45 protein-coding genes, 2 tRNA genes and 1 riboswitch are annotated in these 57671 nt (G+C 62.1%); of the genes, 30 read left to right on the top strand and 17 right to left on the bottom strand.

The features are described from left to right. Positions 1-372 precede the first annotated feature (372 nt). Together ACFCU0_RS03970 and ACFCU0_RS03965 are read left to right on the top strand one after the other, a co-directional pair. Positions 373-828 carry an SPOR domain-containing protein gene (locus ACFCU0_RS03970; RefSeq protein WP_434972368.1) on the top strand — a complete coding sequence of 152 codons (456 nt, stop codon included), beginning with the start codon at positions 373-375 and terminating at the stop codon, positions 826-828. Positions 829-1155: 327 nt separating this feature from the next. Next, entirely contained in the window at positions 1156-2043 is an 888-nt protein-coding gene (locus ACFCU0_RS03965; protein ID WP_434972367.1) for a carbon-nitrogen hydrolase family protein, read from the top strand. Positions 2044-2180: 137 nt separating this feature from the next. Here the strand turns inward: ACFCU0_RS03965 and ACFCU0_RS03960 are convergent, their stop codons facing one another. After that, positions 2181-2654, bottom strand: coding sequence for a hypothetical protein (locus tag ACFCU0_RS03960; protein WP_434972366.1), 474 nt, complete (start codon positions 2652-2654; stop codon positions 2181-2183). A 306-nt stretch (positions 2655-2960) separates the two neighbouring features. Here ACFCU0_RS03960 and ACFCU0_RS03955 point away from each other — a divergent pair, with 306 nt between their 5' ends. From ACFCU0_RS03955 to ACFCU0_RS03940, 4 genes are all read left to right on the top strand, one after another. Continuing rightward, positions 2961-3188 carry a DUF2905 domain-containing protein gene (locus tag ACFCU0_RS03955; RefSeq protein WP_434972365.1) on the top strand — a complete coding sequence of 76 codons (228 nt, stop codon included), beginning with the start codon at positions 2961-2963 and terminating at the stop codon, positions 3186-3188. 313 nt (positions 3189-3501) lie between these two features. Then, the gene (locus ACFCU0_RS03950) at positions 3502-4824 is read left to right on the top strand and encodes a glucose-1-phosphate adenylyltransferase (RefSeq protein WP_434972364.1); all 1323 of its coding nucleotides are present in this window, start codon (positions 3502-3504) and stop codon (positions 4822-4824) included. A gap of 108 nt (positions 4825-4932) precedes the next feature. Continuing rightward, complete coding sequence (gene glgA, locus ACFCU0_RS03945) at positions 4933-6162, top strand: glycogen synthase (RefSeq protein WP_434972363.1); 1230 nt, start codon at positions 4933-4935, stop codon at positions 6160-6162. Between the two features lie 118 nt (positions 6163-6280). Further along, positions 6281-7393, top strand: a complete 1113-nt coding sequence (locus ACFCU0_RS03940) for a formylglycine-generating enzyme family protein (protein ID WP_434972362.1) — start codon at positions 6281-6283, stop codon at positions 7391-7393. Positions 7394-7620: 227 nt separating this feature from the next. On the opposite strand, the gene ACFCU0_RS03935 is transcribed toward ACFCU0_RS03940, so the two are convergent. From ACFCU0_RS03935 to ACFCU0_RS03900, 8 genes are all read right to left on the bottom strand, one after another. After that, positions 7621-8379 carry a queuosine precursor transporter gene (locus ACFCU0_RS03935; protein ID WP_434972361.1) on the bottom strand — a complete coding sequence of 253 codons (759 nt, stop codon included), beginning with the start codon at positions 8377-8379 and terminating at the stop codon, positions 7621-7623. 103 nt (positions 8380-8482) lie between these two features. Next, the gene (locus ACFCU0_RS03930; RefSeq protein WP_434972360.1) at positions 8483-9601 is read right to left on the bottom strand and encodes a sensor histidine kinase; all 1119 of its coding nucleotides are present in this window, start codon (positions 9599-9601) and stop codon (positions 8483-8485) included. A 138-nt stretch (positions 9602-9739) separates the two neighbouring features. Continuing rightward, complete coding sequence (locus ACFCU0_RS03925) at positions 9740-10447, bottom strand: response regulator transcription factor (RefSeq protein ID WP_434972359.1); 708 nt, start codon at positions 10445-10447, stop codon at positions 9740-9742. A gap of 59 nt (positions 10448-10506) precedes the next feature. Next, positions 10507-11244: a PIG-L deacetylase family protein gene (locus tag ACFCU0_RS03920; RefSeq protein ID WP_434972358.1), complete on the bottom strand. Its 738-nt coding sequence runs from the start codon at positions 11242-11244 to the stop codon at positions 10507-10509. A gap of 208 nt (positions 11245-11452) precedes the next feature. Then, entirely contained in the window at positions 11453-11683 is a 231-nt protein-coding gene (locus ACFCU0_RS03915) for a (2Fe-2S)-binding protein (protein ID WP_434972357.1), read from the bottom strand. A 46-nt stretch (positions 11684-11729) separates the two neighbouring features. Further along, complete coding sequence (locus ACFCU0_RS03910) at positions 11730-12809, bottom strand: YncE family protein (RefSeq protein WP_434972356.1); 1080 nt, start codon at positions 12807-12809, stop codon at positions 11730-11732. A 34-nt stretch (positions 12810-12843) separates the two neighbouring features. Continuing rightward, positions 12844-14850, bottom strand: coding sequence for a TonB-dependent receptor plug domain-containing protein (locus tag ACFCU0_RS03905; protein WP_434972355.1), 2007 nt, complete (start codon positions 14848-14850; stop codon positions 12844-12846). A 237-nt stretch (positions 14851-15087) separates the two neighbouring features. Next, positions 15088-15460: riboswitch (cobalamin riboswitch) on the bottom strand. 186 nt (positions 15461-15646) lie between these two features. Beyond that, positions 15647-16093: a hypothetical protein gene (locus ACFCU0_RS03900; protein ID WP_434972354.1), complete on the bottom strand. Its 447-nt coding sequence runs from the start codon at positions 16091-16093 to the stop codon at positions 15647-15649. Positions 16094-16479: 386 nt separating this feature from the next. Between ACFCU0_RS03900 and ACFCU0_RS03895 the strand changes: the two genes are divergently transcribed. Together ACFCU0_RS03895 and ACFCU0_RS03890 are read left to right on the top strand one after the other, a co-directional pair. Next, positions 16480-18519, top strand: coding sequence for an ATP-binding protein (locus tag ACFCU0_RS03895; RefSeq protein WP_434972353.1), 2040 nt, complete (start codon positions 16480-16482; stop codon positions 18517-18519). Between the two features lie 109 nt (positions 18520-18628). After that, on the top strand, positions 18629-18994 hold the full coding sequence (locus ACFCU0_RS03890; RefSeq protein ID WP_434972352.1) for a hypothetical protein: 366 nt from the start codon (positions 18629-18631) through the stop codon (positions 18992-18994). Between the two features lie 50 nt (positions 18995-19044). Here the strand turns inward: ACFCU0_RS03890 and ACFCU0_RS03885 are convergent, their stop codons facing one another. Both ACFCU0_RS03885 and ACFCU0_RS03880 read right to left on the bottom strand, forming a co-directional pair. Further along, entirely contained in the window at positions 19045-19884 is an 840-nt protein-coding gene (locus ACFCU0_RS03885) for an alpha/beta fold hydrolase (RefSeq protein ID WP_434972351.1), read from the bottom strand. A 68-nt stretch (positions 19885-19952) separates the two neighbouring features. Then, positions 19953-20963 (bottom strand): helix-turn-helix transcriptional regulator, encoded by a 1011-nt coding sequence (locus ACFCU0_RS03880; RefSeq protein ID WP_434972350.1) that lies wholly within the window; start codon positions 20961-20963, stop codon positions 19953-19955. A gap of 289 nt (positions 20964-21252) precedes the next feature. Here ACFCU0_RS03880 and ACFCU0_RS03875 point away from each other — a divergent pair, with 289 nt between their 5' ends. After that, positions 21253-22092 (top strand): hypothetical protein, encoded by an 840-nt coding sequence (locus tag ACFCU0_RS03875; RefSeq protein WP_434972349.1) that lies wholly within the window; start codon positions 21253-21255, stop codon positions 22090-22092. Positions 22093-22241: 149 nt separating this feature from the next. Here the strand turns inward: ACFCU0_RS03875 and pckA are convergent, their stop codons facing one another. Beyond that, positions 22242-23846 (bottom strand): phosphoenolpyruvate carboxykinase (ATP), encoded by a 1605-nt coding sequence (pckA, locus tag ACFCU0_RS03870; protein WP_434972348.1) that lies wholly within the window; start codon positions 23844-23846, stop codon positions 22242-22244. A gap of 242 nt (positions 23847-24088) precedes the next feature. Between pckA and ACFCU0_RS03865 the strand changes: the two genes are divergently transcribed. Next, positions 24089-25027 (top strand): hypothetical protein, encoded by a 939-nt coding sequence (locus ACFCU0_RS03865; RefSeq protein ID WP_434972347.1) that lies wholly within the window; start codon positions 24089-24091, stop codon positions 25025-25027. Positions 25028-25069: 42 nt separating this feature from the next. Here ACFCU0_RS03865 and ACFCU0_RS03860 read toward each other — a convergent pair whose 3' ends face one another. Next, on the bottom strand, positions 25070-26917 hold the full coding sequence (locus ACFCU0_RS03860; RefSeq protein WP_434972346.1) for a tetratricopeptide repeat protein: 1848 nt from the start codon (positions 26915-26917) through the stop codon (positions 25070-25072). A gap of 402 nt (positions 26918-27319) precedes the next feature. On the opposite strand from ACFCU0_RS03860, the gene ACFCU0_RS03855 reads away from it, so the two are divergent. From ACFCU0_RS03855 to surE, 8 genes are all read left to right on the top strand, one after another. Beyond that, the gene (locus ACFCU0_RS03855) at positions 27320-28549 is read left to right on the top strand and encodes a 1-deoxy-D-xylulose-5-phosphate reductoisomerase (protein WP_434972345.1); all 1230 of its coding nucleotides are present in this window, start codon (positions 27320-27322) and stop codon (positions 28547-28549) included. Between the two features lie 273 nt (positions 28550-28822). Further along, positions 28823-30253, top strand: a complete 1431-nt coding sequence (gene rseP / locus ACFCU0_RS03850) for an RIP metalloprotease RseP (protein WP_434972344.1) — start codon at positions 28823-28825, stop codon at positions 30251-30253. Positions 30254-30528: 275 nt separating this feature from the next. Continuing rightward, the gene (locus ACFCU0_RS03845) at positions 30529-31452 is read left to right on the top strand and encodes an isoprenyl transferase (RefSeq protein WP_434972343.1); all 924 of its coding nucleotides are present in this window, start codon (positions 30529-30531) and stop codon (positions 31450-31452) included. A gap of 450 nt (positions 31453-31902) precedes the next feature. Beyond that, complete coding sequence (bamA, locus tag ACFCU0_RS03840) at positions 31903-34437, top strand: outer membrane protein assembly factor BamA (RefSeq protein WP_434972342.1); 2535 nt, start codon at positions 31903-31905, stop codon at positions 34435-34437. A 236-nt stretch (positions 34438-34673) separates the two neighbouring features. Beyond that, positions 34674-35222, top strand: a complete 549-nt coding sequence (locus tag ACFCU0_RS03835; RefSeq protein ID WP_434972341.1) for an OmpH family outer membrane protein — start codon at positions 34674-34676, stop codon at positions 35220-35222. A gap of 155 nt (positions 35223-35377) precedes the next feature. After that, complete coding sequence (locus ACFCU0_RS03830) at positions 35378-35959, top strand: OmpH family outer membrane protein (protein ID WP_434972340.1); 582 nt, start codon at positions 35378-35380, stop codon at positions 35957-35959. A 233-nt stretch (positions 35960-36192) separates the two neighbouring features. Further along, positions 36193-37026 carry a 3-methyl-2-oxobutanoate hydroxymethyltransferase gene (gene panB / locus ACFCU0_RS03825; RefSeq protein WP_434972339.1) on the top strand — a complete coding sequence of 278 codons (834 nt, stop codon included), beginning with the start codon at positions 36193-36195 and terminating at the stop codon, positions 37024-37026. 71 nt (positions 37027-37097) lie between these two features. Continuing rightward, positions 37098-37904: a 5'/3'-nucleotidase SurE gene (gene surE / locus ACFCU0_RS03820; protein ID WP_434972338.1), complete on the top strand. Its 807-nt coding sequence runs from the start codon at positions 37098-37100 to the stop codon at positions 37902-37904. Between the two features lie 103 nt (positions 37905-38007). Here the strand turns inward: surE and ACFCU0_RS03815 are convergent, their stop codons facing one another. Further along, positions 38008-39174 carry a mechanosensitive ion channel family protein gene (locus ACFCU0_RS03815; RefSeq protein ID WP_434972337.1) on the bottom strand — a complete coding sequence of 389 codons (1167 nt, stop codon included), beginning with the start codon at positions 39172-39174 and terminating at the stop codon, positions 38008-38010. A gap of 87 nt (positions 39175-39261) precedes the next feature. Then, positions 39262-40149 (bottom strand): bifunctional methylenetetrahydrofolate dehydrogenase/methenyltetrahydrofolate cyclohydrolase FolD, encoded by an 888-nt coding sequence (folD, locus tag ACFCU0_RS03810; RefSeq protein WP_434972336.1) that lies wholly within the window; start codon positions 40147-40149, stop codon positions 39262-39264. A 358-nt stretch (positions 40150-40507) separates the two neighbouring features. On the opposite strand from folD, the gene ACFCU0_RS03805 reads away from it, so the two are divergent. The 12 genes from ACFCU0_RS03805 to ACFCU0_RS03750 all read left to right on the top strand — a co-directional run bounded on the left by ACFCU0_RS03805 (position 40508) and on the right by ACFCU0_RS03750 (position 55603). Further along, positions 40508-41527: an aspartate kinase gene (locus ACFCU0_RS03805; RefSeq protein WP_434972335.1), complete on the top strand. Its 1020-nt coding sequence runs from the start codon at positions 40508-40510 to the stop codon at positions 41525-41527. Between the two features lie 57 nt (positions 41528-41584). Beyond that, positions 41585-42664 carry an aspartate-semialdehyde dehydrogenase gene (gene asd / locus ACFCU0_RS03800; RefSeq protein ID WP_434972334.1) on the top strand — a complete coding sequence of 360 codons (1080 nt, stop codon included), beginning with the start codon at positions 41585-41587 and terminating at the stop codon, positions 42662-42664. 62 nt (positions 42665-42726) lie between these two features. Continuing rightward, entirely contained in the window at positions 42727-43254 is a 528-nt protein-coding gene (locus tag ACFCU0_RS03795) for a GNAT family N-acetyltransferase (RefSeq protein ID WP_434972333.1), read from the top strand. 156 nt (positions 43255-43410) lie between these two features. Further along, positions 43411-43483: transfer RNA gene (locus ACFCU0_RS03790), tRNA-Gly, on the top strand. A gap of 97 nt (positions 43484-43580) precedes the next feature. Beyond that, positions 43581-43656: transfer RNA gene (locus tag ACFCU0_RS03785), tRNA-Gly, on the top strand. 507 nt (positions 43657-44163) lie between these two features. Then, entirely contained in the window at positions 44164-46563 is a 2400-nt protein-coding gene (locus tag ACFCU0_RS03780; protein ID WP_434972332.1) for an ATP-binding protein, read from the top strand. Between the two features lie 474 nt (positions 46564-47037). Further along, complete coding sequence (locus tag ACFCU0_RS03775; protein ID WP_434972331.1) at positions 47038-47766, top strand: response regulator transcription factor; 729 nt, start codon at positions 47038-47040, stop codon at positions 47764-47766. A gap of 496 nt (positions 47767-48262) precedes the next feature. Further along, positions 48263-49039: a response regulator transcription factor gene (locus ACFCU0_RS03770; RefSeq protein WP_434972330.1), complete on the top strand. Its 777-nt coding sequence runs from the start codon at positions 48263-48265 to the stop codon at positions 49037-49039. Positions 49040-49386: 347 nt separating this feature from the next. Further along, positions 49387-50652, top strand: a complete 1266-nt coding sequence (locus ACFCU0_RS03765; RefSeq protein WP_434972329.1) for a glycosyltransferase family 4 protein — start codon at positions 49387-49389, stop codon at positions 50650-50652. Between the two features lie 202 nt (positions 50653-50854). Further along, entirely contained in the window at positions 50855-52216 is a 1362-nt protein-coding gene (wbaP, locus tag ACFCU0_RS03760; RefSeq protein ID WP_434972328.1) for an undecaprenyl-phosphate galactose phosphotransferase WbaP, read from the top strand. Between the two features lie 98 nt (positions 52217-52314). Beyond that, a complete protein-coding gene (locus ACFCU0_RS03755) occupies positions 52315-54729 on the top strand; it encodes a GumC family protein (RefSeq protein ID WP_434972327.1) in 2415 nt (804 codons plus the stop codon). Next, a complete protein-coding gene (locus tag ACFCU0_RS03750) occupies positions 54656-55603 on the top strand; it encodes a 4'-phosphopantetheinyl transferase family protein (protein ID WP_434972326.1) in 948 nt (315 codons plus the stop codon). Before ACFCU0_RS03755 ends, ACFCU0_RS03750 begins: the two co-directional genes overlap by 74 nt. Here the strand turns inward: ACFCU0_RS03750 and ACFCU0_RS03745 are convergent, their stop codons facing one another. Further along, positions 55604-56632, bottom strand: coding sequence for a T9SS type A sorting domain-containing protein (locus tag ACFCU0_RS03745; RefSeq protein WP_434972325.1), 1029 nt, complete (start codon positions 56630-56632; stop codon positions 55604-55606). It abuts the gene before it with no gap. Positions 56633-56780: 148 nt separating this feature from the next. After that, positions 56781-57671, bottom strand: an 891-nt coding sequence (locus ACFCU0_RS03740) for a T9SS type A sorting domain-containing protein (RefSeq protein ID WP_434972324.1), incomplete at its 5' end; no start/stop codon positions are given.

The raw sequence follows: 57671 nt of genomic DNA, 5'->3' as shown, positions 1-57671 counted from the left end.
ACGACGACGCGGTTTCTACAAGAACCCGGAACCGACCACGCAGGGTCGCAGCTCAGGGACGAACCAACAAGGGCAAACAGCACGCAGGTGGCATCGATCCCTCAGACGCGAAAACATTGACGGGAAATCACGCTTCGATTGCGCGCCAATGAACGTGTATCTATCCCTAATTCTACCGCAAACGCATGAAACTTGATTCTTTCGGGTACCGGAACAGCCGTTAGCGGCAGGAGCGACCGGCATCGTCACGCAGACGTAACGGACTGGTCGGGCCGCACCCAAAAATCAATTGCGTTCTCCCGTGGGCGTACCGTATAATAGGTGGCGGAATGGGGTGCCGCGTCACCTTTACGGGGTGCCTGCGACGCCTTCATGAAATCGAAGCACCGGACCGTGATGATGCAACGCCATCGCCAGAGGAGCGGGTTGCGATCCGCACTCTGCTTGATCTTATTGCTCGGGGTTGTCTCGTGCACACCGCAGCTGCTCTCGGACGGCGATCGGTCTCGTACGGAGGATGCTCGCGAAAGCGACGCCCCCCGCCGCACCTTCCATGTACAGATCCGCACGGTCGGGGAAAAATCTGCGGCCGATCGCGCGGTTTCCGATGCGGTCGCCTGGTTCGACGCGCTACCCGAGGCGGAGCGACCGGAGCCCCTTTCGGCCGCCCGCGAGCTACCGGTGGATGTTCGATGGAAGGCACCCTTTTACCGGGTGCGGGTGGGCCCGTTCTCATCGAGAGAGGCGGCGTCTGCTGTGCTCAGGGCCTTGAAATCCGACTTTCCGGAAGCGTTTATTGCACGTGAGGTTGTGGCGTCCGCGTTGTAGTCCCGCCGAACTCGATCCCTGCTCCGTTTATTGTGCCCGTGTTTACGCCGGTGTGCCATGAGGAACGGAGCGGTCTGACAGGGCGCGTGAGCGTCGTCGGCAACTGAGGTCCGAATTTTGCGCGGGTGTTGGGACCGCAGACCTGTGAACCGCGCCACCGGTCACGAAATACCCGACATGCTGGTTTGATATCTGAGATGGGCCGCGCTGGCTTCATCTCAAGTTCTGCATTTTGCCCTGCTCCGTTGCCGGAATCGGCACGCGGCGCCCCCGACGGGTTGCATGGCCCTTACCGTTCGTTTCTTCCCCTGCCTCTGACTCTGCTCTATGGATATTGCACTCGTTCAGCAATACAATCCCAGCGACGCGATGGACGCGTTCCAGCGTGGGCTGATTGCGATCAAGAATGCCGCGAACGCTGGAGCCGACCTTGTGGTCTTCCCCGAACTGTCCTTCACCAAGTTCTTCCCTCAGGTGCCCGCGAACAAGCGGGACGGCGACGTGCTCGATCTCGCTGAAAAAATTCCCGGGCCAACGGTGGAGTCGGTTGCGGAGCAGGCTGCGGAGTACGGCGTGGTCGTCGTGTGCAACCTGTATGAGATCGATGACGGGAAGGGCTATAACAGCTCGGTCGTGATCGACAGCGACGGTACCGTGCGGGGCGTCTCCCGCATGATGCACGTGCCGCAATACGAGCACTTTTACGAGCAGGACTACTACACGCCCGGCGATACCGGCGCGCCCGTCTTCGATACGGCCGTCGGCAAGATCGGCGTTGCGACCTGCTACGACCGGCATTTCCCTGAATACATGCGCGCGCTCGCTCTCGGCGGGGCGGAAGTCGTCTGCATCCCGCAGGCCGGTGCGGCCGGAGAATGGGCGAAAGGCGTCTTTGAGGCCGAGGTGCAAGCGATGTCGTTCCAGAACGGCTACTTCTGCGCGCTCGCCAATCGCGTGGGTCGCGAAGACAGCGTCCTGTTCGACGGTGCATCCTTCGTTACCGATCCGCACGGCCGCATCGTCGCGCAGGCACCGAAGGGCGACCAGTCGCTCCTCATGGCGTCTGCCGACACGAAGGAGTGCGACAAATCTCCGGCGCGCCAGCTCTTCCTGAAGAATCGGCGTGAAGACGATTACACAGATGGGGCGGTCTCGCTCGCCTCGTCGACGCCTGCCGGCGTCCGCGCACTGGAAGGCTACAACGACGACGAATAGCACGCATCACCACGGGCCGACGTGCGTCGGCCGGGCCGAATTCGGCAGTCCCGTCGAATTCGGGCGGACAAAAAGGAAAGGCGCTGCACGGCGGTACTGTGCAGCGCCTTTTCTATGTCGCGACGTGCATGCTGAACTTAGATGCCGAACAGGCGGTTTGCGAACATCAGGACGAGCAGAATGAGCCACATGAGGTGGCCGACGCCGGTCCCGATGGCGATGCGCTTCTTCGCCGAGGTCATAATCTCGCCGCTCGACGGGCCTTCGCTGGATACGGCGGTCACAAGCGTGCCCCATGCCGGCCGGATGACAAGGACCTGATCCAGAAGCAGAAGCAGCATCAGCAGGAGGGAGGAGTGGTAGGCCGGGCCATATGCGGCAAATGCCCCGCCCAGAACAAACGCCGTCACCGAAAAGACGGCCGTGAGCACAATAAAGATCGTCATCAGCTTGACGGTGCGCTGGCCGTCCTCCGCCATCACCTGTGCGGGTTCACCACTCAACTCCACGGTTTTGCGCGCCCATGCGGAGAGGCGGAGCCCAAGGCCGAACCACGCCCCGGCCGTAATGATGTGTAGGATGACAAAGACCCACTTTAAGGTGTAAACCACGGTAGCGTCAATCGATCAATGGAAAGGGGATTCGGTCGGTGCCATCCGAAACGAACCGGCGCGGCCGTGCCGCGCCGCTCGCGCCGGACAGGGTGGTTTCGTCATCGCCTGTACGACGGATCGCCGTCCAGGTTTATTCGCATCCGCTCACGTCCACACGTCGGGAGACACAACCCGTCGATGCAAGCCCATCGTGACCGGAAACTCTGCCGGGTGACGAGGACTTCGAACGGCCACGCTCGGCGGACGCCTGCATGGTAGCGGCCCGCCACGTACCGATACGCTGCCACCAATCTGCGCATCACCATGAGCCCGGATGTTCTTGCACGCTGGTTAATCTATGCCGGTGTCGGCCTTGTCCTTCTTGGAGGCCTCGTCTGGGGTGTGGGGCGTTTCGTCGATATCGGCGAGCTTCCGGGAGACCTTTCCTATGAGGGGGAGCGGTTCCGTATCTACGCCCCGATTACTACCATGATTGTTCTCAGCATCATTCTGACGATCGCGTTGAACGTCATCATCCGAGTTTTTCGGTAGATGGATCGGCCGAACGGTCGCATGGCCGAGTGGGAGAAAACGGTATCGCGATCCCCCGGGATGCGGTTCGGCTTGTGGGAGAGGGGTCATCATTGTATCTTCGCTCATGACGCGCCGGACCACCGCTGTCGGCGTCTGTTTCTGTTCGTCGCGTCTCGTTCTTTTGCATCTTCGGGCATCGGTGCCCCGTCCCTTCGTGTGAGGATCTCCGGCATTGCGCGGTCCGGCTCACCGGCGATGCTTATGGACGCCTCGGCCCGTTGGTCAGGTGCCTCCCCTTCCCGTTCTCGATCCCGTAATCTGTTCCCGTTCCATGAACCCACCTCAAACGAATGCTCTTGCTGACGGTGGCGGGTTCGTTGACTCGAACCTCTCCGCGCTTGCGATCATCCTCGGCGGCGGTGCCGGTACGCGCCTGTTTCCCCTGACAAAGCTCCGCGCCAAACCGGCCGTACCGCTCGCGGGACGGTACCGGCTTATCGACGTCCCGGTCTCGAATTGCATCAATGCCGGCATCACGCGCGTCTTTGTGCTGACGCAGTTCAATTCCGCGAGCCTGAATCGACACATCTCGCAGGCCTATCGCTTCGACCGTTTCAGCAACGGCTTTGTCTCCATCCTCGCCGCGGAGCAGACCCCGGCGTCCAAGGACTGGTTTCAGGGAACGGCCGATGCCGTCCGGCGCGTCATCCCGCACGTCGATGGCTACCGCCACGACTACACGCTGATTCTGTCAGGCGATCAGCTGTATTCGATGGATTATCGCGAGATGATCCGCCACCACGAGGAGACCGGCGCGGATGTGACGATCGGCACGATCCCGGTCACGGCGGACGATGCGCCGGCGTTCGGCATTCTGAAAACGGACGCCGATCATACGATCACCGAGTTTCATGAGAAACCGCCGGCCGACGACCTTGACGGGAAGGAGAGTCCGGTCAGCGATGATCTCGAAGACGAGGGACGGGTTTACCTGGCGTCCATGGGGATTTACATTTTTAGCCGGGACGTCCTGCGCGACCTGCTCGAATCCAACGAGGAGCATCACGACTTCGGCAAGCAGATCATCCCGGAGGCGATTGAGGGGAAAAAGGTCGTGAGCTACCCGTTCACGGGCTACTGGAGCGACATCGGGACCATTCGGTCGTTCTACGACGCGAACCTGATGCTGGCCGAGCCCAATCCGGAATTCGACGTGTACGACCCGGACCGACCGCTTTACACGAACGCTCGCATGCTGCCTCCGGCAAAGATCGAGAGCTCGTTCGTGCAGCAGTCGCTGATCGCGGAAGGAAGCGTGATCGTGAACAGCCAGATCTCCAAGTCGGTCATCGGCATCCGCTCGTTTATCGGGCACAACACGACGATTAAAAACACCATCTTCATGGGCGCGGATCATTATCCATGGCAGGACCCCGAAAACCGTGGGTACGTCGAGGGTCCGGCGCGTCCCGGCATCGGGGAGGAATCCTACGTGGAGGGCGCTATCATCGACAAAAATGTATCGATCGGAAAGCGGTGTATCATCAAGAACCGCGACAACATCGATGAAGCGGAAACGGACATGTTCTACATTCGCGACGGGATCGTGGTCATTCCTAAAAACACGCACGTCCCGGACGATACCATTATTTGACGCCATCGTCTTGCATGATGGCCGACTCCACCCGCAACCCGCTTCCGACCACCCCGGTGCGGCGCTACGTGCGATTCTCCGCTCTCCTTCCCGAGTCCACTTCGTCCTATGAAGATCGTCGTCCTGACTAATGAGTACCCGCCCAACGTGTACGGCGGTGCCGGTGTCCACGTCGAATACCTGACGCGCGAGCTATCGAAGTTGGACGATGGGTCTCACGAGATCGAAGTCCTCTGCTTCGGCGATCAGGACGTGGCCTCCGGTAACCTGACGGTGCGCGGCGTCAATCCGGAGTTCGATCTTCCCTGTCAGGATGATCGTCACGCCAAGTTTTTGAACACCATGTTGCGGGATCTCGTCATGGCGGGGTCCATCGCTGACGCCGACATCATTCACGGCCACACCTGGTACGCTCACCTGGGCGGGTGTCTGGCGAAACAGCTGACCGGTGCCAAGCTCGTGTTGACAACCCATTCGCTGGAGCCGCATCGCCCGTGGAAGGTGGAGCAGCTGGGGACGGCATACCATGCGAGTTCCTGGGTGGAGCGCACAGCCTACGAAAACGCCGACGGGGTCGTTGCCGTGTCCGGGTCCATGAATGACGACGTCCGGGCCCTGTACGATGTCGCGGAGGACCGCGTCCGAACGATTTACAACGGCATCGACATCGACCAGTATAGCCCGACGCCCGACCCGGACGTTCTGCGGCAGTATGACATTGACCCGGATCAACCCTATCTATTATTTGTCGGGCGCATCACCCGCCAGAAGGGCATTCTGCATCTCGTCCGAGCCATTCATCACCTCGACCCCGACGTGCAGGTGGTGTTGTGCGCCGGCGCTCCCGATACCGAAGAGATCGGCCGGGAGATGGAGTCGCTCGTGGAAGAGGCCAAAGCACAGACTGACAACCGGATTGTCTGGCTCGCGGAAATGCTGCCGCGGGACGACGTCATTACGCTATACACACACGCAGACGTGTTCGTCTGCCCGTCAGTATACGAACCCTTCGGCATCATCAATCTCGAAGCGATGGCCTGCCACACGCCTATCGTCGCCTCCGCCGTCGGCGGGATCCCGGAAATCATTGTGGACGGCGAAACGGGCGTGCTCGTCCCCTTCGAAGCCGAGGGGGGCGACAGCCACGAGCCGCGCGACGCCGCCCGGTTTGCCCGCGACCTCGCCGACAGCGTCAACCGGCTCATGGCCGACCCAGACGCTCGAACGGACATGGCCGCGGCCGCCCGGACCCGTGTCGAAGAGGTATTTAGCTGGACGGCGATCGCCCGGCAAACGCTGGATTTCTACAAGGACCTCCACGGCTCCGACGACACTTAACACGATTCCGGCCCTTTGGCATTTTCTTTGTGACGTCGGTACTGTAGGTTTAGGCCGTCGCCCAACAGGGTCTGATCGTCTGCATCCATCCTTTTCTCAACCCTCCCGCCCCTTCCTCATGCGACATCTCGTACTCTCGTTACTTCTTTTCGCATTTGTGGCGACCGTCTCGGCGAGTCCGGCGGCCGCACTCGACGGATCGACCGCGACAGACGGCAACGAGGACGCGCCCGTTGTGATGATGACCGTCCCGGGGATGCTCATGCCCGTGCCCGCGCCGCCTACGTTCGGCGACATGGTCCGCCTTCCCGACGGTACATTCATCATGGGCCTCACCGACGAGGACCCGTTCGAAATTCAGAGTGCCGGTCGTCGCCGTGTGACGGTCAGTGCGTTCTACATCGACCGCTTCGAGGTTACCAACGCCGAATACCGCGCATACCTGCAGTCGCTGTCGCCGGGTGAGCGTGATGGTGCCCTGCCAGACTCGACGGCCTGGTCCAGCTCCGCCAGCCGCGCCGACTTCTCGACCTATTTTTACGGCTCCAATTACGACGAGTATCCCGTCGTCTCGGTGACGTGGCAGGAGGCGAAGGACTATTGCAAGGCGGAGGACAAGCGCCTTCCGACGGAAGCTGAATGGGAGTACGCCGCACGCGCTGGCCGCGTCGGGGGCGTCTACCCGTGGTCAGGCTTCTCGCCGCGCGATGCATTCGGTCGCTACCTCGCCAACTTCAACCCCGGCCGTCAGGGCCAGGCCGCCGACGGCTACGCGTTCACCGCGCCGGTCGGCTCGTTCCCACCCAGCCGCTGGGGTCTGCACGACGTCGCGGGTAACGCGGCCGAGTGGGTCGAAGATACCTATGCTTCGACGTACGCCAACCTATCCGACCTGGACCCGGTCTACCGCGGCCAGGATACCGAAGAAACGCGCAAAGTCGTGCGTGGCGGCGCGTGGGACTCGGATGCCTTCCGGATCGGCGTTGGCTTCCGCGACATGCACGAAGCGGACCAGGGCTCGCCCCGGATCGGCTTCCGCTGCGCGGCCGACATCAGCCAGGTCGAAGGAACCACCCGCCGCTTCCAGGATCCGGAACCCCCGCAGGATGATGCGGCGAGTGAAGAAGATGCCGGCGATGAGTCCGGTGGCGAAACCGGCGCCGACGACACGGAAGAGGACGGCACCGCGCCACCCGATTCGGGCACAACGCCTCCCGGCGGCAACCGCTAAACCCGGTAGTATCGCGATGTACATCCCATCGCGACGCATACGAACGCCCCGGCTCTCAACAAGGGCCGGGGCGTTTTGTGTCTGGGCGCGCCGTTAGCACGGTGATGATGATCATAGGAGACGTTTACGTCACCGGCTCGTTCAGGACCCGCGTTGATCGAACGCTTCTCCGGTGGTAGCACCCCTCGTAACCTGGCGGGTGTGGGACGGCCGAGGTGGCCGGCCGTTCAAGCGCTCTGCTCAGAGGGTGCCGGTTTGTCTTTCTCTGCCCGCTCACGCATCTCTTCGGCCGTGTCATGGCCGAGATAGTCGTCCATCATCCAGTGGGCAAGGTAAATGATCGGTGTGATGCCTGTTGCGATGATGAACTTGTAAATGTAGTTGAAGAGAGAGATCGCGATGATCTCCTGCGCGGTGAGTTGCCCGACGAATGCCACGGTCAGCACGATGAACGTGTCAATGAACTGCGAGCCGAACGTGGAGCCTGTCGCGCGAAGCCAGAGGTATTTTCCGTTCGTCAGATTGCGAAGCCAGTGGAACAGGAAGATGTCGACCAGCTGCCCGATCAGATAGGCCGTCAGGCTTCCGATAATGACCCGCGTCGAGTTGCCGAAGACCTCCACGAACGCCTCTTGCGAGACCGGCGACGAGGGCGCGACCGGGACCTCCATCGCGACCCATAATAGCAAAAACTCGAAGCAGATCATCGCCATCCCGATGAACGTGACGAAGCGAATGCCCCGCTTTCCGTAGTACTCGTTCAGTAAGTCGGTGACGATGAACGTGATCGGAAACGCGATCACGCCTGCCGTCATCGTTATGCTCGTGAAGTCCTGCCCGAAGATGGAGATGGCGAAGGGAAGATCCATCACCGTGAAGAACTTGCTGGCCGTTGCTTCCGCAACGACGAGTGCCGTCAGAAAGATGGCAGCACAGATGACGTAGAGCTTTTGCGGGCGGGAAAGGACGTAAGCCTCGCGGATCATGCCGAAGCAGGGGGCGAAAGAGGTGGAGGGTACGGGGGCGCGCGGGATGTTTCTTTGCGCGTTACCGCACGATTTCCTGGTCCGTTCCGCTTCGTCAGATTCGTTACGAGGCGCGTTGCCCTTCAGCATGGGCCGGGATCGAGGCTCGCCGGCCCGGCGGCTCCTCGTCGAGCACCGCCGGAAGCGTGAAGCCAAACGTAGACCCGCTTCCCGGCGTGCTCTCGATCATCAGCTCGCGGTCGTGGGCGCTCAGGATGTGCTTGACGATGGCCAGGCCCAGGCCGGTGCCTCCCTGACTCCGCGAGCGCGACTTATCGACGCGGTAGAACCGCTCCGTGAGGCGCGGGATGTGCTCCGGCGACACCCCGAGCCCATCATCCGCGACGGAGACTTTCACTTCGTTGGAGGGGAGGAGCCGGCCGATGATCTCGACGTGCCCACCCTCTCGGTTGTACTTGATGGCGTTGTCGCACAGGTTAACGATCACCTGCCGAATCCGCTCCCGGTCCCCGTGCACAAGCGGCAGGTTCTCCGGAAGCCGATGCTGCAGCGTCACGTTCTTGTTTTCGGCTTTGATCTCGAGCGATTCGACGACGCCCTGCACCAGCGACCGCAGATTGAACGGTTCGGCCGACATTTCCAGTTCGCCGGTTTCGATCCTTGCGATTTCGGAGAGGTCCCTTGCCAGGTTGTCGAGCCGGTTTACGTTCCGCATGATTTTTTTCAGGAAGGACCGGTTGACCGACGAATCGTCCACGGCGCCGTCCAGAAGGGTTTCGGTGAAGCCCTGAACGGAGAAGATTGGCGTCTTGAGCTCGTGAGACACGTTCCCGATAAACTCGCGGCGGTAGTTCTCCATGCGCTTGAGATCTTGAATCTCGCCTTCGAGTTTTTGCCCGGTTCGGAAGACCTCCCAGACCAGCTCGCGCATCTCGTCGCCCGTCGGGCGCGGTGCCGCCTCCAGCTTGTCGAACTCATGCTGGCGAATTTGACGGAGCGTTCGAATGGCATGCTGAATCCGGGGGGTCACGAAGGTCCATACGGACACGTAGGTCGCAAGCCCCGCTCCACCCGCAATCAGGAAGCGGATGTGCCACGGTCCGTCGAGGATGAACAACGTCATCACGAGCATCGCCGCTGACACCGTGGCGGCCGTCTTCAGCGTCACCCGCGAGAAAATCGGCGGGCGTTCGTCAGGAAAGGAAGAGGGAGCGGTGGTCATGGCAAACGGTGTCTGAACGGATCAGGCACACAGGTCGGTCGGAACGAACTGTCGCAACATAAAACGCAGTTCGGGAACGCGAGTCACGCTCGTGTTAACGATCGGCGATCCCGGATACGCTCATTCCTGGCGGGGCGCTCACCCCTGAAATCGATACCCGACGCCTTTGATGGTTTCGATATAGTCCGATCCAATCTTCTCCCGAATCTTTCGGACGTGCACGTCAACGGTTCGGTCGACGACGTAAATCTCCGGGCCCCACACTTCGTCAAGGATCTCCTGCCTCGTAAAGGCGGTTCCCGGATGCGAGGCCATGAAGTGAAGCAGTTCGAACTCCTGCTTCGGAAAGTGCATCTCCTTCGTGCCGGACTCCTGCTCCTGGATAACGATAAAGCGGTCCCGGTCGATCGTCAGATCGTGAATGCTCAGGGTGTCCGGCGGGGTATCATTCCGTTTGGAGGACCGGAGAAGAGCTTCCACCTGACTTACGATGACGGGAATCGACACCGGCTTGCTGAGGTAGGAGTCGGCGCCGCTGTCGAGGCCTTCGATCATGCTCTCCTCCTCGGTCCGGGCGGTCAGCATGAGGACCGGGATCGTCCGCAGATACGCATCCTGCCGAATGCGTCGACAGGTTTCCAGCCCGTCCAGCTTCGGCATCATAACGTCCAGAATGATAAGGTCCGGCTGGACCTCGCGAGCCGTGTCAAGCGCTTCGATGCCGTCGCGGGCCGTTGTCACGTCGTATCCGCGGCTCGACAGGTTGTAGTCCAGCAAGTCGATGATGTCCTGTTCATCGTCGACCACAAGAATGGACGTGTCACCCGGGATGCTGGATGCGGTCATGGCGGGACGGAAGAAAGCGGGGGGACGATAACGGGAGCGGTCGCTATGTTACCGCAAAGTTAAGCACTTTCGTCCCACCATGCAATCTCCGGGAGATCCGCCGTTAAATCGTCCAGGCGCGGCCGGTGGTGTTCGCCGAAGAACTCGAAGGCGACGCCGCTCTCAACCTCGGCGAGTGGCTGATGCTCCTCGATCACGGGCATGTACGTCTCGTAGCAATGCAGAGCGGCCTGAGCCGTATCCAGATCGTTCTTGGAAAAGGTCGTGATGCAGTCGATCTTCTCGTCTGCCGACGCCTGCAGGTGATCCGGCCTGCCGCTTCCGTCTGCGGGCGGCAGGGTGAAAAACGCGAGCCGCTTCGGGTAGGGGAGCCCTCGTGCTCGGAGGGAGCAGGCAAGATGTTTGACCACAGCGTGAGAAACGAGGTGGTCGGGGTGACCGCTGACGCCGTGAACCGGGTAGGTCACCATCACGTCCGGCGCGGTTCGGCGTACGTGCTTCTTGATGATTTGACTGAGGCGACGCGGGTCCAGCGTGTCGAGTTCACCATCTGGCAGATCCAGCACGCGAAGCGAGGAAAGGTCCAGCTTCCGAGCGACGTTTTGCATTTCCTGGAAACGGATCCTCCCCATCTCCTCCTTTGACACCCCCAGGCGTTCTCGCTGTGATGTTGCCTCGCCGCGTGTCAGCGTCAAAAGGTGCACGTCATGGCCCTCGCGACGCTGTCGAGCGAGCGCCGGCGCCGGACCGAAGGATTCGTCGTCGGGATGCGGGAAGACGTAGAGCAGTGTGGCCATATGCAGAGGGGAATGCGGAACGTGTAACGAACGAAGTCGGCCGGGGGGCAGCCTCGGGGAAAGAGATCCTCACAATACAAATCAGGTCACGCACGAACAACGAGTCCGATTCCCTGTGTATCCGCGGGCTGTCCGTAAACGGCGACGGCGCCCGCTTTTCATCGGACGCCGCCGCGGCATTCAACAGAATGGGGGAATCGCGGAGCCTTTACTCCGCGGAGGTGCACGGACGAGGCTCATCCTCTTCCCGGATGATCCGGTCAAAGGACGTCTGCCCCGTTCGAAGCATACGGCGAACGTACGGATGGCAGAGACCACAGTTGTGGCCGAACTCAACGTGTTGTTGCACCTCCTGAACCGTTGCCGCGCCGGTTTCTTCTGCCATGGCCTGTAGATCGGCGAACCGTTTCTGGAAGCAGTAACAGCGATCGATCTTCATGAGGAAGCGAAGGACCTGGTCGGAGGAAGCGGCGTAGGGGGCCGGTCTACCGCGTATTCAGCGAGAAGTCGATGTGCGTCGGGGCAATTCCCGCCTCGATCGTATCGATGGCGGCGCCGCCTCGCTCGTGGACGGTGACGGTTCCGGATTCGTCGAACGGGCTGGCCGCGGAGAGGCGTCCGACATACAGCAGCTCGTTCCGCGCATCGTAGCCGACGGCCCCGGGACGGTCGCCGGTCACGTTGAGTTGCGTGTCGACCTGGTTGGACGCCGTGTTGTAGCGGAGCACGCGCCCGTCTGCAAGAAGCGCGTAGGCTTCTTCTGCTGCGGGACTGTAGCTGACGTGCTGTCCAAAGCTTGCCGATGCAATCTGCGTCGAAAGGTCGACCGCATCGCTGACCGTTCCTGCGTCCGGATCCAGGACGCGGATGCCGCCTGGCACGGAGGTCGCCGGGTCGCCTGTGTTCACGCCGGTGCAGAACACGATGATCTCGTCATCCGCATCGCGGACGAGCGCGCGGGGGCCGGTGCATCCGACGTCGACAGTCTGGACCGAGAGGTCGTTGGCGTTGATAATGCCGACCGACGTGCCGCTGTTGAATCCGCCGAGTGCGACGACGACCTGAGAGCCGATGACTTCGACATCCTCGGGTGTCCCCGGCACATCGACCGAATCGATGACCGTGCTCGTGGTAAGGTCGACCACGTCCAAGTCCGAAGGGTCCGCGCCGAAGTCCTGGCTCGATACGTACGCACGATCGCCGTCGACGGCGATGTAGCGCGGGTTGGGAATGTCCGCGATCTGGCCGACGCGCTCATTGCTCTCCGTGTCGTAGATGTCGATCGTAGCCGTTTCACCGAAGACGACGAATAGCTGGCCCGTGTCATCGACCAGAATGCTCTGGATGTACGATGGAAACCCTGCCTGGCCTGCCGGAGGCAGAGTCTGAAGAGCTTCCGTCTGCGGGTTGAAAACGGTAAGTGAGCTATTGGCATTGCCGAAGGCTCCCGCATTGGCGATGTATACGCCGGACGTGACCGTAGAGGTGGCGTCGTCTTCTGACAAGTCACAGCCGGTCAGCAGCAGTGCGGAGCAAAAGAACGCGAGAATCGAAAAAGTGCGCATGGAGGGAGCGGGAGGTTGGTAGAAAAGGGGGGGGCTACAGTCCGATCTGAAGCCGGACGTGCAGATGACGCGGAGGCATCGGTCGATTGCCGATGGTTCGATAGTCGGAGCCGTTCAGGTTGTCCACTTGAACGCTGAGTTCGGTACGGACGGTATCGAATGTGTGCGTGAGGCGGACCTGCAGGTCCGACAGAATGTACGGGGAGAGATAGCGTGACCCGGTGCTGCTGATGTATCGGCGCCCGGTGTAGCGCGTGTTTACGTCGACGGCTACCGGCCCGAAGGAAATCGTGGTGTAGGCCTTCGCCTGCTCGCGTGGCAGATAGCGTAACGGGGCGTCGTAGGAGGGCGAGCCGCGCTCGGATCGGTTCCGCGCGTCGGTGTAGGTGTAGGTTAGCCCGGCATCGATGGACCAGCGATCGCCAAAGAGGAGCCGGGCACCGGTGGATGCCTCCAGCCCTCGGGCGATGACGCGCTGTTCGTTTTCCGGTGACCACGAGCCGGATCGCACTGGTGCCCAGATGATCTGATCGCGACGCCAATTGTGGAAGAGCGTGGCCTCTGCGTGCCAGACGGAATGTTGCCAGTGCACCCCGGCATCGACGCTCCAGCCGCGCTCGGGACGAAGATCGGGATTGCCGCCCGGTTGCCAGAACCGATCGTTAAAGGTCGGCATGCGGAAGGTTCGGCCGGCGTGTGCCTTCAGTCGAAGGGTCGGCCATGACGGCACGGGCTGCAGATTTGCGCCGATGCGCGGGCTAACGGCCGTTCGGGCGGCGGCGTCCATGGGCCGGTAGAGGTCGGCTCGCACGGCGGGAAAGAGCCGGAGTCGACCGAACGTCCCGATAGCGCTGACGAACGTGCCACCGTGAAGCTGGCGTGCGTCGTCGCGGAGGCTCGGGTGTCGGGCCGTGGATGCATCGCCGCTGACGCCAGCCGTTGCGAGCCAGCGGGAGCCGATCGGGGTCCGGGTCTCGACGTCAACATCGGCCGTCCATGTCCGTCCCGTGTCGTCGATGTTCTGTGCCGGGTCCCGGTAGCGGAGGCGCGTATGCTGAACCAGAGCGCGCGTTTGCAGCCGACCCCACTCGACCCGGCGATCGTCCCGGCCCCAGAATCGGAACTGTGTGTCCCGTTGACGCTCTCGTCCCTCGGCCGCACCGCCCGGTTGCGGCAGGCCTCGCTCGGCGTGCGTCAGCCATGTGGCCGTTTGCCAGCGGTGATCTCGGTCGTTGGAGCGGACGGACGCGTACGCGGTGTAGCGCGTCCGGTCGGCATTCTGGCGGTGAACGGTACGAGGTGGGAAAGCCGCGCGATCGCGGTAGGGGAAGTCATTGTCGCTCGTTCGTACCTCGCCCGCTGCTACAACTGAAACGCCGTTGGTCTGAGTGCCCGCGAGTAGACTGCCGCCGCGCTCCCCGAAGGCTCCGGCAAATGTTTCGGCCCGTGCTACGAGCGGCTCCGACGGTTGAACGGTCTGCAGGTTGATGGCGCCGCCCATTCCGGAGGATCCGTACAGCGCCGATGTCGGTCCGTGCATGACCTCGACCGACCGGAGCATCACCGACGGCAACAGGCTTAGATCCAACTGGCCGAGTTGCGGGTCCGCAATCGGTTGCCCGTCGAGCAGCACCAGCGTCTGTGCTGAGCCGGTGCCGCGAAGCGACATCGTCGCGATGCCGGTCTCGCCGTACCGGCGAATGTAGAGTCCGGCGCGGTCCTCGAGCAGATCCGCGACGGAACGCGCGGCCGTTTGCGTGATGGCCGTCGAGTCGAAGACGGAGATTCGAGCGGGGGACGTGAGCGCCGGCGTGGGGAGGCGCGTCGCCGTCACCGTCACATTGGGCAGCGATCGTTGCCACGCCACATCCGACGTATCGCCGGCGGGGGACGTGCTCGCCGTGGTGCTCGCCGTATCGGCAGCCAGAGCCTGTGTGCCATCCTGGCCAACGGCCGGCTGAGACAGCGGGACGGTAGCCAGAAGGATCAGGAGCGCCCAGGCCGACGATAGCGTACACCTGTATTTCGAATGTCGATCCATAAAAAAACCTCACCTCAGACAAGAGGTGGGGTCGTGAACGGGCGGCTTCCTGAGGATCGTATTCGACGAGATCAGAGCTCGAGCATCCGCGAAGACCGGCAGACGCGGCAAGGGCAGTTGCCTCGCGCCGGAAGAGTGCGGCACACTCGAACGTGTGCTTCGCGACGTGCTCCCGGTGCGGAGACGAGCTGGAGAAGGGGCCGTGCACGCCACCACCCTCAGATCCCGAAGGTATGTTGGCGAATCACACCGGTGGCAGGTCTCCTGGCTTACCGGGCATGCGCGAACGTTTCCGCGACGGCAGCATCGCCGACACGGGTTACGTGGCACGAACGCAGAGTGCAGAGCGCCGACATCTCAGCCCTCGGCCTTCCCATGCTGACGGCCCCGCGTTCTCGTGTGAACGCGCTGCCGGCCCAGCACAGTGACCGGAGACATCATCGATAGACGACGCACCGCCCGGCTTACAGTTGCGGGTACAGCCCCCGACTGAACGATTTGCAACCTCGAACCGTGATGGTGTCGGTCGCATTCGTTGCACGGGTGTTCCCTTTTCATCTCACGTGTCGGTCGTGCCGATCACGCGAGAACCAGCGGTGCCTGTGAAAGAACAATGACAACGTACAACGCCCGGCGTTGATTTCCAACCGCCTTCACGTTGTCCTATTCAAAGTGTCCCCACAGGGCGACATGGACCGATTCCAAAGAATACGTCCCGCCTGAAAGAGGGCTTCCCGCCCCGGCGGAAAGCCCGTATCGTCCCGTAGCGGGATCCCGTCCCGAGCGGATTTAGATGCTACGATGTTCGACGGAGACGCTCCGCCAGCCGAGCGGCCCGGTCTGACGCTTCCGACGCGTCGTCGCGCACGTCGTCCGGTAGATCCAGGGGAGGGGATGATGGCCCCGAGTCCATCTGCTTGTCACGTGCGCGTTCGTCTTCCTCCTCGGGATCCACCGGATCCGTCGCCCTGGATGGGGTGGAAAGCCGGCGTTCGTCGTCCCAGGTCTCGTTGGTCACGATCGTCTCGAGATTCTGGATGCGGCGCTGCAGTTCGCCGCGCTCTGCCCGCAAAGTCGAGACGTTATCTTGAAGCGACGAAAGGTCGGACTGTAGCTTCTGAACCGTCTCCGGCGGCCCGGACGCAGCGGTGATCTGTAGCTGTTTCACGTATGCCCAGGCGACAACGGCGACGATCGGCAAACCGAAGAGGAGGAGAATGGTGAGCGTTCCGGGAGAAAGCATAATCGGACGATCGACGGTCGACGAGAAGGGGTATTCTGTGCCCGCAGGTATTCACGCAGGCCAGTTGCATCTAATTCATGCGCCCGGACCGGGTTCGACCCGAATGGAATCGAGCATACAGGATCCGAGAACACCTGCTGCATGGTCGGAGGTCTCCTCCGATTACACCATGGTGGATACGTGAAAAGTGACGGTACCGTTATGCCGTCATTGCACGATGGATTCATCCTCCGTATTATGCAGGCGTGGTGAACGGTTTCCTCACGCCCTGTCCCCACCGTGCGTGACGAGCCGACATCGATACCCACCCCGCCCCCGTGAGCCCACGTATGGCGCCGTCGATTGCCCGGCATTCGAAGGCTGCGATGAACCGGTGGTTCCGACGTATGTCTCCACGCGTCGTCGCCGTCATCTGCGCCTCCACTGTCCTGCTGGCGCTCGTTTCAACGACGAGTGCCTCAAGCACCTGTGGTATGTCTGGCGTCTCTACGCACGGAACGGCCGTTCTCGTGCCGCCCGCAGCACCATCGGTGCGTGATGACACGGCGTCGGTCGAATCGGATGCAGTCCCCATTGAACGTCCCGGCCCGGTTCGGCTGGATGCCGACGGCGACGGCGAACCCGACCGCATCGGTTCCTTCGTGAAGGTCGCTGGACGCGTTGGCGCAGAGTTCGGCCTGGTGGATGACAACGTCCTGGTCATCCAGTCCGATGGTCACGGTATTGCGGTTGTGACGGGAGCGCCATCAGACGTCGCCCGCGGGGACAGCCTCGTCGCGACCGGCGTCGTGGAGCAGGTGAACGGTCGCACGCAGGTTCGCGCATCGTCGTACGACGTTCTGCCCGTGCCGCCGCGCATTCCCGAGCCGCTTGCTCTGGATGTCAGCCAGGCCCTTGGCGAGCGATACGAAAGCATGATCGTCGAACTGTCCGGTCGCGTTGACGTCAACGACAGAAATCGCGGTGGCCATTACCTGACTCTGGAGGCACCGGGCGGGGACGATGTGCTTACAGTGTTCGTCCCCAATGCGCATCAGGCCGATATCTCCCTGGACCGGTTTGAGCCCGGAGACCGCGTACGGGTGACGGGAGTGCTACAGCAGCACGATTTCACGCGGCCGTACACGTCCTACTACGAAGTCATCCCCCGATCGGCCGGTGAGCTCGTCCGCGCGGAGGTGCCGGGGCGCTTCTACCGCAACGCTCTCATCCTCGGCGGTCTGCTCATCTTGCTGGCCGCCGGAGCCGTCGTCTTGCTCCGCGTTCAGGTGCGGAGGCAGACAAAACAGCTTGCCGACAGCCGGGCGCGCCTACGTCGCCTTGCCGAGGCGACATTCGAGGGTGTCGTAATACACGCCGACGGAAAAATCGTCGACGTCAACCAGGCGATTACGGAGATGATGGGCTATGATCGCGATGACCTGATTGGTCGAAACGCCCTTGAGTTTGTCACCGAATCCACGCGACCGATCGCGATAGCGCAGATCGACCGGGACGGGGAAGACCCGTACGAGTGCGTGCTGGTGCGCCGGGATGGATCGACGTTTCCCGCCGACCTGCAGGCGAAAGTGGTCGAGGAGGAGGATCAGAAACTGCGCGTTGTGGCCATTCGCGATGCCACCGACCGGAAGCGAGATGAAGCCGAGTTGCTTTTGGCGAAGCAGGAGGCCGAACAGGTCGCTCGACTGAAGTCGAGTCTTCTGAACAACATGAGCCATGAGCTTCGCACTCCAATCACAAGCATTATCGGCTACGCCGAGCTCATCATTGAGGAGCCGCCCGATACCCACGACCTTTTCGCGAAGCGAATCCGCGAGAGCGGCCGACGTCTCTCCGAAACGCTGCGATCCGTGCTGGACATGGCGCAGATCGAGGCGGGGACGATGGACCTGCATGTCGCTGATGTCGACACCGGTGCCATCGCCTGCGAGGTCGTAGCTGCGCACGAGCCCATGTCCGATGAAACGGGCGTCCCGCTGCGTCTGGAAACGTCGGACGCCCCGGTTATTCCGACCGATCGCGTGTTATGCTACCGGATCATGACGAATCTGGTGCATAACGCGCTTAAGTTCACCGATGTAGGACACGTCCAGGTGACGGTGGAGGAGTCGGACCCCGGTGTTCGGTTCGTCGTGGAGGATACGGGCATCGGCATTGACAGCGACTTTCTCCCACATCTGTTCGAGCCGTTCAAGCAGGAGTCCGATGGTCGAACGCGAACGCATGAGGGGACCGGCCTCGGGCTGGCTATTACGAAGCGAATGGTCGATCTCCTGGGAGGGCACATCATCGTTGAAAGTGACCCGGATCAGGGGAGCTGTTTCATCGTCGACCTTCCCCCGTCCCTCGCATACAATGGAGAATCGGCCGTTGTCCGTGACCAGATGGAGGATATCCACGCGCCGGTCGGCGATTCAGACGTGTGACGTCGGCAGATCAGTTGAGGTGGCAGATCAGGTGCGGTCCTGCCGGTCGTCGCGGCTCCCCGGGGTGACGTCTCGACGTGTCCCTTTCTCTCGTGCTTTCCAGCTGCGCATGCCCACCCCGCCCCTGTCTGCCAGGACCCGATGGCCCTGGATTGCCGGTATGCTAACCGTCGCCCTGCTCGGGTCGAATGTCTGGTGGGCTTCGGTGGTGATCGACGCCACCCGCACCGCGCCTGCCGCTGGCGACTCGCTCAAGGCGGTCCGGACCTACGCCTGTCACCTCGAGCGGCTATCGAGTGCCTGGGCAAGGGAGCTGCCCCAGGACGTAGCAGCGTCCAGCGCGCGACATGTGATCGGAACAGAGGGCCGAGGTCGAAACGGAGATCTCATTGTCGGGCACGTCCGGCTCTGGCGCGACACCAGCGGACGCTTCGTCGACGTGACCCCCGCCCGAGGATCGCGTGCGTGCCGGTAGCGCCGCCGCAAAGGATATATGCCCACGGTTGCAGCGTCGCCGCGTACCGGTCAGACCCGGGGGAGACCCCTCCGAATATGGGTGACGAGGTCGGTTCCGAGGTCCTCCGGGACGAAGTGGGAGGCCTGCGTTTCGTACACGCGCGCGTCCGGTAGCAGGCGTCGCCACCGATTCAGGTAGCGGGCCGCTCCCAGTGCGGGGTCGCGCCGTCCCCAGACGACGACCGCGTCCATCGACCGAAGGCGTCGCCGTCGAGACCAGAGCGACCGTAGCCATGCCGTCTCTGTGAGGAGGGACCGTGCAAAGGTCCAGGTCGGGAGGCGCCGGTCGGGGGAGTCGAGCGGGCGCAGGTAGGCGGCCAGGATCTTCTCCGGCAGGGGGCGATGCGTCCCGAGGCGAAGGGCGAGGTGAGCGAAGGCGTTAAACCCCCGTACGAAGGGGCGTGCGACGCGACCGCCCGCCAGCCGTGAGAAGGCCGCAATCCACGGGTCGGCATCGTTCGGCCAGAGCCACGTGTTCATCAGGACGAGACGCGAGACACGGTCCGCGTTTCCGAGCGCGTACGAAAGGCCAATGGGCCCGCCCCAGTCATGGACGACGAGAGTGATGTCGTCGAGGTTGAGATGGTTGATCAGCGCTTCGATTCGTGTAGCGTGGTGCGGCGGCCGGTAGGACGCACCGGCGGGTTTGTCGGACCGTCCAAACCCGAGATAGTCCGGTACGATGCAGCGGTACGCCGGGGTGAGGTCTCGCAGAAGGTGCCGGTACATCAGGCCCCAGGTCGGGTTGCCGTGCAAGCACACGACGGGCGGCCCATTCCCAAGATCCGTGTACGCGATCCGTCCGGCTTCGACGCGAATATAAGACGTGGGGAAAGGGAAATCATCCATGGGGAACAGAACGCGTCCATCAATGGAGCGACGGAGTAGACAACGGAAGCACCGGCTGGCGTCGCCCGTCACGCGACCGATTCGGGGGACGGCGTGCCCGCCTCCGGTTGATCCAGCAGCGTCGGTACATCGTCGTACTGTCCGAGCACCTTTCGTGCCTCGTCGGCAATTCGTTCCGACAGAGCCTGTGGTGAAAGAACGCGGACGTGGCTCCCCCAGCTCAGCAGCCAGGGCATGACTTCTAGTTCGTGGAATACGCGCAGCGTCATCACGAGGCGTCCGTTTCCTGTCCGCTCCGTCTCTTCGACGCGCATCGACGGGCCGACATGAACGAGGGGCGCTACCTCTGCCGAGAACACGACGCGAATGACCCGTTCTCGTGTCGTCGGGTTGCGGTCCGATGTCGAATGGTATCCGGACGGGCGCTCGAAGGACTCCTCGGTCATCTCCACGTGCTGCATCCGATCCACGCGTAGAGAAACCACGCGGCGGCTACGCGTTGGCGAGGAATCACGGATGCGTTCGCCCACGACGCTCCACGTCGCGTTCTGGCGTACCAGGCCGAAGGGCCGCAGGCGGTCGATCACCGGACCGTCCTCCGTGGTGCGTGAGCAGCGAACGACGCGTTCCTCTAGGAGGGCGCGGCGGATCGTCCGGAGCAGCGTTTCCTCTGCGGGGTTGCCGAAGACGCTCGGCGGCACGAGGTGAACGCTTCCGCGAAGCGAGAACGCACGCTGGGCCGCCTCGTCCGGCAAGTGGTCCCGGAGTTTGCGCCCGACCGACCGCGCCGATGCATGGTACTTTCCCTCAAAATTCTGAGCGGCGTAGGCACTCCCGAGGACAAGCATAATCGCCTCATCCACCGACAGTGTGACCGGGTCCAGAAGATACGAGGAGGGGAGGCGATAGCCGTTGCCCGGAACACCCTGGATCGGCACCCCCATCTCGGTCAACTGCTGAACATCGCGGTACACCGTGCGCTCACTCACGCCCAGTCGGCGCGCGAGGTCGATCGCACGCTGCCAGGACGAGCCATCAAGTTGCGTAAGCAGCGCGGGCCAGCGCTCGGAAGAAGTCATGCGCTCGTAGTGCGTAACGAAGTAACAGCGTATACAAAATATACGAAACGTCGTCGCATTATCATTGTCGGCCTCGGTACGATCATGGCACATCCGACCGACAACCGCTTTTCGATTGCCACGAAGATCTCTACATTATCCATCGTCAATGGGCTGCTGTCGGTGGTTGCAGAATCTACGACCACATTTGCTGCGGTGTAACGACACTTCTTTTCGGCATGGGTAAAAAGTGGGCCGATTGTTGCGGGGTATATATTTCCCACCCCATTGCACGATTACAGCACCGTCCATGCTGGCCTACCGAGTCCTCTGCGTTACCTGCGCGCTTCTTTTGCAGGGGGCTGCTGCCGTGTCCGTTGTCTCGGCGCAGCCTGCTCTGCCGCCCGGCGTTTTTCCTTCCGGCGTTACGTTTCCCAGCGAGGCGATTGTGCAACCGGTGCAGCCGGCGGCGCAAGATTCCGCGCTGACGATCGCGTCGATCGTTGAGCCCGAGGCACCGGACCAGGAGGTCGGTACCACCGTGCTGCGACCGGAGACGCCGGATAGTGCACGTGTCTTCGATCCGGTGCCGCCCGTCTGGGTTGATCAACCGACGATGAAAGGCGTCAGGGCATACGAGGCGCTCTTCGACGCACGGGAACTGATCCCCGATAGTGCCGGCAACGGGACGTCCAAGGCGCCCGAGGTGACCCGAGACGCCTGCCCGGCCGTCGATACCCACGACCTGGACGCTCCGGCGTCCTATGACCGCGAAGCGACGCTTCTTCCTCCCGGCCAGGTGGCTTATTTTTATTCCCGACCGGACTCGCTCGTTCGCTGTGCCGTCTATCGGTGGGACGAGGCAACGCAGATGTCGGGGCGTGAATTTATTCGCATGATGCAGCAGGGCGGGGTCGATACCGGCGCCGCGCTCGCCACATACGATGTGATGTTCGATGAGGTGGTGCGGTCCGTCAACCGTCGACTCGGTGTGCCGCGCCACATCGACCCGGCACCGATCGAAACGGAAACCTCCAGTCATTCGCACCTCCGTCGAGCCCGCTGGCAGACGGACGACGTCGTCATCGACCTTCGACTGGCGATCAGTCGTATCGGCGGTCACCTGACCGTGGTTCAGTACTGGAACTGAGCATGCGGTCGACCGAGGCATGACGCCGATGCCGCGGTCTGACAGCAGCAGGTCCTGGCTTCGATATAAAAAGAGCTGCCGGTACGCTGACCGGCAGCTCTTTCCATTGGGATGGTGCCGTCGCAGTTGGCGGCGCCACAGGAGCGGAATTAGCGGACGGAGGCAGGGGTTGGCCCGGCATTTAGAACCTCGGGCGCAACGTGCTCGACATACGTTTCGAAGTTCTCCACAAACATATCCGCAAGCTCCCGCGCCTGTTCGTCGTAGGCGGCCGGGTCGTCCCACGTATTCCGCGGGGTGAGAACCGTGGTTGGCACACCGGGCACCGTTTCGGGGATGGACAGCCCGAAGATCGGATCCGGGTCCGTACCAACGGTCGCCAGGTCGCCGTCGAGGATGGCATCTACCATCGACCGCGTGTACGACAGGTCGATGCGATGCCCTTCACCATACGGCCCACCGGTGAGTCCCGTATTGATGAGCCAGACGTTGGCGTCGTGTTGCTCGATGCGCGCACCCAGCATCTCAGCATATACGGACGGATGGCGCACCATGAAGGGTTCACCGAAGCAGGTGCTAAATGTCGCCTTCGGCTTGCTAACGCCGCGCTCTGTGCCTGCCACCTTTGCCGTGTAGCCGGAGAGAAAGTGATACTGCGCCTGGTCGGGCGACAGCTTCGACACGGGCGGAAGGACGCCGAATGCATCGTACGTCAGGAATACGACGTTGTCCGGGTGGCCGCCGGTGCCGGAATCGGACGCATTCGGAATGAAGTGCAGTGGGTATGATCCCCGCGTGTTGCGCGTGATCCGGTCGTCGCTGAAGTCCGGCTTTCGTGTCTCCTCGTCGACGATAACATTCTCCAGAATCGTCCCGAAGCGCTCCGTGGTACCGTAGATTTCCGGTTCACCGGTCGGGGAAAGGTCGATCATTTTCGCGTAACACCCGCCCTCGAAGTTGAAGACGCCGTCAGCGCTCCAGCCGTGCTCGTCATCTCCGATGAGCGTCCGACTTGCGTCCGCCGAGAGCGTGGTCTTCCCCGTCCCGCTCAGTCCGAAGAAAACGGCCGTGTCGCCGTCTGGTCCCTCGTTGGCCGAGCAGTGCATCGGCAACACGTCCTGGTCGGGGAGCATGTAGTTTAGCACTGAAAAGATCGACTTTTTGATCTCTCCGCCGTAGTGCGTGCCACCGATCAGCACCAATTCCTGCCGGTCATCGATAAAGATCGCGGCTTCCGAGTTGGTGTTGTCGCGCTCAGGGTCGGCAGCAAACGTGCAGAGATCGAGCACGGTGAACCCCGGCTCGAAATCACGCGGGTCGCTGTGTTCGTCACGCACAAACATGTTGTACGCGAACAGGCTATGCCAGGCCTTTTCCGATATGATGCGGACCGGCATGCGGTAGGTTGCGTCCCATCCGGCATATAGATCCTGCACGAAAAGCTCGCGGCTTCCGGCGTGTTCGACCATGCGTGTTTTCAGGCGGTCGAACGTATCGCGGTCGGTCGGACGATTGACCGTTCCCCAGTTGATTGTATCGGCATTCTCCTCATCGCGAACGAGGAAGCGGTCGTTCGGACTCCGCCCCGTGTAGGGATCCGTCCGAACGAGAAGCGGGCCGCCGTCCACGAGGTCGCTTTCTCCACGACCCAGGGACAATTCGTACAGAACGGGTGGCTTCAGATTGTAATGGACGGTGTCCGGGGACAACCCGAGCCGATCGAGGTGCGCCGTGACGTGCTGCGGGACGTTCATATTTGAATCGCGAACTCGTGGGAGGGGTGATGCACCTGCGGCACGATGCGCGCAGGGAGCGCCTGAAAGCGCTTCCATGTTCACGGTCCTAATATACTGGAGCAGCGGCGGCGAATACTATGAACAATCTGTTTGAGATTCGACCAAACTGGGAGAAAGCGAAGCCGTCCGCCTGAATCCGTCCCGCACGGTCGCTCGTACCTGTATCCAGCGACGCACGTAAATCAAACGCCCGTACTTCAGTGCGATCCTCCTCAACCCGATCCGAGGTGGCGGCGCGGTCCACATCAGCGCGGTCCACACCAGCATCGACGAGCGCGTCCGTTGCAACTACCGGTGGGGGCGGGCTCGTCCGCGCGCTCCTGCATGATCCGCTGCCCATTGGCCTCGTTGCTGCGGGTTTGCTGCTCGGTACGTATGCCGTTGTTGGGCTTACGGTCTCTCCCTTCTTAATCACAGCCGGTATTTGTGGAGCCGCGCTCGTGTACTGGGCTGACCGCGTCCTCGGTTTCTCGCCCGAAGATCGCTACGCTCATCCGGATCGCGTCGCATGGGTCGACGCGCACCGGACATGGCTGTGGATCGAGGCCGTCGGACTCGTCGTGATTGGAGGCGTGAGCCTTGCCTGGTTGCGCCCAGAGACCGTTTTTGGAGCGATCATCTGCGGGTGCATCGCTCTGGTCCATGTGGTACCCATTCTGCCCGGGAAACGCCGTATAAAGGCCCTCGCATGGGGGAAACGCTCGTCCATCGCCGCGGCGTGGGCCCTCGGAGCGGTCCTGCTGCCGTGGGTGGAGGCCGGGCGGCTCGACGCGTCGGCTGGGCTGCTCACCGGACTGGTCGCCTGCCGCTTTGCTGCCGTCTGGGCCAACCTGATGATGGCTGACTGGGCCGACCGTCCGGGCGATGAATCCGCAGGATTGCCTACTTACTCTGCTCCCTCCGGACGGATGGTTCGTCTTCGAGCGACGGTAGCGTCGGTCGTGAGCGGGATGCTGATCGTCGTCCTGGGCGGCGCCGGCTTGATCCCGCCGGCCCTCGCTGCCGTCGAAGCGGTAGGCGCCGTCGCGCTGGCTGTCGCCGTCTGGACCGTCGAGCCGAGCCGGGACCGCCATCACCTCCTCCTGCTCGACGCCCTGATCGGCTGGCCCGTGCTCACGTACGCGGTCACGATGGTGTAAGCCCGACCGGCCGGGAGCACCGTCTATAAACCGCCGCGTCCTTCAGCTATCCCGTTCGGTAAAGAGCGCGCGCAGACGCGTCCGTGCATCCGCAGCCAGGATGGAGCCGGCGTGGTTCTCCAGGAGTCGATTGTAGGAGTTGACGGCGGCTTTGACGTCGCCCAGCGCTTCGTACGCCGCCCCGGCAGCGAACAGGGCTTCATCGGCGTGTGGGCTTCGCGGATGAATGAGGGGAAGTTCGGCATAGGCCGCTGCAGCCTCATCGGTTTGTCCGCGTGCATCGAGAAGACGAGCCCGCTGCAGACGTGCGTCGTCGGCCAGGCCATGCCGCCCGTATGAAGAGAGAAGCGTATCCAGCCGGGCTGAGGCGCCGGCCAGGTCGCCCTGGCGCGTCAGAAGCTGGGACGCTGCGTAAAGACGAAGCGGCGTGTGCGTGGAGTCGGGGCCGCGGTTTGACCGGATGAGAACGCCGAGCTCGATGGCGTCGTTGGCGACATCGGCCGACGTGTTCTCGTCGGTGGCGTCGAGCCGAGTTTCAGCAGCGTCGAAATTTCCCTGATAGAAGTCCAGCCGCGCCAGCTCAAACCGGGCCCGGTTGGCCAGGTCGCCGGTGCGAACCTCTTCCACGATCCGAGAGAAGGTGAGACGTGCGTCGTTGAGGTCGCCGCGTTGCAATTTTAGCCGGCCCAGGTCATACCGAGCCTCCTGCGCCGTTTCGCTTCCGGGCACGCCCTGAATGACGTCTCGAAGATGATCTTCGGCCGCCTTCCGGTTTCGAAACACGTCCTGTTCGAGTCGTGCAAGTCGGAGCAGGACGTCCGGCACGTCCGAGTGATCGGGATACGTCTCAAGAAAGGTCTGGTATGCCGACCGTGAAGCCTCGTATTGGGGAGCGGGCACTCGGTTGCCCGAGGCATCGACGGCTCGTTCATTTTCCTGCTGCGCCTGTTTGCGATACATGGCGGCGAGGCCCTTCTGAGCGTCCGGTGCGACGGCGGCCCCGGGGTATCGCTCGAGGATCTCCTCATATGCATCGGTTGCGACCGCCACGGCTCCTGCATCCGCTGCCTTTTGCGCGAAAGGGAAGAGGGTCCGCCCCTGTTCCTTCTCCAGTCGATCGATTGCGCGGTAGACATCGAACGCCGCCCGGAAATCATCATTCTCCATGTGAAGCCACGCAAGGAGCTCTCGATACGCCCGGTTCAACGGGTCGTCCTGAACGGCTTCTTCCAGTGCCTGAATGCTTGCCGGAAGACCCTCGTCCTGTTCCACGAACGGCTCCAGCCGGCTCTGGACGAAGTCGAGGCGACCGGCGTCGTTTCCCAGGATCGAAATGTATTCCTGCATAGCCTCTCCGTGATTCCCAACGAGACTGTGCAGGTACGCGACCTGGATCGCGAATGCGCCGGGTTCATCGAGTGCCTCCCGCCCGCGATCGAGCACGTCGATTGCCCGGTCAAATCGCCGGATGTCGGCGAGAGCCTGGTAGACGATGCGGTAGGTGCTGGACCGTTCCGGTGCGAGGGAGACCGCCCGATCCCAGCTTTCATACGCTGTCTCCTCCCGACCGGCCAGATACTGGAGACGCGCTTTGTCCGACATCAGCATCGGCGTATGATAGTTCTCCAGCCGCCGGTCGACCAGCCCGATTGCGTCGTCGTAGCGCTTGACGTTCTCGTACGCCTGCTTCAGCTTCATGTAATACGCCGCATTATCGGAGGTGGCGGCGTAGAGGTCTTCCAGAATGGGGATGGCCCGTTCGTATTGACCCGCCCGCATGAACTGCTCGGCGAGCTGGAACCGCTGCATGGACTCCGCCTCGGTGTCTTGCCCGGGCGCGGCGGCGGGCATGACAAGCCCCATCAACAGGAGCAGCCCGGCAAGACTCACGATCGAGACGGTTCGTCTCGTTGCGGGGAGAGGGGGGCACCAACGGGCCGTGAAGAATGGGAAGAATGCGGTCACGTCTGGCGCCATTCGTTTACACCGTAGAGTCGTCGTCGTATCCTCCAAAGTCCGGTCGCACACGTCGCAGCGGCAGGAGGAAACTGTTATCGGGCATGCATCGATTCCAGCAAAAACTACGCTGGCCCCGGTTTCAGCGTTTCCTTCGCTGTTGGAGAAGGACAACAATCGGGCCGGGAGACCACGCGTACGGGAGCCGCTGCTGCCGGCTACTCCCCGTGGCAACGAGCCGCCCGATTGGCCGCTCACGCTGTACATCGCGCGTTTACGGAACGCATTCGCCCGTCTGGACGACCCCGTCTCTTACGGACAGCAAACAGTGCATTTATGATCGAACCCGACAAGGTTTCTCGTCTCACCGCCGCCGACGCAGATCCGGATTCAGCGTCGGATCCGGCGCCGCGTCGCGTGACGGTGCTGGGCGCCACCGGGTCCATCGGGCGCCAAACCCTGGAGGTCCTGCGGCTCTTTCCGGAGCGATTTCGGGTCCAGGCGCTGACGTGCGGCTCGAACATCGACCTCCTCGTGGAGCAGGCTCGGGAGTTTGAACCGTCATGCATCGCCGTGGGAAATCGCGAGCGCGCAGATGAGTGCCGCTCGCGTCTCGCCGACACGGACATCACCGTATTTGCAGGCCCACAGGGTCTTTGCGAGGCCGCATCACAGCCGGCCGACATCGTCATGGCGGCCATCGTCGGGTTCGCCGGGCTCGCACCTGTACTGGCAGCGATCGAAACAGGAGCGACGATCGCTCTGGCGAACAAAGAAACCATGGTCGTTGCCGGCGCTCTCGTGAATGAGGCGCTGGAGGCGAGTGGAAGTACGCTGATTCCGGTCGACAGCGAACACTCGGCCATCTTCCAGTGCCTGGCCGGGGAGACGATGCGCTCGGTGGAGGAGGTCATTCTGACTGCAAGTGGAGGGCCGTTCCGGGATCGTCCCGCTCACACGTTTGCGGACATCACGCGGGAGGAGGCACTCGACCACCCCAACTGGGACATGGGTGCGAAAATCACGATCGATTCCGCCACGTTGATGAACAAAGGCCTCGAGGTCATCGAAGCCCGCTGGCTGTTCGATCTGGCCCCCGAGGAGATCCGCGTACTTGTGCATTCTCAGTCCATCGTTCACTCGATGGTCGCCTTTTCCGACGGCTCCATCAAGGCCGAACTCGGCGTTCCCGATATGAAGGTTCCCATCCAGTACGCGCTCACCTATCCGGATCGGTGGCCTGCTCCGTATGAACGGCTGGACTGGACACGGACCGCATCACTGGATTTCGAAACGCCCGACACCGATCGCTTTCCGTGCTTACGTCTTGCTTATGACGCCTTGAAGGCAGGCGGGACAGCACCGGCGGTCCTTAACGCTGCAAACGAGGTGGCCGTTCGACTCTTCCTCGACGGTGAAATTTCTTTTCCCGCGATCCCCGGACTGATCGAGGACACCATGGAAGCCGTCGCCGGACCTGCGGTCAGTGACCTCGACGCATTGAACCAGGTCGATCACGAAGCGCGCACTGTGGCAAAGGAACTCACATTGCCGGCGGCAGATTGAAGCGCCCTGTTGTTCGCCGCCGGGTCCCCTCGTAGGCCGGAGGGACGGTATCAAGGATGTTGGTCGCAGAACGCCGGGTGCGCGGCTAGATACGGCCAGGACCGCCCCTAAGCGCCTTCCGGCTCTGCGTAGCTGCACACGAATCGTCGTGATCACGTGAATACCCTGTGTGTGAACGTGACGGCACCGCGAACTGTGTAACTTGCCCGCGGCTCACATCGTTGACACGTCGGCGGGTTGCATCAAATCGTTTCATCTGCGTGGTAGCATTGCATGGAAACCCTTCTCGGCTTCTTGACATCGGCGCTCTGGGTGATCCTCGGGATCGGCCTGCTCGTCTTCATCCATGAGCTCGGTCACTTCCTTGCGGCCAAGTACTTCGGCATGCGGGTCGAGCAGTTCTCGATTGGCTTTCCCCCGAAAATTTTCAGCAGGCAAGTAGGGGAGACCGAGTACGTTATCGGCGCAACGCCGCTCGGCGGGTACGTGCGGGTATCGGGGATGCTCGACGAATCTCTCGACAGTGATTCCATACGGCAGGAGCCGGAACCGCACGACTATCGCGCGAAACCCGTGTGGCAGCGGATGATCTTCATCACGGCCGGCGTCATTTTCAATGCGATTCTGGCCGTGCTCATTTTCGCCGGCATCAGTTTCGCTGAAGGCGACGTATACATCCCGATGGAAGACGTCGAGAGCGTGTATGTCATGCCGGGCGGCATTGCGGCGGACATGGGGATGAAAACCGGAGATCAGGTGCTCACGATGAACGGGCGGCCGGTCGAGCGTTTCGGGACGTTGATGAATCTGAATACGGTCGTAGAGAAAGACACGCTCCGCCTCACCGTGCGGCGTGACGGAGCGACCGTCCCGCTGTACATCTCGCGCGACTCGATCATCAAGAAGGTCACGCGGCTCAACAACTCGGATCGTCCGGAGCTTCGCGGCCAGGCGATCGGGCTGGGCATCGATCCGCCCACCGTGTCTCAGGTTTCGGAAGGCTACCCTGCGGATTCTGTGGGGATCGTCGGGGGAGACCGCATCGTCGGGGTCAACCGGGACACGGTCCGCTACTTCGAAGAGTTGATTTACCACGTGAACACGGCGCCAAGCGATACGATGGAGGTGCGCTGGCTGCGGCCGGACTCGATCGAGGCCGTTCCGGGCTCAGGTGTGGCGCAGACGGTGTCGTCGACGGATGCGGGAACCGTGTATGCGGCAGCGCTCGTCACGCAAACCCGCGATGGCCGGCGCATCATCGGTGTTGCTGGACCGACGCAGGGCTCCTATGACGTGAAGCGGGAGCCGTATTCCCTCGCCGGGGCTGTGGTCGCTGGAGCCAATCAGACGTGGGACTTTACCCGAACGACCGTGCTGAGTCTGCAGCGCGTCATCACCGGTCAGGATGATCCGCGGGACAGTCTCGGGGGGCCGGTGAAGATCGTTGAGATTACGAGTTCTGCCGCGGCGGCGGGGCCGAGCCATTTCTGGCGGATCGTCGCCATCCTGTCGATTACACTGGCCATCATGAACATCCTGCCGATCCCGGCCCTGGATGGCGGGCACCTCGTCTTTCTTCTGTACGAGATCGTCACGCGCCGGGAGCCCTCTACCCGCTTCCGGCTGATGGCCCAGCAGATCGGGATGATCCTGCTGCTGGCGTTCATCACTTTCCTGATCTTCAACGATCTGATGCGTCTGTAGCCCGATGCGGCGAGACCTTTCCCTTCGCCGCACGTTCGCGCCCGATGTCGGACGCGCGTTTGTCGGACGCGCGTTTAAGGTTACATACGCTTGATCGAACCTCCACGCGGTTTCGTTGATGTTCGATCACGCTACCGTTACACTATTTAATCGATGCGCCTGGCGTTTTCCTGGGACATCGCCGCATGACGCGGATCCGCGTCAATCCGGATCTCCCGATCGGACGCGCTCGCATCGGTTTGTGCCGGAAAAATCTGCCACGTTATCCCAATAGGATGGCTTCAGAATCGATGTCCACAGCAGAGTCCTCGTCGGTTGATGCGCGCGCCGACGAACCGGTCTCCACGGAGGACGAGCGCACGGATGCCGACGTGCGTGCCCAGCAGGCACTTCGCCAGCGAGGCGACATTCCCCGTCACATCGCCTGCATCATGGACGGAAACGGCCGGTGGGCCCAGCGGCGCGACCAGCACCGTTCGTACGGTCACTATGAAGGCGTGTCGTCCGTGCGCGACGTGACCGAAACCTGTGCGCACGTCGGCGTCGATTACCTGACGCTCTACACGTTTAGCACGGAGAACTGGAACCGGCCCGCCGTGGAGGTCAACGCACTCATGGAGCTTCTCGTGCGCACGATCGAGAAGGAGCGGGAAACGCTCATGCGCAACAACGTGCAACTGAACACGATCGGTGATCTCCAGGAGCTACCGGAGCCCTGCCGCCGTGCTCTCAATGAAACCAAGGAGGTGACGGGCTCGAACGACGGGATGACGCTTACGCTGGCGCTCTCTTACAGCGGTCGCTGGGAAATCCTGGAGGCGGTGCGAGATATCGCAAGGGCGGTCCGGGATGGATCCCTTGACCCGGACGCCGTGGACGAGGCGCTCTTCGCGTCGTACCTCGACACCGCGGACATGCCCGATCCGGACCTCATCATCCGCACGGGCGGCGAGTACCGGTTGTCGAACTTCCTGCTCTGGCAGAGCGCGTACACGGAACTGTACATCACCGACTGCTACTGGCCGGACTTCCGTAGCGCCGAACTGTATGAGGCGATTCGCACCTACCAAGACCGCGACCGCCGTTTCGGCCGCGTCGACCCCACAGCCGACGTTGCCTCTGGAGACGGTGCCCTGTCCGACGAACCGCCGCTCAATGCCGCGATGTCGTCGCCCGACGTACGTCCTACGTCCCGATAGCCCCGCAGGTATTCCGTCGCGTCGCGCTGCCCCTCGGTGGCTCCTGACGATTGATCTTCGGCCGGGAACGTCGCGTCGACCCGTTGACCGTCCGGCCCGAATATTTCTTGACCTGCGGCGGACATCTCCGTCACCGTTGTCCGGGATTCATCGCGCGATCGGGTCGCGCCACGGCGCGTGGATGGTATCTGGATCGTCTTGGGCAATAACGCCGACCCCCGTGCGTTATAACCAGACCAGCCCGCGCCACGCCGTGCCGTCTGCATGAAGGCTGAAACAACTTTCCCGGTGAGCTGCGCGAGGGGCCGGGAATGACGTCGCCGACCCCGTGTCCGTCGAAACTGCGAACCGGTCGCCGGGTTGCTTCAATGATGCGTCCGGCGGACCGCTCAACTGCCGCGATCTCGCGCTTTTCTTCGTCTCTCCCCCGATCACCTTTTGCTTCCTGGCATGCGATTTCGCTCCCTCCTCCTTGCTCTCGCGGTTCTGCTCTGGGTTTTCCCCGCAGAGGCGCAAGTTCCGAACGGAGGACTGCAGAGTTCGCCACGTGCACAGGCGTCAACTCTGATTATCGACCAGATCCGCGTTGAAGGCGTCGAGGACGAGCAGACGCGTACGTTCGTGTCTCAGACCAGCGGCCTCGCTCGCGGCATGGAGATCCGGATGCCGGGCGGCCAGAAGATTGCCGAGGCCATCCGGTCGATCTACGAATTGCGGCTCTTTTCCGACGTTCGAATCTACCAGGAGTCGGTGACGGGTCGCAACGTGGACCTGGTGATTGAAGTTACGCCGGAGCCGCGTCTCGGCCGCTATTCGTTCAGCGGAATCAAAGACCGACACGAGGACGACCTGCGGGAGCAGATTTCGCTTCTGTCCGGTCGCCCGGTCCGTCCGTCGGACACGCAGCGGGCACAGCAGCAGATCAAAGACTTCTACGCGGAAAAAGGCTTCTTGCGGACCGAGGTAACGGTCGAAGAAACGGTTACCTCGGAGAATCGGGTCAATCTGATGTTTAATGTCAATCGCCGTGAGAAGGTAGAGGTTGAGGAAATCGACTTTGTCGGAAACGAGCAGTTCGACGACGGGGATCTGCGCGGTGCGATGGACGACACCAAGGAGAACCGCTGGTGGCGCTTCTGGAAGGGGGAGAAGTTCAAGGAGAACGCCTACGAGGACGATCTCGAGCGGGTTGTCGATTACTACAACGCCCGCGGCTACTATGACGCGCGCATCGTCAGCGACTCCGTCTATTTCAGCAGCGAAGACGGGATCGGCATCCAGGTTCGTGTCCAGGAGGGCAAGAAGTACTACGTCCGCAACATCGACTGGGAGGGGAACACCGTCTTCACCGATCGAACGCTGACAGAGCGGCTCGGACTTGAGGAAAATGAGCCGTGGAATGGGCGCCGCCTGGAGGAGAACCTCCTCGGCAACCGCGAGGGGAGCGACGTAATGGGCCTCTACATGGATCAAGGCTACATGCGCGCCAACATCCAGCCGACCGTGCGCGTCGTTGAAGGCGATTCGCTCGACGTCACCTTCGACGTCCGGGAGGGAGACATTTACACGTTCGGCGACATTCAGATCACCGGCAACAACAAAACGAAAAGTCACGTCATCCGGCGTGAGCTCTACACCGTTCCGGGACAGCGCTTCAGCCGGAGCGCCATCCAGGAGTCCATTCGCCGTCTCATGCAGCTGAACTACTTCAGCCAGGAGTCGCTCGCCGCCGGTCCGGACGTGCGGGTCGACCAGGAAGAGAAGCAGGCGAATCTGACGTACAGCGTCGAGGAGGTCGGAAGTGACCAGGTTGAACTGTCCGGAACGTACGGCCGCCAGCTCGGCCTCATCCTGCAGCTTGGGTTTCAGTTCAATAATTTCTCCATCCAGAACCTTTTTAATGGAGAGGCCTGGCGCCCACTGCCGACCGGCGACGGACAGAAGCTTGGCGTGAATGTGCGGACGAACGGTACGTTCTACCAGAGCTACTCCCTGTCGTTTACCGAACCGTGGTTCCGGGGTCGACCGACGCCGCTCGGCGGGTCGATTTCGTACTCTCGGTTCAGCAACACGCCGTCCCAGTTCCGTTTCCAGCAGCCTGACCGCCAGGAGGTCGGCGACGGCGTCTTTACCCGCATCAGCGGCTCGGTCTTCTACGAGCGCCGCCTCGGCTGGCCCGATGATAAGTTCAGTACCGGTACGACGCTCGGCTTCCAGCTGTACAACAACGTTCAGCGATACCGCTCGACAGACGATCCGGACGCGGAGCCGGTGAACCGGGGCCTGATCTCATCGGTGCCTCCGGGGCGAAACCAGCTGGTCACGGTTCGTCAGTCGCTCGTTCGAAACTCGCAGGACAATCCGCTCTTCCCGCGTCGGGGCTCGAAGATGGAGCTCTCGCTGGAGGTTGCACCGCCGATTGGGGATTTGCAGCAGTACCACAAGTGGCGCCTGAACACGCGCTGGAATCTGCCGATGGGCAACAAGTTTTCCATCGGGTTCGGCACAGACTTCGGCTACATCGGCTCACTGACCGGCGAGGACGTTGGCTTCGAACGGTTCGAAGTCGGCGGTACGCCGTTTGATTATAGCGGCTACAACTACGGAACGGACCCGATTTTCGTGCGCGGCTTCCCGGCTCGTGTGATCGGGCCGCGTGCCAACAACGGACAGGTCCCGCTCGGAGGAACGGTGTTGAACAAGTACTCCGCGGAATTCCGATGGAAAGCCGTCGAGTCGCAGCAACTCCAGGCGCAGCCGTACCTCTTTGCCGATGCAGCCAACACATGGCTCGGATTTGACAGTTACAACCCGAGCGAACTGTACCGCGCGGCGGGCGTCGGTCTGAAGGTTTTCCTTCCGATCGTCGGCATGATCGAGGTGAATTACGGGTACAACTTCGACAGCTACGAACCGCTGGAGTCTGGCGATGACGGCGTTTCTGACTGGACGTTCCAGTTCTCGCTCGGTCGCGGCTTCAACTAATCCAGCGGTCGCCTGCCGTCGGCCCCGGAGCGGTTGCTCTCAGGGGCCGATTTGCTGCCTGGGTTTCTGGCTGTTTTTCTTCGCCGCTCTTTTTCGCTCTGCACTCCTCGCCTGTGCCCTCCGCTTTGACTCAACGTTTCCGGCCGACCGCCGGCATGAGGTCGCCCGAGCGTGCACGTTTCGCCCGCACGATAGGCCTGCTGTGCGTTCTGTCTGTTCTATGGGCGGCGTTTCCTGTGACCGCAGACGCGCAGCAGAAGATCGGGTATATCGACTCGCAGTACATTCTCGATCGTCTGCCCGAATACCAGACTGTCCAGCAGAAGTTGGATCAGGTCGAGCAGCAATGGCGATCGGAGATACAGGACGCGCGGGATCGCGTTGAGGAACTCCGGCAGGAGTACCAGGCGCGCGAGTTGCTGTACACCGACGAAGAACGCGAACAACGAAAGCAGGAAATCACTGAAGCGCGTCGGGAGGTGGAATCGCTCCGGCAGCGCTACTTCGGGCCTGACGGTCAGCTGTTCAGCCGGCAGCGGGAGTTGATGCGACCCATCCAGGAGCGAATCCTTGCCGCCGTTGAAGAAGTCGCCACGAGTGAAGGTTACGACTATGTGCTGGACCAGAGCGGCGACGTGCTGTTCATGTTTGCACGCGATCAATATGACTTGAGCGATACGGTGCTGCGGGAGCTCGGCGTTGATGTTGAGCGCCAGCAACAGGACCGCTCTGCACCCTCCGGGAATCAGTCGCCCCGCGGCAGTCCCGACCGAAGCAACAACTAGGGCAGACCTTCGCGCCTTCCGCGTGCGGGACATCTCTGCCCCGGCGATGAATCGTGCCGCGTCGCATCCGTGTGAAGAATCGTTCCGCCGATACGAAACGCGGCCAACCCTCCGTTTGACCCCTGATCGTTTTTACGAGAATCGACTTATTTATCATGATCCGACGACTACAATCGCTTGCACTCCTCCTTCTCGTGGGTGGCCTATTGTTTGCCGCTCCGGCGCAGGCGCAGAAGATCGGCTACACGAATCAGCAGCTGATCCTGGTGAACATGCCGGAGTACACGAATGTGCAGCAGCAACTCCAGCAGGAGGCCCAGCGCCAGCAGCAGGAACTCCAGCAGGAGCAGCAGCAGTTTCAGCAGCGCCTTCAGACGTATCAGCGTCAGCAGTCGCTACTGGCCGACTCCGTCAAGGCTCGCCGCGAGCAGGAGCTCCGTCAGCGGCAGCAGCAGCTTCAGCAGTCCGCCGCACAGCGGGAGCAGGAACTGGCTCAGCGGGAGCGCGAGCTGATGCAGCCGCTCCTCGAGGAGCTTCAGACGGCGATCGGTGATGTCTCGTCACAGCAGAATATTGACTTCGTCGTTCGAACGGAGGCGCTTCTCTACGTGGCTGAAAACACCGACACAGCGGTCGACATCACCGTCGATGTGGCGCGCCAACTCGGCATTGAAGTGCCGGAAGAAGGCACGGAGCCGGAGCCGTCGGTCGACATGGGCGGCACCGATACGCCGTAGCGTCCACGAACGGCCACGGGAGGCTCGTCGGATCGCACTCTGATCGGCGTTTTTCCCGATACCAGCGCGGGCTTCCCGGATGGGGAGCCCGCGTTTTCTGTTTCAAGGATCGATGAGCGCAACGCAGTGGAAAGACGACGGATTCCTGCCGGAGGTTTGGGAGCGGCATGATTAATTCGTACGTTGAACCGCGCGGCCGATCCTCCCTTGACCCGAACGCCCCAGTCTTGCTTATGAGCACTCAAACGTCGGCTTCCAGCCCTTCGGACGTACCGCGCGTAACCACGAAGACGCTTCAAGAGATGAAGGCGGGCGGCGTCCCGATCGCGATGCTCACAGCATACGATTTCACGTCGGCTCGCCTGCTGGATCAGGCAGGTGTGGATGTTCTCCTGGTCGGCGACTCGGCATCCAACGTCATGGCGGGGAACGAGACCACGCTCCCGATGACGCTCGACCATATGATCTACCACGCGCAGTGCGTGGTGAGTGCAATCGAGCGGGCGCTCGTCATCGTCGATCTTCCGTTTGGAACGTACCAGGGCAACTCCAAGGAAGCGCTGGTGTCTGCAATCCGCGTTATGAAGGAGGCGGGGGCGCACGGCGTCAAGTTGGAAGGGGGGCAGGCGGTCGCGTCCACGATCGACCGGATTGTGACGGCAGGCATTCCCGTCATGGGCCATCTCGGCCTGACGCCTCAGAGCATCTACAACTTCGGCTCCTATAAAGTGCGGGCGAAGGAAGAGCAGGAGGCCGAGCAGCTTCTCGAGGACGCCCAGAGCTTGCAGGATGCCGGCTGCTTTGCGCTCGTTTTGGAAAAAATCCCGGCCGGACTGGCCAAACGCGTGACCGACAGCATCGACATCCCGGTTATCGGCATCGGAGCAGGAAAGGGCACGGACGGGCAGGTCCTCGTCATGCACGACGCGCTCGGGCTCACTACCGACTTCAACCCGCGGTTCGTTCGACGGTATGCCCGTCTCGACGAAGAGATTAAGGGCGCAGTGGGACGGTACATCGAAGACGTCCGCAGCCGCGATTTCCCGAGCGAGGATGAGAGCTACTGACGCTGCGACCGCGTGATCGCCGGGCATGGATCCGGCGCGCATTTTCAAGATCCGCCATTTTGAACGACTGCATGTCTTCTTCTGATTCTTCCTCCGACCGCCCTCTTATCCTCATATGCAACGACGACGGCATTGACGCGCCGGGCATCCAGTCTCTGGCCACTGCGCTGGACGGATACGGTGAACTGTGCGTCGTGGCGCCGGAGCAAGAGCAAAGTGCGGTCGGCCACGCGATTACGGTCCGCGACCCGGTCCGGGCCCACTCCTACGAGTTTGACGTTCCATCCGGACCGATCCGAGCGTGGGCGGTGACCGGTACGCCGGCCGATTGCATCAAGCTTGCCACGCACCAGCTCCTGGATCGCCAGCCGGACCTGGTCGTCAGTGGCATTAATCGGGGACCAAATACGGCGGTCAACATCTTGTACTCCGGCACGGTCAGTGCGGCGACGGAGGCTGCGATTTTAGGGTTCGACGCGATCGCCGTCTCCCTTTGCTCCTTCACGCTTGAGGAATACGAAGTTGCAGGACGCTACGCCGAGAGAATCGTGGAGCAGGTGCTCGACGAAGGGTTGCCGCCCGGCGTGCTACTGAACGTGAATGTCCCTGCCAAGCCCATGGACGAAGTGAAGGGCATCCGCGTGACGCGGCAGGCCCGTTCCCGGTGGGAGGAGAGCTTTGAGGCGCGCGTCGACCCGTTTGACCGGCCTTACTACTGGATCGCCGGGAAATTCGTGAACCTCGACGATGGTGACGAGACCGACCTCCAGGCGATCGAAAACGACTACGTGTCTGTGACGCCGATTCAGTTCGACCTGACCGCCTACAATCACCTCGACGCGATTCGCGGGTGGAGGTGGAACGGGAGACAGGAATAGTGCGAAGTGCGAAGGGCGAAGTTTGAAGGGCGAAGGGCGGAGGGTGGACGGGGCCGCTTGGTTAGGGCCGATTGATTGATGTTGCTGGATATGGCCGCGTCGTTTACGCCTCCTGGTCTTTCGTCTGCGGTTGCGAGCCGTCCCCGTTCTTGGCCTTTTGGAAGAGGGAGCTGTCGTGAAGCCCACGTGCCTCGTCCAGGAAGAGCTGCCGGTGGGGGAAGGGGATTTCGATGCCGGCGTCGCGGAGCGCCTCCCGTACTTTTTCCGTGTATTCCCATCGCATTTTCACCTCTTCGCTGGGGTCGCGGATGTAGAACCGCAGGGCCATGGTTACCGCCGAGTCGCCCATTCCCGTGACCACGGCGGTCGGCTCCGGACGCGTCAGTACCCGATCGTCGCCCTCCAGTGTCGCGAGGACAGCCTCTCGTGCCTCCTGAGGGTACTCCTTGTAGGCGACGCCAAAGTCGATATCGATCCGCAGCGTGTTCTGCTTCGTGTGGTTCACGACCTGGGTCGTGATCATCTGCGTGTTCGGGAGAACCATCACTTCGTTTCGGAGGCTTCGAATCCGGGTCGATCGCAGCGTGATCTCATCGACCTGACCGTAGTGCTCCTGAACGACGATGTAGTCTCCGACCTTGAATGGCTTGTCGAGCAGGATCGTGACGCCGGCGATGAAGTTCTCCAGCGAGTCGCGCGCGGCAAAACCGACGGCGATACCCGCAATCGAGAGACCGGCGACGAGCGCCGTCACGTTCACCCCGAGCGAGCTGAGAACCATCGCAATGATGAACGTCAGCGCCACCACGCGAAACGATTTCTGCAGGAGGCCCTGTACGCCGGCTTCGATCCGGTTGCTGTGCCCGAGCAGGCGCTCCAGCATCCGGTCGACCAGCCGGTACAGCAGAAAGAGGATGACAAAGTAGAGCGCCGCCATGAAAAGGCTGGCGATCACTTTTCCGGCGACCTCCAGCGTGCTCTGATAGAGAAGTCCCTCAATGGCCTGCCAGTCGCCTGTACTGGCGTATCGGATGAGGTCCGTGATGAACTCGCCGAAGTCTCGCGCCATGGTCGCCGCCTGATCAGCGGCGTTTGGGGTTTCCTCCTGGCCCGACCCAGTCGCTCCATCGGACGTCGTGTCCTGCTGGGCACCGCGGAAGGGGCCGGCGAGGCCCCCGAGGAAATTCGGTACATTCGGGTCGAGCGCCGAGGCGCTGGACTCGGTGGCGGCTGTATCAGCGGCCGTCGTGTCGGAAGCTTGCGGCAACATAGGGCGAAGAACGAAGGTGGGAAGCCGGTAGTGCGAACGATCGTGGCTGCCGGAACGGAGAGCGTTCGAGCGCGAGGCGTTCGAGGGCTACGCGACGGCAGTTTCTGCATGATGTCGCGCGGCGTTCATCGTGTTCTGCAGGAGCATGGCCCGGGTCATGAGTCCGACGCCACCGGGCACCGGGGTAATCCACGACGCTTTTTCCCGGACGGCGTCAAAGTCGACGTCGCCGACCAGCCGGTAGCCTTTTTCTCTCGATGCATCATCCACGCGGTTGATGCCCACGTCAATCACAACAGCGCCCTGTTTCACCATATCTGCCGTAATAAAGTTCGCGCGACCGACAGCGGCGACCACGAGATCGGCCTCCTGTGTGTGAGCGGCGAGGTCACGCGTGCGGCTGTGGCAGACCGTGACCGTGGCGTTCGCATCCCGCTGCATGAGAAGGGCTGCGAGCGGCTTGCCGACGATGTTTGACCGCCCGACGATCACTGCTCTCATGCCCTCGGTTTCGATCTCCGATCGCCGTAGCATCTCCACGATTCCAAAGGGGGTCGCGGGGATGAAGGAAGGAGCGCCGATAAGAAGGCGTCCCAGGTTTTCCGGGTGAAAGCCGTCCACGTCCTTGGTCGGGTCGATCGCGTCGATGACGGAGCGATCGTCGATGTGGTCGGGAAGGGGCAGCTGGACGAGGATACCGTCGACGCCAGGGTCGTCGTTTAGGCGCTCCACGACGTCAAGGAGCTCCGCTTCGGTGATATTGTCGTCAAAGCGGAGCGTCTTCGAATCGATGCCTGCCTGGCGTGCATCGCGTTCTTTGCCGCGAACGTAGGCCTCGGATGCCGGGTTCGATCCAATCAGGACGACCCGGAGGCACGGCGGGCGGTGCCCCTTTTCTGTCCAGGCGTCCACTTCGTCGGTTACGTCGGCACGTACGGCCTCGGCGAGCTCTTTTCCATCCAGTATCTGTGCCACGGCGGGATTGAAGACCTGTGCAAGGGGAAGTAGAAGGATGCACGTGTATCATACGAAACGCGGGTCCGGCGTGAAACGGAATGGATCCGAAGAAACGCGAAAAGCGCGTCAGAAGCAGGTATGGGAGTGATCCAGGCCCGCTCGATGTCGTATTGACATTTCCGATGTTTTCTGCGGAACGGGCGTTGCTTGCGTCGGGCAAGACTGGATGGTCTCGATCTCGACCGATGACGCCCCCCCGCACCGAGGCTCGTAGAACCGGAACGTTGCGTCGCGAGCCCGGGTAGCAACGCGTCCGGAGCGTTCCGGCGACCCCCCGCTCGGTATTCCTCTTCATTTGCGTCCCCCCGTTTCCTCGATGCCCACCGCCGCTTCGCCTGCGCCGAACGCGCCGTCGTCCTGGTCCGATGTGCCGCTTCCGGCGCATCCGGCCGCCGTATTGAAGTTCGGGGGTTCCTCCGTCGGATCTCCGGCGTCCTTCTCGACGGTCGTCGACGTGGTATCCGATGCCGTGGCGGACGGCCCGATCGTGGTGGTTGCGTCCGCCCTGGCGCGCGTGACGCGCCAGCTATCGAGCGGGCTCGAAGCATTTACCACCCATCACCATGATCCCGGGGTGGTGGATGACCTTGTATCGACCCTTCGCGATCGGCATCTCGACCACGCGGCCGCTGCCCTCGGGCCGTCATTCCTCGACGCATACCGTCTGATGTTGGACGAGCACCTCTCGCGCCTACGCACGGTGTTCGACCGAGTGCGCAATGAGGGGTTTTCTCCGGCACTGCGAGATGCTGTCCTTGCAACGGGGGAGCAGATGTCGGTGCCCATTCTTACGCTTGCCCTGCGGGATGCTGGGCACGCGGCTCCGCACTGTGACGCGACGAAGCTGATGGTGACCGACGATGCCTTCGGCGGCGCCAACGTACATCTTCGCGACACGGCGGACCGGGTCCGCCGGTGGTACGCAGACCTCGGCACGTCCGACGTCCCGGTGGTGGCTGGATTCATCGGGGCAACGCGTAGTGGCACGGTTACGACGCTCGGCTTCGAGGGGAGCGACTATTCCGCCGCTCTTTTCACCGCTATGCTCGGTGCCGGGTCCCTGACCCGGTTTACGGATGTCGACGGCCTCTACACGGCAGATCCGAACACCGACGAGAACGCCGAACGCCTGGATCGGATCGACATGGAAGAAGCATACGCTCGAACCGAATCCGGTGCCCTCGGCATGCATCCGAAGACGCTCCGTCCCCTCGTTCATGCCGGCATCCCGATGCAGGTACGTTCGATCCTTGACCCGTCTGTGCCCGGGACCTGCATCCTGCCGTCCGGCGCCGACGTAACCGACCTCATTCCCCGTGTACCGGACGCGGCATGACACCGGCGCGCCCGTGCCACTCCCCGCCCTTTCCCACACGTTCGACCTTCTCCGCATATGTCCATCCCCTCCTTTAACGTCGGCATTCTCGGTGCAACGGGTGCCGTCGGTCAGACCTTCATTCGGCTTCTGGACGATCATCCCTGGTTTACCGTCACGGCACTGGCTGCCTCCGAACGGTCGGCGGGCAAGGCCTATCGCGACGCCGCCAACTGGCTGAGCGGAAAACCGATGCCGGAGTCGGTGGCCGATATTGAGGTGGTGCCGACCGAGCCGTCCGAGATGGACTGCGACTTTGTGTTTTCCGGCTTGAGTTCGTCGGTGGCCGGGGAGATCGAGAAGGCGTTCGCGGAGGCGGGCTTTCCCGTCATTTCGAATGCCAAAAACTACCGCATGCAGGAGGATGTGCCCCTCCTGATTCCCGAAGTCAACGCGGATCACGCCGGTCTCGTCGAGACGCAGGACTGGGGCTCAGACGGCTTTATTGTCACCAACCCGAACTGCTCGACGGTCGGTCTCGTGTGCGCCCTTCGTCCGCTGGTCGACGGCTTCGGCGTGGATCGGGTACAGGTCACGATGCTTCAAGCGCTGTCCGGGGCGGGATACCCCGGTGTGGCGTCCCTCGATGCACTCGGCAACGTGATCCCATATATCGGAGGGGAGGAGGAGAAACTGGCGACCGAGCCGCGCAAAATTCTGGGAACGCTGGACGACGGCGCCATTCGACCCGCGGATATGGTTGTTAGCGCTCAGTGCAACCGCGTCCCGGTACGCGAAGGGCACATGGCGTGCATCTCGGTGGCGTGTCAGGAGCCGGTGAGCGTGGCTGATGTCGTCGACGCGCTGGAGTCCTATCGGTCGCCGCTCACGTCGGAGACCCTGCCGAGCGTTCCCGACGCGTTCCTCCGCGTCATGTCGGAGGTGGACGCTCCTCAGCCGCTCCGTCACGTCAAGAACGGCAACGGGATGACGGTGTCGATCGGTCGCATTCAGGCGTGCCCCGTGAACCATGTCAAGTTCGTGGCGCTATCACACAACACGATTCGAGGAGCAGCCGGGGGAGCCATCCTGAACGCCGAACTGCTGGCCCGAGACGGATACCTCGCGCGGTCTTCGGCCGAATCTGCGGCGGCGTAGACGCATCACGGTAGCCGGATGAGCCGACAGCGTTATTTTTCTGAATGACCCCATACGTACTCATGGCGCATCCCGATGTACGCAAGGCCCTGAAACGAGATCAGGACACCGTAACGGGTCTATGGATGGATTTCCTGAAGGAGCAGTCGGAAAATGACAACCGACTTCGTGTATCTGACGACGCCCGCGAGCGCTGGGAGAATGACTTCGGCGCGTGGCTGGAGGATGAAACGCGACGGATCTACGTTGCCGAACGGGGGGGCGAAGTCGTCGGGTTTGCGACCGCGCATCGAACGGCGCCACCGCCGATTTACGAAACCAACGGGGAGGTCTACCTCGACGAGATCTACGTCGCCCCGGACCACCGGCGCGATGGATACGGTGCACAACTCGTGGAGGCCGTCGTTGCCTGGAGCGACCGGGTACGTGCCGAGCGGATCCGCTTGAGTGTGCTGGAGCAGAACGCCGCAGCCCAGGCCTTCTGGGCCTCGCAGGATGCGGTTTCGTTCTCAACGACATACACGATTGAGCGTCAACCCGTGGAGGAGGCTAGGGATGACGAAGGAACGAAAAAGATCGGCTTTCGCTAGGAACCGGTATGGAAAGAGGGCGTTTTGCCACATCCTGAAACCGGGAGGCGTACGTGAGTACGTCGGATGTGGATACCGGGTGTCATCCGTTCTCCATTCCCGCGACACAGGCTTGACATCGGATTGCGGATTTGGTAGCGTTCAGATCCGTCACCAGCGGGTGTAGCTCAGTGGCTAGAGCATCTGCTTGCCATGCAGAAGGTCGTGAGTTCGAATCTCATCACCCGCTCCGATCCTCCCCGGTGTCAGATGATGAGGACGGGTCTTTGACAATGTGGAACGGATCGTGCGGGACGGCGATTACGCCGGAGTCGCAGTACACCGATGCGGGTGTAGCTCAGTGGCTAGAGCATCTGCTTGCCATGCAGAAGGTCGTGAGTTCGAATCTCATCACCCGCTCCACGTCCCCGAGGCGGCGAAGGAAACTCTCCTTCGTCGCCTTTTTTGCGTTTCGGGCGCATCCTTCCGCATTCACGCGCATCCGCCGTTGACGATGGCCTCCTGCTGTCAATTCGGCGGAGACTGACGCCGCCCATCTGATTGAAGGAGACGTCATCCGTCGCACCTCAAGGTGGGCGCCATTCGTGCTGTTGAAACGACCGGCCATGCATCGTATGATTTAGGATGAGATTGTATGCGCCAATGGATGATGCGCTCTGCCACCACCGCCAGCAGTTTCTCCAACCCGTACCGCGTGTGGCGTACGACTTCCAATAGGGGTTGAAATACGTCCCAGCGTCGCACCGGTGGGTGAACGCGAGCAAAGGTCTCGGTTCGTCGGGTCCCCGTTCGTCGACATCATCGTATGTCGAAATTGCCTTCGCGTCCCCCGAGCAGTTGCGCCTACATCAATACGTGATCTTCATTTAGATGAGCAAGGATCGGCCTGCTGCACCTGTGTTGCCAACAATGGATGACACAGAAAACGGTGCATTATTGCGCGACATTATTCTCGCGACGGCGCGCCTGCTCCGCGGTGGCGATCTTGATGACTCAGTCCGTCGCGCTCTCGAAATCTTCGGTCAGGCCGTCGACGCGGAAGAGGCGGCGATCGTTGAATACGTTCCGTCGCGAGCGAGGGCAGCGGTAGCCACGGACGGGGCCGCCACGGACGGGGTGGTCGATCATTCCGACGACGCGGCCACGGACGAGGATGCAGAGATCCTGTTTGAATGGACGGGTGGAGCCGGGCCGGCACCGGACGGAGAGGCCACCCTGACGTTGCCGATTGTGATCGGCGACCGCATGTGGGGAGGTCTACGACTCCGCACGGCGCCCCCCCGAGCGGCGTGGATGCGTCGGCGAATCGGCATCCTGCAGCTGATGGCCCGCAATTTCGGTGAAGCGATCCGCCGGAGCCGTTCGCGTACAATGACCGACACGTCGCTTCCGGATGTTGTGTCACAGGTGGTTGAACATGCCGCCGGAGCCGGTCAATTGCAGGGTGGCGTGGCCGTGGTTGACCCGGAGGGCTGTGTGCTGTACCAGAACGACACCCTTGTCGACATCTGTGGCTGGACGCGCGTCGGGTTGAACCGGAACGGCGGACTCATTCCGCATGTCCGGCCTGTCGAGCGTCGTGGGACCGTCCGCAAGGCGCTGCACGACGGGTTGGACGAGAAGGTGGAGGTAACGGTCGGATCCGTGGATCCGGTGACCCTGCGTCTCCGGCTGACGCCAATCCGCGACGAAAACGATCAGCCGGTGTGCTCCGTCTGTTGGTTTCAGAGCACGACGGCCAACGTATCGACTCTCTCCAACGAACAGCAGACGCTCCGTCTTCGTCGCCGCGTTCGCGCTGAGCGAGCACTCGTGGAAGCCTCCCAGTTACTGGTTTCGTCCGATGCCTGCGACTTCGACGAGTTGCTGGACATTGTCGGGCAGGCCACCGGGGCGCGCTATGCCTATCTCGTCATTATCACGCCGGACGATGTCGTCGGCTTTCCGCAGGAAGGATCGCTTGCCGAGGTCACGCGCCAGCCCATCCATCTCGATACGTACCGTCAGCACGAGTGGTTTTCGTCCCCGGAGGTGGCAGAGGAGCGGGACATCGAAGACGACGGTGGGCCGACCTTTGCTGTTCCAATCCTGTCGGCAGACGATCAGCTTTTCGGCTACCTGGGGATCGAATATGAGATCGGGTCCGCTCCGTATCGAGATGAGGACGCTCGCGTCCTTTCTGTCCTGGGGGACATGCTCTGCACCTACCTCCGGCGCCAGTTGTCGGAAGAGGCGCTGCGCCGCAGTGAACAGCGGTACCGGTACTTCGTCGACACCATCGCGGAAGCCATCTGGCGCATCGATCTGAAGCGACCCATTCCGGGGGACGCGTCCGTGCAGACGCAGGTCGATCACGTTCTGGAGTACGGCGTTGTGAGCGAGGCAAACGCGGCACTCGCCCGGCTTTTCGGGGTGTCTGACGCCTCCGATTTGATCGGTATCCCGGTATCCCGTTTCATCGAGGGCCTGAATCGAGAGTTTCTTTTCGAGCTGGTCGAGGAGGGATTTGAGCTCCGGCAGCACGAGTATATCGTTTCGCTCGACGATCGACCGTCGCGCTATTTCGTGGTCAACACGGTCGGCGTCGACGACGGCAATGGGATTGAAGGCATCTGGGGAAGCGGTACGGAAGTAACCGACCGGGTGGTGCTTGAGCGTCGCATGGTGGAAGCGCTGGAACGTCAGCAGCAGCGGTTTGGCCACGACCTGCACGACCGCGTCAGCCAGCAACTGGCCGGCACGAGAATGCTCGCGCAGAACCTGGCGGCCCGGTATTTCGACGAGGACCCACAGGGGCAGCGAGAGGTCGGAAAGATCATCGATTACGTACAGGAGGCCGCGCAGCACGTGTCTGACCTGCAGCGCGGTGTGATGCCCGTGCAGGTCGACCGAGACGGACTCGCGCAGGCGCTTCGCGAACTGACGAGTCGCCTCGAGCGCTTCCCGGACGTGACATGCACGTACGTCCACGACGGCGAAACGGACGTGGACGATCATGAAGTCAAGTTACAGCTCTACCGTATCGCGCAGGAGGCGGCGCGCAACGCGCTGTCGCATGCCGATCCGTCCTCCCTACACGTCGAGTTGCGCGGGGACGATACGTCCATCGTGCTCCAGGTGGAGGACGACGGGCACGGGTTTGACCCCGGTGACATCCGGGACGAAAGCACCTCCACACTCGGATTACACAGTATGCGGTACCGGGCGCACACGGTGGGTGCGGATCTGGACATCGACTCGGCCGAAGGAGACGGCACCCGGATCCGCGTCACGCTCCCGCGCACGATTCTGGAGCGTCGTCGCGGGTGATGGTATCGCGGTTGCTCCGCTTTCGGCATTTCGTGGCGCCGGCGCACGTTCTCATGCGCGGACCCGGACCCGCGAATCCACCAGCACGAACGGGCGTGTGTACCCCTCAACTGGCGCAGGTTTCAAATGTCCTCGCTGCTCGGTATCTTCACAGGCGACGGTCGATCCGGATGAGGGTCATAGCTCCTTCGGCGCAGGATCATCGTTTTCGGATCAAGTTGCGCCATCTGTGATCCCGGCAGCCCGTCCTGCGTCATCCAAAAGATGAGTGTGGCGCATGGCGGATTCACGTTGTTGTAGACAGTTGACATCCGATCATCCAGATGTTGTCTCCTTTCGAGTGATTGCTTGTGCGCCTCGAAAGGACGTGTACTGTGGTGGGTCGGACACACGCGGGCGATGCCCGAGCCGGCAACGCGAGCGGCATCGTCCTGCACTCTTTCCCGAGACCGAAGCATAACGCACCGACCACTCATGGCCAACTCTACCAGCAAGCGCGCTAGCGACCACATTCGTGTCTTTATCGTCGATGATCACCCGGCAATCCGGGAGGCGGTTGCCGATACGATCGACGGCACCATGGATCTTGAGATCTGCGGTCAGGCCAGCTCGTCGGATGAAGCCTTTCGCATGATCGAAGACCTGGAGCCCGATGTCGCTATTGTCGATATTTCTTTAAATGATGCACACGGGTTGGATCTCGTGCAGAACGTCCGGGCGCAGTACCCGGACGTGAAGATGATCGTTTTCTCAATGTACGATGAGAATGTGTACGCCGAACGCGCCATCCGTGCCGGGGCGTCCGGGTACCTAATGAAGAGCGAACCGACAAAGAGCGTGATCGAGGCGATCCGTAGCGTTCATCGGGGCGAGGTATACCTCAGCCGGAAGATGGCCTCGCGCATCCTCAACAAAGTGGCGATGGGCCGTTCTTCCGAACCGAGTTTTGCGATCGATGAGCTCACGGACCGGGAGATGGCGGTCTTCCAGATGCTCGGCCAGGGCTACAGCGTGCAGGACATTCAGGATCGCCTTAGTCTGAGCCGGAAGACGATCGAGACGTATCGTCGCCGAGCGAAAGAAAAGCTCGGCTTCGACACGGTGTCCGAGTTGCTCCAGTACGCCGTTCAGTGGACGTACGGACAGGGCACCCACGGACGGGACGCCGACGTACCCACTCCGAAGCCGCCGGCATCGAACTGATCCATCGGCATCGTGCGAGCATCATCCCGCGATGCGCCACCCCCAGCGGTGCTCAAGCCACAGGCTCATCCTCATGCAAGGGTGAGCCTGTTGGGTTCGGGGCATCGCGGCCTCATGGGCGTGTCGCCCGCGCAGAGATCGTGATGCATGATCGAATGACACCAGTGCACGGTCCAGGCGTGCGTCTGTGGAGCGCCCAAGGTCCGTCTTCCGCCATAGGTACGGTTGACCGGGGATGCGCCCGATCTACACAGTGGGTTGGGTGAGAACTTATGCGGTGCGAAAACAGGGAAAAGATACATTTCTCGACGCCGAGACCGGGCACCGTTCGTGTGCACCCCTACCCCCCCCCTCTTTCTGCACGCTGAGCGCCTGCGTGTCGAGCCCCGGCTCTGCTCCCCTTCTGAGATGACGGGTAGAAACGACACGAACTCATTTCGCGGGTCGGCACCGGCTCACCGGATGTCGATCTGCACTCACAGGCGACGATAAACGAATGAATGAGACTTTCGAGGCGCAACCGACGCGGATTCGCCGCAGCCGATCCAATAGCGCATCCAGTGAACGCACGCGGGTCTTTGTGATCGACGATCACCCGGCGATTCGCGAAGCACTCGCGACGACGATCAACAGCAAGGTCGATATGCGCATGGTGGGAGAGAGCGGGTCGGCCAAGCAGGCGCTGCGCCAAATCGAGCGGAATGTGCCCGACGTCGTCATCGTCGATATTTCCCTGGACGACGCGCACGGTCTTGATCTCGTCGAAGAAATCCGCAACCGGTTCCCGTCCGTTCGAATCATCGTGTTCTCGATGTACGACGAGAGTGTATACGCCGAACGGGCGATTCGTGCGGGGGCGTCCGGCTACATCATGAAGAGCGAGCCGACGCAACACGTGGTCTCGGCGGTGCAGGCGGTGAGCGAGGGCGAGGTGTATTTGAGCCGACGGATGTCCTCTCGCATCCTGAGCAAAGTGATCCGCCAGCAGGATTACCAGCTGGGGTCGGCGACGGAGAAGCTCACCGACCGCGAGATGACGGTTTTTCAGAAGCTCGGTGAGGGTCACAGCGTCCGCGAGATTGCTGCCCAGCTCGATCTCAGCCGAAAAACCATTGAGACCTATCGGCGGCGTGCGAAGGAGAAGCTCGGCTTTGAGACCGTGGCAGAGCTGCTGCAGTATGCCGTGCAGTGGGCCTATGGCCGAGAAGAGGGGGGAAGTACGAAGGAGGGCAATTCAAATGGTCAGGATTCAGCCGGCCATTCCGCCGACTGATTTGCGGAGTGCACGGTTTAATAGACACGCGGGGCTCCGGTCGGGAGCCTCGTTTGATATGCCGAATGTTCTCCATCGGTCGAGGCGCGGTCGTGCCTGTCTCCCCGGTCGGCCGCAGAAACGTACGGTACCGATGTCCGCGTCGTGTTGGCGCTGGCGCACATTTCCAACCGTACGTCCCCCGACTTTTGGCGCAAACGGTTCTGGGAAAAGAGCTACCAGCGCGCGAAATCTCTGTGCCATAAGCCTGCTTTCCTTGCGCTACTACTGTACCGTGTGCGACGCTGGGACGCCGTAGTCTTACCCCACGCTGATCGTTCACGCATTTCCTATCACTCCGTCGATACATGCCGTCCATATCGTACGATATTTTAAGCCGTTCCGGTGAAGCGGGTGTCATGCAGGGCGATGGGGGACCCGAATCGTCCACCGCTCTGCGACCGGGTCGGGTCGGCCTCGTCCACGACTGGCTGCCGGTGTATGCCGGGGCCGAGCGTGTGCTCGAGCAGATGATCATGGCGTATCCGGCAGCCGATCTCTACAGCCTGATCGACTTTGTCCCGGAGGCACAGCGGGACTTTCTTCAGGGAAAACCGGTCGAGACCTCGTTCATTCAGCGGCTGCCGTTTTCGCAAACGAAGTACCGATACTATCTGCCGCTCGCGCCAATAGCGATCGAGCAGTTCGACCTGTCGGAGTACGACGTCGTGGTGTCGTCCAGTTACGCCGTGGCGAAGGGACTGCTGACCCGCGCCGATCAGCTACACGTCAGCTACGTGCACAGCCCCATGCGCTATGCCTGGGATCTTCACCACGACTACCTGCAGCAGAGCGGTCTGACCAGCGGCCCCCGAAGCATGCTGGCTCGGGCCGTCCTCCACTACATGCGCATCTACGACGCCATCGCAGCGGACCGCGTGGACGTGTTCATCGCCAACTCGCAGCACGTGGCACGGCGGATCTGGAAGACGTACCGGCGACGCGCGCAGGTGATTTATCCCCCCGTCGATGTCGATCGGTTCAAGCTGCAGACGGAGAAGGAAGACTTCTACCTGACGATGTCCCGGCTCGTACCCTACAAGCGCATCGACCTCATTGTGGAAGCGTTCACGGCGATGCCGGACAAAGAGCTGGTGGTTATCGGGGACGGACCGGAGATGCGGAAGATCGAAAAGCTCGCGGGGCCCAACGTGACGCTCCTCGGATATCAGCCGGACGAAGCTGTCGAATACTACATGCAGGCGGCACGAGCGTTCGTCTTTGCCGCGGAGGAGGACTTCGGGATCGTCCCGGTCGAGGCTCAGGCGTGTGGTACGCCCGTGATCGCCTACGGAAAAGGCGGAGCGCTGGAAACGATCATCCCCGGAAGTACGGGGGTGTTCTTCCAGGAGCAAGACGTGGCGCATCTGAAAAACGCAATCGACGACTTTGAGGCGGTCGAGGATCGACTCCACCCGGAGAAGATTCGCGAAAACGCTGAGCGATTCGCCCCGGAGGTGTTCCGGAGCACGTTCACGCGGGCCGTCAACCACGCCTACGCAGAGTTTATCGACGATCACTTCGTGTCGAACCAGCACGTGCTTCGCACCGCAACGCCTGAGGTCGTCGGCTAATCTGATACTGCGTCGTTACGCCCCGCCCCGCGCCTCTCTCTCTCTCCTGGTCTGCATCCAACCGAATCCCGTGGCCGCTACTCTCCAGCATGACTCGATGCTCAGGCACCCCTCGCAGGAATTGACGATGGTGTCCCGGTCAGACGTTGCAAGCGCCTCCGCGCGGTGCCTCGAGGCAGTTGACGCCCGACGCGCGCGGCTGATGACGTTGTTAGCCCTCGTGGCGACCGATCTCGTAGGGTTCACGTCCGTGCTTGGTCTTCTGGACTTGCTCGCGTATGCATTCGCACCCGCGTACGCCACATCCGTCTGGTCGGCTGGCTTGCTGATTCCGGTCATTCTCGCTGCGTTCGTCTTTCTCGGCCTGTACCAGCACACGCGGATGCACCCGGCCGATGAGATGCGTCTCGCCAGTCAGGTGACGCTGACCATTGGTGTGACCGCGGCGATGGCGGCATACATCGGAGACGGCGATCCCGCGGTGGCGACGACGATCGGTGCGGCGGGCCTTCTCGGCGCGATCGTGGTGCCGCTATGCCGGGGCTTCGTGCGCGTCGTCTGCGCCCGGGCCGACTGGTGGGGGCAGACGGTCGCCGTCATCGGCCAAACCGACCAGGCGCTTGCTGTGGTCGACACGCTCCGCCGCTGGCCGGAGATCGGCCTACGCCCGGTTGCGCTTTTGACAGACCGACCGGTCGACGTGCCGATCTGGAGCGGACCGAGTGGGATGGCGCTCCACGTAGCCGCCAACCACAATATTTCATGCGCCATCGTTGTCGAACCCGACCTGGACGCCGAGGCGCACGACCACCTCGTGGCTCGCTACAGCAAGTTTTTCGATAACGTCCTCGTCGTTCCCGACGTGAAGAAGGGGGCCGCCGCACTGTGGCGCACCGGACGGACGCATCAGGGGCTCGTCGGCTACGGCGTCAGCCACTACGAACTGCAGTTGGGGGCGCGATTCGCTAAGCGGGTCGGCGACGTGGTTGGTGCCTTGCTTCTGACGATCGCGACGCTACCGCTCCTGCTCACCATCGCCGCGCTGATCAAGCTGGACTCTCGCGGTCCGGTCTTTTTCAGTCAGAGCCGGATGGGGCGCCAGGGTCGCTGTTTCCCGGTTTTGAAGTTTCGGACGATGCATGTGAACGCGGATGCGCTGCTGGCCGATTTGCTCGAGCGCGATGAGGATCTCCGCCGGGAATACGAGCAGTACCACAAGCTCCGCGACGATCCGCGCGTCACGCGGATCGGGCGACTACTTCGGCGCTACAGCCTGGATGAGTTGCCCCAGTTGCTGAATGTGATCGCCGGACACATGAGCCTGGTTGGGCCCCGCGCGTACATGCCGCGCGAACTCCCCAAAATGAACAATCTCGCGAGCATCGTGCTGCAGACCCCACCCGGCATCACCGGGTTGTGGCAGGTCTCCGGGCGAAACGCGCTCAGCTTCGAGCGTCGGGTCGATCTCGACGTGCATTACTTCAAGAACTGGTCGCCGTGGCTGGATCTGTACCTCCTGATTCGCACCGTCCCCGTGGTTTTATCCGGGGAGGGAGCTTCATGACCGCTCCGGTCCTGTGGGCCGTCCTTCGCGGCGGACCCCGCACCGTTTGCGACGCACCGGTTTCCGGTGCGCCCCGTGTAGAGTAACCCCCCATTCCAATGAGTGAACGCAACGATTTACCCCGTCTCGTTTCCGGCGACGTCCGCAGTCCGGTTCGCCATCAGCCCCCGAATTCCGCAAAGGGTTCTGTCGATGGCCCACAAGCGTCAAAGGAGAAGGATGTCGCCGGGATCGATGTCGGCGAGATTCTGGATATCCTTCGTCGTGGCAAGTGGATTATCGCGGGAACGGCGCTTCTGATTACCGCTCTTGTGGGCGCCTACACGTACACATTGGATCCGATTTACGAGGCACGCAGCATTGTTCGCATCGACATGGGCACACAGTCGGTCGGGATGGCGGCGATCGGACAGGAACGCGATCTGGCGAGCGAGGTCGGCGTGCTCGAATATTCCGCCGAACTGTCGAACCGCGTCATCGACGAGCTGCGCAAGACGGAGGATGCTCTCGGCGAGAAAGGCAAGTTTCCCCTCCTGTACATGGAGGACGGTCGGCCACGCAAGACGCACGAGGTGATGGCATCCCTGGCAGGTGCTGTCTCGTTCCAGCCCATGCCGAGCCAGAGCATGATCCAGTTGACGATGGAAAGCAAGGTCCCGGAGGAGGCATCCACGGTTGCGAACATTTACATGAAGGAGTATGAAGCCTTCAGCCGCGAAAAGGCCCGTGCGAGCGTGGCTGCAGCGCGTGAGTTTCTGGAGGACCAGGCCGACAAGCGACGGGATGAAATACGACGGCTCGAGGCACAGTGGGAGGCGTTCGCGAAGAGCAACCAGGTGGTCACGCAGGGGATGGCCGGGGAGCGCCTCGTTGCCGAGTACACGGAGCTCTCGGCTCGTCGCGACGCGCTCGGATTCGAGCTGGAGCAGGAACGAGAGGCGCTCCGGCTCCTGCGCGACCAGCTGGCACAGTTCGAGCCCGGCCTGCGCGAAAGCGTTCAGCAAGAGCAGGCGGCAAGTGGATTGCGGAGCGAGATCCGGGTGCTGGAAGAGCGGATCGGTACCATGAAGGCCGAGGCAGCCCAGTACTACGTCGCCCATGACGGACTCGAAGGAGACCGGGATCGGATCAGCCGGGAATTTCCTGAGCTCGCCGAAATCCTGACGCGGATTGACGGGCTTGAGAAGCGAAAGAAAGACCTTACGAATCAGCTGGTGGCCGAAGCATCTCAGATGACCGGCCTGGCCGCACCAACGGAGGCTGGAGACGAGGACGGCGCTGTCGCCGGGGGAGGCGCTCTCGGGCGCATTGCGACGCTCCGCAGCCGGATCACCGAACAGGAAATCCAGATCGGGCAGCTAGAGGCGCAGATCAGCGGACTTGACAAAACGATTGAAAGCTACGAGCCGCGACTGAGCCGGATTCCGCAGCAAACGATCCAGCGCGAGGCACTGGACCGGAAGCTGACGCAGGCCGAGGCCTTCTATCAGTCGATCACGTCCGAGCTACAACGAACGATCATTGCGGAAGAGTCCGAGCTGGGGTACGTCGAAACTGTCCGACGGGCGTTCGTCCCGGCGTTTCCGGTCCGGCCGAACGTGCAGCAGAATCTCATCCTGGGCCTGTTCCTCGGTATCGGGATCGGTGTGGGACTGGCATTCCTCCGGGAAGCGTCTCAGGCACGGATTCAGCGGCCTGACGACCTCGTTCGACACGGGTACCACGTGATGGGCGTCGTTCCGGATATGGGGGACGAGATCGCCGAGGAGTTCCGTGGTCAGCTTACCGTCAATGTGGAAGGACACACGCTGTCCACGCGACTGTTGCCCCTGCTTAGTCCGTGGTCCTCGGTTACGGAAAACTATCGCCTGATCCGAACGAATCTGCAGTACGCGAACAACGGGGAGACCTACGGGAAGGCACCGAAGACGATCGTCGTGACGAGCCCGGAGCCGGGCGACGGGAAAACGACCACGGCCGTCAACCTTGCACTTACGTTTGTGCTCGGCGGAAAGCGCGTGCTTTTGATCGACGCCGACATGCGTCGTCCGAGCGCCTACAAGCTGCTGGGGATGGAACGTGGTCCCGGGCTTGCGGAAATGCTGCGAGGGGAGGAGCAAGGGCAGATCGTCCGACGGACCTATGTGGACGGGTTGTACTTTGTCCCCGCGGGAACGACAGACGACCCTCCGACTGAGGCCCTCGACTCCGAGCGGTTGGATAAGCTCCTTGAACTCGGAAGGAGTCGATGCGACGTCGTCATCATCGACACGCCGCCGGTCCTGGCTGCGAGCGATCCGCTTGTCCTCGCGCCACGTGCCGACGCTACCCTGGTTGTCACGTCAGCGGACCAGACGAACATGAACGCCCTCGATCTCACGCGAGACATGCTTGAGGGCGTCGGCGTGCCTGTCACCGGGGTCATTTTCAATCGCTTCAATGCTGCCAAAGCAAAGTCGTCTACCTACCGCTACGGATACTATGATTACCAGGAGTACCGAATGGTATCGTAGCGGGCATCTCCTGGCAACGGTTCGGCACCCACTTCCGGGGTGGTGGCTGACGGCCGGTTCGCCGGTACCGAGCCGACTCCGCGACTCGACACCGTGCGAACCCGCAGGAACCGAAGCATCGGCGCTCGTTCACGTCTGGGCCGTGCCTTGGATAGGGTGTCGAGGGCAACGGGCAGCGATGCGTCGGATGTTGTCGGATGCCGAGCGTGCACGGGCTGACAGATTCCGCCGAGACGCCGACCGTGCGCGGTATACCGTGGGCCGCAGTCTCCTGCGGATAGTGGCCGGTATGAAGATCGGCGCTTCGCCGCGGGACGTGCACCTGGAGTTGGCAGAGCGAGGCAAGCCGTTCGTCCCCGAAGCAGGAGCAGACTGGGGCATAAACATCTCCCACTCGGGAGGATGGGTGGTCTGTGCGGCCGGTCCGTGTGAAGCGATCGGTGTGGACGTGGAGGCGATGACGCCCGTCGATGTGCACGCCCTCGCGTCCGCTGCCTTCTCCCGATGGGAGCGTGCGGTTCTGGCACAAGCTCGCGTCGAGGAGCAGCACAAGATGTTCTTCACGATCTGGTCGATGAAGGAGGCCGTGATCAAAGCCGACGGAGCAGGCGTTGCATTCGGCCTCGATCGATTCGATGTCGAGTTCCGCCCGGGGTACCGAGCGGCCGTTCGTCGGGTGGAGGGAGACAACGCTTCTCGCTGGCACATCGACACGTGCATGCTCGACCCGTCCCACGCAGCCGCTGTGGCCTGGCGACACGCGCGGAGCTTCGATGTCCGCTGGCACCGGTTCCTTCCGGTGGGACTCAGAGATGCAGCGGGCGCGCGGATTGTTGAAGAAGCCCTACCGGTGAGGGCCGCAACAGCGCCTTGATCATCGCGCGACCGTCACGCGTTGCGTCTTGCGGAACGAGGTGCCGGTAGCGACGACGATGTACGTACCCGGGCTGAGGTCACGGCCCTGAATCGTGATCTTGGCCGGCTGCCCGGGTGTTGCCGTACCGCGATAGAGCTGTGCCACATGCCGACCGAGGATGTCGTAGAGCCGGACATTCACGTTTTGCGGGTCCGGAACGGTCAGCTCAAGGATCGATGTACCGGTGACGGGGTGCGGCCGTGCCGATTGGAGCGCGGCCCTACCGGTGTTAATCCGCGCGGTAATCGGCGGGGAGAGGGTCGACGCGCCATCGACGTCCACCTGGCGGAGTCGGAACGAGTAGTCGCCCGGGGACAGGTCGGATGTGGTAAAGCTGTACGATTGCGGGGTCTGCGTCGTGCCGTTTCCTTCGACGAATCCCAACTCTCTCCACGTTTCGGCTTCCGGCCCGCGTTGAAAGACGTAGAACCCTGCGTTATCGGTTTCGCTGGCGGTTTCCCATTCAAGAACAACCCTGCGTGCATCGACCCTCGCACGCCAGCCCACGAGTTCGACCGGCAGGACGGTGACGGAGATGTCTTCGATTGTGTAGACGCCGTTTCGCTGATAGACCGGCTCGTCCACACAGAGTGGGTCGTTGTTGGAGCAGGATGCGAAGGTCGGCGTGAGAACGTAGATATCTCCGCTGGCTGCCTGGCCCCAGAAAACGAGCGCGTCTCCTTCTTCGTAGCCCGGAGCGCCGGACTGAGGGTCGGCTTCGGCCAGGGGAAAAGACTCGTTGGACTGCGGGTTCAGCGTCGTCTGGCCTGTACACGTCTCCTCGTCTGGCGTGAGCGCCACGACGGGATCCCCGGCCTGAAAGGCGCTCGCGTTGATCGCCGAGCTGGACGCGGCGGCCTGCAGCACGACCGTCGCGTTATTGATGCTGGTCTGGCAGGGGCCGGGGAGGTTCGTCTGCGCCCAGGTCGGACTGATGGTGAAAAGAAGCAGGGTCGCAGCTACAATCGCGCTGGGGGAAGAAGTCATGGTGCGTCGGGGGGGAACGGGTCGTGCAGGAGATCGCGAGTCCTCGCACAGGATGCGCGAAGGGGGGAGACGCAAACGGACACCGCCGCTACAACCGAGCGACGATGTCCGAATGAGCCTCTCGAAATAAATCGCGGATGAGGGGTTGTTACCGGACCACGACCATCTTCTTATTGATGGTCTTCCCACCGGCGTGCATCCGGTAGAAGTACGGCCCACTGCTGAGGCGAGACGCATCGAACGAGACCTTATGCGATCCGGCCGGCATCGTCTGGTCCACCAGCGTCGAAACGCGGCGACCGAGCAGGTCATAGACCTCGATCTGTACGCGCTGCTGCTCGGGTAGCACGTACTCGATCGTCGTAGCCGAGCGAACCGGATTCGGGTAGTTATCCCGCAGCGTTAGCGTCAGTTCGCCGACATCTGCGCGGGTTGTGAGGAAGGCATCCGGCGTGTACGCAAGGTCGGTGGTTGTCCCGCCCTTGAGTGCATTCCGGGTGTTCGATACCGAGATGGAGGACTGATCCGCTCGAGATGGGATGCGGAGGGACAGTTGCTGTCCCTGTGTAGCGCCATCGACCGTTGTGGTCTGGGGGTCATCGCCCCAGACGCGGACCAGTGCCTTCTCGTTGCGCACGGTGCCCGTGCCGACCCGCACGCCGCCGGACGTTTCAGCGATCATCGTTGTGCCGTCGTCGAGCCCGGGGGTTTCGACGACAATGGAGGCCGAGGTGGCCACACCTCGCGTGTTCTCAGACGTTTGGGCTCCGCCTGACGTGGTTTGCAGGGCCGTCTGGGCCGACGTCGGGTAGACCAGTTCAGCATCGGAAGACACGTACACCTGATAGCCCTGTCCGGGGTGCACCTGTCCGGATCCGTTGTCGAGGGTATTGATCGACTCGTCCGGGATGTAGGCATTCCCTGCCGCGTCCTTCACGATCATAAGATCGTTTCCGAGGGAGGCGAAGGCCTCTTCCGCGGACATGGACGAGGACGGCCAGAAGGCGACGAGATTCCATCCCTGTTCGACGGGGATGGG

Source organism: Longibacter sp., from assembly GCF_051155795.1.
Lineage (GTDB): Bacteria > Bacteroidota > Rhodothermia > Rhodothermales > Salinibacteraceae > Longibacter.
This window is presented reverse-complemented; position numbering and strand designations above follow the sequence as displayed.

Coding starts and splice junctions, on each gene's coding strand:
- ACFCU0_RS03880 (WP_434972350.1), bottom strand. CDS start 20,963: ATGACTTCTTCCGAGCGCTGGCCCGCGCTGCTTACGCAACTTGATGGC.
- ACFCU0_RS03900 (WP_434972354.1), bottom strand. CDS start 16,093: ATGCTTTCTCCCGGAACGCTCACCATTCTCCTCCTCTTCGGTTTGCCG.
- ACFCU0_RS03875 (WP_434972349.1), top strand. CDS start 21,253: ATGCTGGCCTACCGAGTCCTCTGCGTTACCTGCGCGCTTCTTTTGCAG.
- ACFCU0_RS03915 (WP_434972357.1), bottom strand. CDS start 11,683: ATGAAGATCGATCGCTGTTACTGCTTCCAGAAACGGTTCGCCGATCTA.
- ACFCU0_RS03805 (WP_434972335.1), top strand. CDS start 40,508: ATGCCCACCGCCGCTTCGCCTGCGCCGAACGCGCCGTCGTCCTGGTCC.
- asd (WP_434972334.1), top strand. CDS start 41,585: ATGTCCATCCCCTCCTTTAACGTCGGCATTCTCGGTGCAACGGGTGCC.
- wbaP (WP_434972328.1), top strand. CDS start 50,855: ATGACGTTGTTAGCCCTCGTGGCGACCGATCTCGTAGGGTTCACGTCC.
- glgA (WP_434972363.1), top strand. CDS start 4,933: ATGAAGATCGTCGTCCTGACTAATGAGTACCCGCCCAACGTGTACGGC.
- ACFCU0_RS03780 (WP_434972332.1), top strand. CDS start 44,164: ATGGATGACACAGAAAACGGTGCATTATTGCGCGACATTATTCTCGCG.
- bamA (WP_434972342.1), top strand. CDS start 31,903: ATGCGATTTCGCTCCCTCCTCCTTGCTCTCGCGGTTCTGCTCTGGGTT.
- rseP (WP_434972344.1), top strand. CDS start 28,823: ATGGAAACCCTTCTCGGCTTCTTGACATCGGCGCTCTGGGTGATCCTC.
- ACFCU0_RS03940 (WP_434972362.1), top strand. CDS start 6,281: ATGCGACATCTCGTACTCTCGTTACTTCTTTTCGCATTTGTGGCGACC.
- ACFCU0_RS03890 (WP_434972352.1), top strand. CDS start 18,629: ATGCCCACCCCGCCCCTGTCTGCCAGGACCCGATGGCCCTGGATTGCC.
- ACFCU0_RS03755 (WP_434972327.1), top strand. CDS start 52,315: ATGAGTGAACGCAACGATTTACCCCGTCTCGTTTCCGGCGACGTCCGC.
- ACFCU0_RS03815 (WP_434972337.1), bottom strand. CDS start 39,174: ATGTTGCCGCAAGCTTCCGACACGACGGCCGCTGATACAGCCGCCACC.
- ACFCU0_RS03830 (WP_434972340.1), top strand. CDS start 35,378: ATGATCCGACGACTACAATCGCTTGCACTCCTCCTTCTCGTGGGTGGC.
- ACFCU0_RS03885 (WP_434972351.1), bottom strand. CDS start 19,884: ATGGATGATTTCCCTTTCCCCACGTCTTATATTCGCGTCGAAGCCGGA.
- ACFCU0_RS03795 (WP_434972333.1), top strand. CDS start 42,727: ATGGCGCATCCCGATGTACGCAAGGCCCTGAAACGAGATCAGGACACC.
- ACFCU0_RS03965 (WP_434972367.1), top strand. CDS start 1,156: ATGGATATTGCACTCGTTCAGCAATACAATCCCAGCGACGCGATGGAC.
- ACFCU0_RS03905 (WP_434972355.1), bottom strand. CDS start 14,850: ATGGATCGACATTCGAAATACAGGTGTACGCTATCGTCGGCCTGGGCG.
- ACFCU0_RS03935 (WP_434972361.1), bottom strand. CDS start 8,379: ATGATCCGCGAGGCTTACGTCCTTTCCCGCCCGCAAAAGCTCTACGTC.
- ACFCU0_RS03745 (WP_434972325.1), bottom strand. CDS start 56,632: ATGACTTCTTCCCCCAGCGCGATTGTAGCTGCGACCCTGCTTCTTTTC.
- ACFCU0_RS03925 (WP_434972359.1), bottom strand. CDS start 10,447: ATGACCGCATCCAGCATCCCGGGTGACACGTCCATTCTTGTGGTCGAC.
- pckA (WP_434972348.1), bottom strand. CDS start 23,846: ATGAACGTCCCGCAGCACGTCACGGCGCACCTCGATCGGCTCGGGTTG.
- ACFCU0_RS03930 (WP_434972360.1), bottom strand. CDS start 9,601: ATGACCACCGCTCCCTCTTCCTTTCCTGACGAACGCCCGCCGATTTTC.
- ACFCU0_RS03970 (WP_434972368.1), top strand. CDS start 373: ATGAAATCGAAGCACCGGACCGTGATGATGCAACGCCATCGCCAGAGG.
- ACFCU0_RS03910 (WP_434972356.1), bottom strand. CDS start 12,809: ATGCGCACTTTTTCGATTCTCGCGTTCTTTTGCTCCGCACTGCTGCTG.
- surE (WP_434972338.1), top strand. CDS start 37,098: ATGTCTTCTTCTGATTCTTCCTCCGACCGCCCTCTTATCCTCATATGC.
- ACFCU0_RS03855 (WP_434972345.1), top strand. CDS start 27,320: ATGATCGAACCCGACAAGGTTTCTCGTCTCACCGCCGCCGACGCAGAT.
- ACFCU0_RS03770 (WP_434972330.1), top strand. CDS start 48,263: ATGAATGAGACTTTCGAGGCGCAACCGACGCGGATTCGCCGCAGCCGA.
- ACFCU0_RS03845 (WP_434972343.1), top strand. CDS start 30,529: ATGGCTTCAGAATCGATGTCCACAGCAGAGTCCTCGTCGGTTGATGCG.
- ACFCU0_RS03765 (WP_434972329.1), top strand. CDS start 49,387: ATGCCGTCCATATCGTACGATATTTTAAGCCGTTCCGGTGAAGCGGGT.
- ACFCU0_RS03950 (WP_434972364.1), top strand. CDS start 3,502: ATGAACCCACCTCAAACGAATGCTCTTGCTGACGGTGGCGGGTTCGTT.
- ACFCU0_RS03895 (WP_434972353.1), top strand. CDS start 16,480: ATGTCTCCACGCGTCGTCGCCGTCATCTGCGCCTCCACTGTCCTGCTG.
- ACFCU0_RS03775 (WP_434972331.1), top strand. CDS start 47,038: ATGGCCAACTCTACCAGCAAGCGCGCTAGCGACCACATTCGTGTCTTT.
- ACFCU0_RS03750 (WP_434972326.1), top strand. CDS start 54,656: ATGCTGCCAAAGCAAAGTCGTCTACCTACCGCTACGGATACTATGATT.
- ACFCU0_RS03955 (WP_434972365.1), top strand. CDS start 2,961: ATGAGCCCGGATGTTCTTGCACGCTGGTTAATCTATGCCGGTGTCGGC.
- panB (WP_434972339.1), top strand. CDS start 36,193: ATGAGCACTCAAACGTCGGCTTCCAGCCCTTCGGACGTACCGCGCGTA.
- ACFCU0_RS03920 (WP_434972358.1), bottom strand. CDS start 11,244: ATGGCCACACTGCTCTACGTCTTCCCGCATCCCGACGACGAATCCTTC.